General features: G+C 46.3%; 35 protein-coding genes and 1 pseudogene (2 of these 36 cut by a window edge). 31 read left to right on the top strand and 5 right to left on the bottom strand.

Features of this window, described 5'->3' with window-relative positions:
- From AB4114_RS05015 to AB4114_RS04965, 11 genes and pseudogenes are all read left to right on the top strand, one after another.
- Window positions 1–2097, top strand: partial view of a helix-turn-helix domain-containing protein gene (locus AB4114_RS05015; protein WP_441987428.1) — the 3' portion only. 192 nt of this gene lie to the left of the window's left edge; 2097 of the gene's 2289 nt are visible here — the last part of the coding sequence; its start codon lies off the left edge, out of view; the stop codon is at window positions 2095–2097.
- Between the two features lie 251 nt (window positions 2098–2348).
- On the top strand, window positions 2349–3308 hold the full coding sequence (locus AB4114_RS05010; RefSeq protein WP_441987427.1) for an ABC transporter permease: 960 nt from the start codon (window positions 2349–2351) through the stop codon (window positions 3306–3308).
- 3 nt (window positions 3309–3311) lie between these two features.
- The gene (locus AB4114_RS05005) at window positions 3312–4184 is read left to right on the top strand and encodes a carbohydrate ABC transporter permease (RefSeq protein WP_441987426.1); all 873 of its coding nucleotides are present in this window, start codon (window positions 3312–3314) and stop codon (window positions 4182–4184) included.
- Between the two features lie 53 nt (window positions 4185–4237).
- Entirely contained in the window at window positions 4238–5770 is a 1533-nt protein-coding gene (locus tag AB4114_RS05000) for an extracellular solute-binding protein (RefSeq protein WP_441987425.1), read from the top strand.
- A 20-nt stretch (window positions 5771–5790) separates the two neighbouring features.
- Entirely contained in the window at window positions 5791–7134 is a 1344-nt protein-coding gene (locus tag AB4114_RS04995; protein WP_441987424.1) for an FAD-dependent oxidoreductase, read from the top strand.
- A 467-nt stretch (window positions 7135–7601) separates the two neighbouring features.
- Window positions 7602–11300: a cohesin domain-containing protein gene (locus tag AB4114_RS04990; RefSeq protein WP_441987423.1), complete on the top strand. Its 3699-nt coding sequence runs from the start codon at window positions 7602–7604 to the stop codon at window positions 11298–11300.
- Window positions 11301–11430: 130 nt separating this feature from the next.
- Window positions 11431–12594, top strand: coding sequence for an S-layer homology domain-containing protein (locus AB4114_RS04985; protein ID WP_441987422.1), 1164 nt, complete (start codon window positions 11431–11433; stop codon window positions 12592–12594).
- Between the two features lie 191 nt (window positions 12595–12785).
- Window positions 12786–12911, top strand: a complete 126-nt coding sequence (locus AB4114_RS04980) for a hypothetical protein (protein ID WP_281366704.1) — start codon at window positions 12786–12788, stop codon at window positions 12909–12911.
- A 280-nt stretch (window positions 12912–13191) separates the two neighbouring features.
- Window positions 13192–18114 (top strand): sugar-binding protein, encoded by a 4923-nt coding sequence (locus AB4114_RS04975; RefSeq protein ID WP_441987421.1) that lies wholly within the window; start codon window positions 13192–13194, stop codon window positions 18112–18114.
- Window positions 18115–18187: 73 nt separating this feature from the next.
- Window positions 18188–19240: a hypothetical protein gene (locus tag AB4114_RS04970; protein ID WP_441987420.1), complete on the top strand. Its 1053-nt coding sequence runs from the start codon at window positions 18188–18190 to the stop codon at window positions 19238–19240.
- Window positions 19241–19338: 98 nt separating this feature from the next.
- Window positions 19339–19440 (top strand): annotated as a pseudogene (locus AB4114_RS04965) (sigma factor-like helix-turn-helix DNA-binding protein); the annotation flags it as partial.
- A gap of 228 nt (window positions 19441–19668) precedes the next feature.
- Here AB4114_RS04965 and AB4114_RS04960 read toward each other — a convergent pair.
- Window positions 19669–22104, bottom strand: coding sequence for a sialidase family protein (locus AB4114_RS04960; protein ID WP_441987419.1), 2436 nt, complete (start codon window positions 22102–22104; stop codon window positions 19669–19671).
- A 401-nt stretch (window positions 22105–22505) separates the two neighbouring features.
- Between AB4114_RS04960 and AB4114_RS04955 the strand changes: the two genes are divergently transcribed.
- From AB4114_RS04955 to AB4114_RS04915, 9 genes are all read left to right on the top strand, one after another.
- Window positions 22506–23675: a mandelate racemase/muconate lactonizing enzyme family protein gene (locus AB4114_RS04955; RefSeq protein WP_441987418.1), complete on the top strand. Its 1170-nt coding sequence runs from the start codon at window positions 22506–22508 to the stop codon at window positions 23673–23675.
- Between the two features lie 23 nt (window positions 23676–23698).
- Window positions 23699–24649, top strand: a complete 951-nt coding sequence (locus AB4114_RS04950) for a D-2-hydroxyacid dehydrogenase (protein ID WP_441987417.1) — start codon at window positions 23699–23701, stop codon at window positions 24647–24649.
- A gap of 39 nt (window positions 24650–24688) precedes the next feature.
- Window positions 24689–25762 (top strand): sialidase family protein, encoded by a 1074-nt coding sequence (locus tag AB4114_RS04945; protein WP_441987416.1) that lies wholly within the window; start codon window positions 24689–24691, stop codon window positions 25760–25762.
- Between the two features lie 131 nt (window positions 25763–25893).
- Entirely contained in the window at window positions 25894–26673 is a 780-nt protein-coding gene (locus AB4114_RS04940; protein WP_441987415.1) for a response regulator transcription factor, read from the top strand.
- Window positions 26673–29462 carry a sensor histidine kinase gene (locus AB4114_RS04935; RefSeq protein WP_441987414.1) on the top strand — a complete coding sequence of 930 codons (2790 nt, stop codon included), beginning with the start codon at window positions 26673–26675 and terminating at the stop codon, window positions 29460–29462. Before AB4114_RS04940 ends, AB4114_RS04935 begins: the two co-directional genes overlap by 1 nt.
- Window positions 29463–29561: 99 nt before the next feature.
- The gene (locus AB4114_RS04930) at window positions 29562–31235 is read left to right on the top strand and encodes an ABC transporter substrate-binding protein (RefSeq protein WP_441987413.1); all 1674 of its coding nucleotides are present in this window, start codon (window positions 29562–29564) and stop codon (window positions 31233–31235) included.
- An 88-nt stretch (window positions 31236–31323) separates the two neighbouring features.
- On the top strand, window positions 31324–32274 hold the full coding sequence (locus tag AB4114_RS04925) for an ABC transporter permease (protein WP_171628453.1): 951 nt from the start codon (window positions 31324–31326) through the stop codon (window positions 32272–32274).
- Between the two features lie 2 nt (window positions 32275–32276).
- Window positions 32277–33188, top strand: coding sequence for a carbohydrate ABC transporter permease (locus tag AB4114_RS04920; RefSeq protein WP_441987412.1), 912 nt, complete (start codon window positions 32277–32279; stop codon window positions 33186–33188).
- A 16-nt stretch (window positions 33189–33204) separates the two neighbouring features.
- Window positions 33205–34008 (top strand): polysaccharide deacetylase family protein, encoded by an 804-nt coding sequence (locus AB4114_RS04915; RefSeq protein ID WP_441987411.1) that lies wholly within the window; start codon window positions 33205–33207, stop codon window positions 34006–34008.
- Window positions 34009–34086: 78 nt separating this feature from the next.
- On the opposite strand, the gene AB4114_RS04910 is transcribed toward AB4114_RS04915, so the two are convergent.
- The 3 genes from AB4114_RS04910 to AB4114_RS04900 all read right to left on the bottom strand — a co-directional run bounded on the left by AB4114_RS04910 (window position 34087) and on the right by AB4114_RS04900 (window position 37323).
- Entirely contained in the window at window positions 34087–34926 is an 840-nt protein-coding gene (locus tag AB4114_RS04910) for a carbohydrate ABC transporter permease (protein WP_436245602.1), read from the bottom strand.
- A gap of 11 nt (window positions 34927–34937) precedes the next feature.
- Complete coding sequence (locus tag AB4114_RS04905; protein WP_441987410.1) at window positions 34938–35876, bottom strand: carbohydrate ABC transporter permease; 939 nt, start codon at window positions 35874–35876, stop codon at window positions 34938–34940.
- Between the two features lie 88 nt (window positions 35877–35964).
- Window positions 35965–37323, bottom strand: coding sequence for an ABC transporter substrate-binding protein (locus tag AB4114_RS04900; RefSeq protein ID WP_441987409.1), 1359 nt, complete (start codon window positions 37321–37323; stop codon window positions 35965–35967).
- Window positions 37324–37500: 177 nt separating this feature from the next.
- Here AB4114_RS04900 and AB4114_RS04895 point away from each other — a divergent pair, with 177 nt between their 5' ends.
- From AB4114_RS04895 to AB4114_RS04865, 7 genes are all read left to right on the top strand, one after another.
- Window positions 37501–39300 carry a sensor histidine kinase gene (locus AB4114_RS04895; protein ID WP_441987408.1) on the top strand — a complete coding sequence of 600 codons (1800 nt, stop codon included), beginning with the start codon at window positions 37501–37503 and terminating at the stop codon, window positions 39298–39300.
- Window positions 39281–40900 carry a response regulator gene (locus tag AB4114_RS04890; protein ID WP_441987407.1) on the top strand — a complete coding sequence of 540 codons (1620 nt, stop codon included), beginning with the start codon at window positions 39281–39283 and terminating at the stop codon, window positions 40898–40900. Before AB4114_RS04895 ends, AB4114_RS04890 begins: the two co-directional genes overlap by 20 nt.
- A gap of 45 nt (window positions 40901–40945) precedes the next feature.
- Window positions 40946–43270: a helix-turn-helix domain-containing protein gene (locus AB4114_RS04885; protein WP_441987406.1), complete on the top strand. Its 2325-nt coding sequence runs from the start codon at window positions 40946–40948 to the stop codon at window positions 43268–43270.
- 180 nt (window positions 43271–43450) lie between these two features.
- Window positions 43451–44425, top strand: coding sequence for an ABC transporter permease (locus AB4114_RS04880; protein WP_441987405.1), 975 nt, complete (start codon window positions 43451–43453; stop codon window positions 44423–44425).
- Window positions 44426–44428: 3 nt separating this feature from the next.
- Window positions 44429–45319 (top strand): carbohydrate ABC transporter permease, encoded by an 891-nt coding sequence (locus tag AB4114_RS04875; RefSeq protein WP_441987404.1) that lies wholly within the window; start codon window positions 44429–44431, stop codon window positions 45317–45319.
- Window positions 45320–45375: 56 nt separating this feature from the next.
- Window positions 45376–46971, top strand: coding sequence for an extracellular solute-binding protein (locus AB4114_RS04870; RefSeq protein WP_441987403.1), 1596 nt, complete (start codon window positions 45376–45378; stop codon window positions 46969–46971).
- 99 nt (window positions 46972–47070) lie between these two features.
- Entirely contained in the window at window positions 47071–52158 is a 5088-nt protein-coding gene (locus AB4114_RS04865; protein WP_441987402.1) for a CBM96 family carbohydrate-binding protein, read from the top strand.
- Between the two features lie 115 nt (window positions 52159–52273).
- Here the strand turns inward: AB4114_RS04865 and AB4114_RS04860 are convergent, their stop codons facing one another.
- Complete coding sequence (locus AB4114_RS04860) at window positions 52274–53140, bottom strand: AraC family transcriptional regulator (protein WP_441987401.1); 867 nt, start codon at window positions 53138–53140, stop codon at window positions 52274–52276.
- A gap of 167 nt (window positions 53141–53307) precedes the next feature.
- Here AB4114_RS04860 and AB4114_RS04855 point away from each other — a divergent pair, with 167 nt between their 5' ends.
- The 4 genes from AB4114_RS04855 to AB4114_RS04840 all read left to right on the top strand — a co-directional run.
- Window positions 53308–54270 (top strand): N-acetylneuraminate lyase, encoded by a 963-nt coding sequence (locus AB4114_RS04855; protein WP_441987400.1) that lies wholly within the window; start codon window positions 53308–53310, stop codon window positions 54268–54270.
- A 12-nt stretch (window positions 54271–54282) separates the two neighbouring features.
- Window positions 54283–54750 (top strand): YhcH/YjgK/YiaL family protein, encoded by a 468-nt coding sequence (locus AB4114_RS04850; RefSeq protein ID WP_441987399.1) that lies wholly within the window; start codon window positions 54283–54285, stop codon window positions 54748–54750.
- 445 nt (window positions 54751–55195) lie between these two features.
- A complete protein-coding gene (locus AB4114_RS04845) occupies window positions 55196–55357 on the top strand; it encodes a hypothetical protein (protein WP_441987398.1) in 162 nt (53 codons plus the stop codon).
- A 51-nt stretch (window positions 55358–55408) separates the two neighbouring features.
- Window positions 55409–57671, top strand: partial view of a glycoside hydrolase family 38 C-terminal domain-containing protein gene (locus AB4114_RS04840; protein ID WP_441987397.1) — the 5' portion only. Its footprint extends 224 nt past the window's final position; only the first 2263 of its 2487 coding nucleotides appear in the window; it begins with the start codon at window positions 55409–55411; its stop codon lies off the right edge, out of view.

Genomic DNA, 57671 nt, shown 5'->3' with positions numbered 1-57671 from the left:
ATAGATCATTCGGTTACACAGTACATTAGCTCGCCTCTTGTAGTTAATGCTATGTCGCTCCCTTATTCAGCAGCCAATTATCAGGTTTATAATGAAATGTACCAGAACATGGTGCGCAGCCAAACCTTCGAGCTGACGATAAACAATATGACGGTACTGAATTTAAAAGGTCAATGGGGCGTCGATAACAACAATATTTTTACATTTGATGATGTACGGAATCTGGATCAGCTTCTCCGGTATGAGAATCTGCCTTCATTTTCTTTTTGGGTAACGGACGAGGACAAGCGTTCGCCAAGTATTAGTCTCGTGAAGAAAATCCCGCTGAATTCGCTGAAAGCCGACGGACTGGCCATCGTGACCATCGCCGAATCGCAGCTGGCGAGACTTCTGGCAGCCGATAACCGGATCGGCAGCATCTTGGTATTGGACAAGGATTACCGTCTGCTGTCCAGAAGCGATCAGAAAGTGCAGCAATCCGGCTTGGAGCAACTTGTTGCCGAGGTGCAAAGGCGAAGTGAAACGGAAGGGCAATTCAATGTAGAGCTTGACGGTGACAACACAAGCGTCATCATGCGCAAGTCAAGTTACAATGGCTGGATTTATGTGTCTGCCATATCCATAAAAGATATTACCCGAGATTCCCGCTCTATAGGTTGGGTCACTCTGTTTGTCTGCCTGCTCATGGTTCTGGTAACCTGCGGGCTGGCACTATACGGTTCCAGGACGTTCTACCGGCCAGTACGGAAATTGGTCGCGACGATTGCCGACAGATTCGAAGATCCGCCAGAAGAAGCCCGCACCGATGAATTTGCCATGATCGGCTATCGACTGCAATCCATGCTTCAGACGGAATCCCGCCTCTTGGCACAGCTTACGGGACAAGTACGGGAGCTGAAGCATTTTTTTGTCATGAAGCTGATTCGAGGCGAGGAGAAAGAGTCTCAGTTACCGGCCAGACTGAAAGAGTATGGCTATCATGCCAATTGGGAGTGGCATGCCGTACTCGCCATTCAGATCGATGATCTGGAGAGCTCCCAGTATAATGAAAATGACCGTGATCTGCTGCTCTTCGCCATCGCAAATATCGCCGGCGAGCTGATCCCCGCCGAGGAACGGCTAGATCCTGTATTGCTGGAACAATCCCAGATCACGGTTGTAGGAGGTACCGGAACTGCGGATGTGGAGTACAAGAATCGATTGTTTGCCGTAGCGGAGCTTATCAGGAAAACAGTACAGCAATACCTGAAGCTGCAAATTAGCATTGGCATCAGCCGTCCCCAAAAGCGACTCATCGATATTTCTGTCTCTGCCGAGCAAGCACTAGAGGCGCTTCGGTACCGGATTCGTTTCGGTCCGGAATCAGTTCTGTTTATCGATGATGTCCAGCCTGAAGACTTGGTATCCAGCGTGTTCCCGCACCGTGCGGCCAAAGAGCTTTACGATGCAGTTAAGCTGGTGGAGCGGACAAGGGCTGACAAGCTGTTGGAACGCTGCATTGGACTGATCTTTAATGAGCAAGCCGACTGGCGCCAATATCGGATGTCATTGGTCAGGCTGTACACTATGCTGACCGAGCTTGGACAGTCGGAGATAACTGCGGATACAAAGAAGGATACAAAAACGGAATTACCACTCGATCAGGAAAAGCAGCTTTTTGACAGACTACTTGATCTAAAATCCCAGGAGGAAATCCGACTTTGGTTTTGCGATACCGTCATTGCCCCGATCATGCGCAGGCTAGAGCAGCAGAGCAAGTCTCACGCTAAGAAAATATCGGACCAGATAACTGATTTGATCCATCAACGCTTTGACACCGAGCTTACCCTTGAGGCATGCGCGATGCAATTGAATTACCACCCCAACCATTTGGGGCCTCTGTTCAGCAGGGAAAAAGGGATCAGCTTCAGCGAGTACCTTCTAAACTACCGTTTGATGATGGCGAAGCAATGGCTGGTCGAGACAGATATGAAGATCGGGGATATTGCGGTAAGATTAACCTACACTAACCCTCAGAATTTCATCCGTTTTTTTCGCAAGATGGAGAACATGACGCCAGGACAATACCGGGAATTGCACTGCCATCCCAAAATATGAAAGCTTCACTCCAAAGACTCCACGCGATAGGTCCCCTGCCTGTCGTAGGGGGTCTTCTTCATGTTGAAGCGATAACAAGAGGTCTCTTCTCGCCTAGGCTCATGATTATTCCGGACGTGATTATGATTATAGTCTCTACAATGACAAACACCTTTCCTGATGATTATCCCTTGATTATAGACGTCCGCATGTCGGCCGTTTATCTTGAAGGTACTCACAAAAAATCACGAAACACGAAGGTGGAGTCGAAGATGAATCAAATCAAAGGAAATCTTGCGCTTCAAATGTCTGCCGCTAAGCCGAAGAAGCAATGTTTCTGGTACCAGATACGGAGGAACAAATGGCTGTATGCGATGCTTGCCCCCGGGTTGCTTTACTTTCTGTTGTTCAAATACGCCCCTATGTGGGGACTTCTCATAGCTTTCAAGGATTATCAGCCTTACTTGGGCTTTTTCGGCAGTAAGTGGGTTGGCATCAAGCACTTCGAGCGGCTGTTCTATGATCCGTCGTTCTGGATGCTTCTGAGGAATACCCTGGTGCTGGCCGGGTACAATATTTTTTTCTTTTTTCCCGCACCGATCCTGCTCTCTCTCATAATTAATGAAGTGCGCCATGAGAAATTTAAACGGGCCATACAGACCTTCATCTACGTACCCCATTTTATCTCATGGGTCGTGGTGGTCGGCATAGTCTATACCTTCTTTACAATCGACGGCGGACTGGTGAATGAAGCCATTATGGCAATGGGGGGGAGCAAAATCAACTTTCTCGCAAGTGCAGGCTGGTTTAGAACCATGATCACACTGGAAGTGATTTGGAAGGAAACAGGATGGGGGACCATTATATTCCTTGCAGCCTTGGCAGGAGTCGATCCCCAGATATACGAAGCCGCAAAAATAGACGGAGCGGGAAGGTTGCGCCAACTATGGCACGTGACGCTTCCTGCCATTCGCTCTACCATTATGATTCTTTTCATTCTCCGGCTGGGTACCTTTTTGGACACGGGCTTTGAGCAAATCTTCCTGATGCTGAATCCGATTAACCGTGAGGTCGGGGAAGTGTTTGACACTTATGTGTATTCGGCCGGGATTACGCAAGGGCAGTTCAGTTTCAGTACCGCTGTCGGCCTTTTCAAGTCGGTTGTTGGATTTGTACTGGTCATCAGCTCAAACTGGTTGGCCAAAAAATTCGGTGGGGAAGGGGTGTATTAATCTATGAATCAACAAAACCGAAGCTGGGGAACCCGTCTGTTCGACTGGACGAACATCGCAATCCTTCTGTTGGTGTCGGCTGTGATGCTCATCCCGTTTCTGTATATCATAGTGATTTCCTTCGCGACGGAGCAGGAGGTGCTATCCAAAAGCTTCCTTGTATTTCCAACGAAATTCTCGTTGGCGGGCTACCGTTACATCCTGTCTACTCCAATACTGCTTCGTAGCTTGACAGTTACTATTGGAGTGACTGTGATTGGGACACTTGTGAACCTGCTGCTGACTGTGCTGATGGCGTATCCACTTGCCCGCAAAGACCTGTATGGACGTCGTCCCGTCATGCTCATGGTTATTTTCACGATGGTGTTCAACGCCGGTATCGTGCCTACTTTTTTGATGGTTAAAGCATTACACCTTACTAATACCTACTGGGCGCTTATTATTCCTGGCGCGATCAGTGCTTTTAATCTGATCATCATCAAAAACTTCTTCCAGCAGTTGCCTGACGGTTTGGAGGAATCGGCCAAGATCGACGGTTGCAATGACCTTGGGATTTTATTCCGTATTGTCATCCCATTATCTCTGCCTGCGATTGCAACCTTTTCGCTGTTCTACGCAGTAACTCATTGGAATACTTTCCTGAGCGCTATTTTGTACATCAACGATTCAAAGAAATGGCCAATCCAGGTTCTGTTAAGACAGATAGTGATCCTGTCGGAGAAGGGATTGTCCGATATGAACGAGGCGCCTCCTCCACCGTCCAAGATTATTAACATGGCGATTATCGTGTTCTCCAGCGTTCCGATTCTGTCGGTTTATCCATTTTTACAAAAGCACTTCGCCAAGGGAGTGCTACTCGGTTCGGTTAAAGGATGAACTTGTTCATCATTTAATATAATATCTTCAATATTATGAGGGGGAGAAAAGACATGAATCAATTAAATCACAAAATGGCCCTAACGGGTCTCGCAGCAATCCTGACGGCTGCCAGTTTGACGGCGTGCGGCGGCAATCAGGAAGAGAAGAACCAGGCAACGCCAAGCGGAAAGGTTACATTCACGATGATGAACCAGTATTCGTCGACCGAGCCTCCCAAGGCCGACAATCCGATTATCAAGCAGATCGAGGAATACACGAATACCAAGATCAATACCACCTGGGTTCCGGCGTCTGCTTACAATGACAAGGTCAACGTCTCCATCGCCTCCAATGATCTGCCTCAGGTACTGATGATTGGGGATACCAAGTCCTCATCAATTATCAATGCGGAACGATCGGGCATGTTCTGGGAGATCGGACCCTATATCAAGGAGTTTCCCAACCTAAGCAAGTACAACGCGAATGAGCAGGTACTGAAAAATATCTCAGTCGATGGCAAGGTTTACGGTTTGTACCGCGCCAGAGCGCTGGCCCGTCAGGGCATCGCCTTCCGGCAGGATTGGTTAGACAATCTGGGCTTGCAGCAACCCAAGACCATCGATGAGCTCTACAAGGTTATCCGCGCTTTCGCCTTAAACGATCCGGACAAAAATGGCAAAAACGATACATTCGGGCTAGTGGAGGCCGAGGATTCCGGCGGCGCAGGCGCCATGGGTCTCACCGGCTTCCAGACCATCGCCTCCTTCTTCGGAGCGCCCAACCAATGGGAGATTCAGGATGGCAAAGCAGTTCCCCAGGTTATGACTAAAGAAAATATGGAAGCCATGAAGTTCTACAAGAAGCTGTATGACGAAAAGCTCATTAATCAAGATTTCGCTGCAACCAAAGTCAATAAACAGCAAGAGCAATTCTATCAAAGCAAGGCCGGCATGCTGTTCACTACCCTTGACTTCGTGATTACAGGAGGAAACGAACTGAAGAAAGCCAATCCTGCTGCCAAGATCGATATTGTTAGCAGAATTCAGGGACCTAAGGGAGAGCGGGTGTTTGCAACCACTGGATATAATGGGATGTTCGTGTTCCCAAAAGCCACAGTCAAGTCGGAGGGGGAGCTGAAGCAACTTCTTGGTTTCTTCGACAAAATCGTCGATGACAAAATGATGTATACCTGGACGTGGGGGATCGAGGGTGTTCATTACACCAAAGGAGCGGACGGAGAACCGGTCATCTCTGACCAGACTGCTTATGCCAACGAGGTATCTCCTCTAAAGCAACTGCCTACCTATGACGGTGCGCTGATGATCTGGAAGGGTAAGGGGGAAGCGGACAATAGATTCCGCACCATGTTGAAAAACAACGAGGCAATTGCCATATCCAACCCGATGGAGCCCCTGATCTCTCAGACAGCTGTGGAGAAGGGAACGGAGCTGAACAAGATCATTGCCGATGCCCGTGTCAAATTCATTATGGGAATCCTTGATGAAGCCGGCTTCAATAAAGAAGTGGAGAAGTGGCGCTCTCAGGGCGGGGAACAGATTATAAAGGATTATACGGAACTGTATACGAAGCAGGCCAAGAAATAAGGTTCGGGAGGTCTACCGATATGAACAAAGAGTTTTTTGATTTTGATCTTATCATAGCGGGCGCGGGTGTCGGAGGAATTAGCGCTGCGCTTGCTGCTGCAAGATTGCAGATGAGGGTGCTGCTGATTGAGCAAGCCAGGGAAGTGGGGGGAACAGGTGTATTCTCCAGTGTATCCCTGGTATGCAACTTCCGGGATTCCTGGGGAAAACCGATTACCAGCGGAATTCACCGAGAGTTGTTTCCCACCTCATACACGCATTACAGCGAGAAGCTTGTTCCTACTTATGATGAGCAGGAATTGAAGGCTGCATACCAAAGGCTATTGGCCTCCGAACCGACCCTTACGTTGTGGACCGACTGTGAGGTTTTCCAAGCAGATAAGCAGAATGGACGAATTGTCCGACTACATTTCCAGGGCAGTCGAACAGCTACAGTTACCGCCAAGATATACCTCGACGCCACTGCCGACGGCAATCTTTCCGCGTTGGCGGGATTGAAGTACAAACTGGGCAGAGAAGGTGACGGTAAGTTGCAGTCCGCCACCGCCACTTTCAAGGTCAGCGGCATAGACTGCTCCCTACTGAAGGAGCCGGATATTCGGCAATGGTCGGCGATTCATTCGTTGCGCAGGGAGCTGCTGCCTTATTACCTCGACATGAAAGCGGCAGGCGGCACCAGCAACCCCCGGCAGGGTATCACTTGTTTTCCTTATCCAGATGGAAAAGCCCTGCTGTTCAACTCTACTTCGGTGCTGGATGTGGACCCCACCCGGCCAGAAACCGTTTCTAGGGGCAGGGAAGAGGGAATTCGGCAGGCGCAGGAGTTGTTTGATGCCATTCAACAGCATCCTGCTTTCCATAATGCGAAGCTGGATTACATTGCCCCTAAGCTCGGTGTCCGAGAGGGGCGGCGAATTGTAGGAGAATATGAACTGACCGCAGAGGACTGCCTGCAGACCAGGTGCTTTGATGATATGGTGGCGGCATGCGCCTATTCCTTGGATATTCATAGTCCGGATGGAGGCGCGACTAGGCTTGAAAGTATTCCCGAGCCAGGCTATTACCATATCCCATACCGTTCGCTTATTCCCAAGGGCTGCGCCAATCTATTACTGAGCTCCAGATGCATCAGCGGCACTCACGAAGCTCACAGTTCCTACCGGATCATGGCCTCGGTCAGCGCTATTGGTGAAGCAGCGGGAACAGCAGCTGCACTCTGTGTGTTCTACGGTCATCAGGATGTCCGGGAGGTCAAAACCTCCCACATCCGGTTCATTCTCCAGCTGCGGGGTCAATTCATAGAAGGAGAGGTGGAGCGGGTTCAGATGCCTGCAAGACATGCCTGGGCATCAGAAATTAATTAACGACTAGACCTATAATAGAAAACGCTTACAACAGTAAATGCGATTGGATTTCAGATCAGGATAAGGGAGTGAACGTGATGTTCGTGAAAAAGTGGATGATCCGTTTGATGCTTGTTTTGCTTTTGTCAGTTAGCATTTTTGGGGAGGTGGCGCCCTGGGCTGTCGCTGCCCAGCCGCAGGCCGACGTAACTTTGAGTTCGCCCCCAATTTACAGCGGTATAACCAAGGCTTGGCCTGGCGATGCGGACAAAGATCCGACGCACGCCGCGACTACCATAAACGGCACGGCGTGCTGGGCGACGTCACAAAATCCGCTAAACCCCTACGTCTACGTTGATGTAGCAAGCTCCGCGAAACCTGCGGGTGCAACGTACGCGATTGTGTCCGTTGATTACTTTGATGCAGCGGCGACGACCATGGCCATCGAGTACGACGGCCAGAGCAACGCCTACCAGGCCACCCCTTGGATGCCCACGAGTGGCAGTCAGACTTGGAAGAACCAGATCTTTGAGCTGAGCGGAATCAAGTTCGCCAACGGCACAAACGGCGCAGATTTCCGCCTGCGCGTTCATAGCCTGGGCGGCGTCATGCCGGGAATCTGTTTCGCACGAGTCCGGGTGACTTTTGCAACGACTCCAGCGCTGTCTGTGATGAACCCGAGCCTGCTCTTCACAACCAATTCCGCAAACCTGGATTTCGGCACGGTGGGTGACTCGGTTTCCTATGATATTTCAGATGATCAGGGCGTGAGTCTTCGCGCGGGATCTGTCCCCGTAGGCACCAACGGACATGCTCCGCTATCCGTGATGGACCTCGGGCCGGGGTTCTACAACCTCACTTTCTCCAGCGTAATTGATGACCAAACGGTAACGCGCGCCACAACGTTTGGCATTGTGACCCCGACGCCAGCGGGCGCCTTGAGTCCTGACTCCTTCTTCGGGATCGACTCACATTTTGGTCACTACAAATCCCTCGAAGATGGACTCATGAACGCATTGGCGACAATCGGCTACGGCCACATTCGAAGCGACATTAACTGGTCGCTAATTGAAAAACAGCCAGGCGTGTACAACTGGGCTGGGTACGCCTTTGAAGCCAAGTCACAACAGTCTCTTGACCTCGGCATGACTCCCCAGGGAGTCGTGGCATACAACAACGCAAATTATGACAACGGGAAAACGCCGAGCTCTGCGGCTGGTCTGGCCGCATTTGGTCAGTTTGGGAAAGCTGCCGCAGAGCACTATAAGGGCAAGGTTAGCGATTTCAACATCTACAACGAGTTCAATGGCACCGGCTTCAACAACGGCGCTTGCGGTATTACCGCAGCCTGCTATGTGCAGATGCTTCAGGCCATGTACGGACCCATTCACGAAGGAAACCCAGACGCGAACGTCATGGGCCCGATTGCAACCACGTTTGACGATAACTGGTATAGTGCCTTTTTCGCTGCCGGCGGTATCAACTACATTGATACGTTCGCGACGAATGTCTACGGCTACGCTTTGGAGGGGGCAAACACCCCGCCCGAGCGCACACTGTTGGTATCGAAGCTCCCTGCGTTGGTGCAGCAGGTGAAACAGGCGGCTGGAAATCGGCACGTCCCCTTTTGGATTACGGAGAACGGTTGGCCGACGTATGCCGCCGCCTCCACGGAGCCCCAGCAAGCGGACAACCTGGTGCGTGCTCAGGTGCTAGTGAAGGCAGCTGGCGTGGACGTCCTCAACTGGTACTCGGCTATGGATGACGGTACTGACCCCACTAATAGAGAACATCACTTTGGGTTGTTCAGGCAGCCCGTCGATGGCGTGCTTGGCGTAGCTCCGAAACCGGGAGCTGTCGCTAACGCTGTGCTCATTCGCGCGGTGACCGGAAAGACGATCGGTGCTCGCGATGACCTCGGCTCCGTTACCGCTTACTCGTATCCGAATACGGGAGGAGACTCGACAACTCGGGTGATGTGGTCCACCAGCTCCGAGAACATTTCTTTGCATACTTCCCAGCCTCTTATCATCACTGATGAGTATGGGGCAACGCAAACGGTGAATCCGACAGACGGCAAGGTCGTTCTGACGCTTAACGGCAGCCCGATCTACGTTACGGGCAACGTTGACAGCTTGGGCGTGACGCAGTCTGCGGTAACGGTGAAAGTCGCCGATCAGTCGATCAAAGGAGATACGGTCACAGTTACGGTGACTGCAGACCGATCGAATCCCAATACGGACCTACCTAATGAGTTGACAATCACTGCGAACGGATCGCAGCCTGTGAACCTTCTCACTTCTCCGGGCCAGGTAACGAGCGCCACCGTCAGCGTTCCTGCAAGCACACTCCTCGGCCCGCGGACTGTGGCCGTAGACGTGACGAGGGGCGACGACAAGAACCAGCCGAGTCTTGTTGCTGGCTTGAGGGCAACGACAAATGTCGTCAAGCCGTTCGAGATCAGCGTCCAGCCGACGATCACATCGGATGCGGCATCCCGAAGCTACTTTCTCGACATCGCGCTGAAGAACAATCGAGCCAGCGACTTCACGCCGACCAAAGTTGCCTACCAAGTAGGGCCGACATCAGGGAATGTGTCGAATATGGTGAATGTCCCTGCAAGTGGAACTGTGTCGATACGCGTCCCGCTCTCCGACATTCCGTTGTTCGATTCTCTGAGTTATAACGTGGCCGTTGACAGCTCCAGAGATTCGGATGTTTCATCGGGTTCGATTTCCTACGCTCCCATCGAACCCGCGAACCACCAAACCTTGCCCGCAATCGACTTGGCGACGCAAGCGACATGGGTATCGATTTTGGGGACGCGCAGTAGTAACAGCGACCTAAGTGGGCAGCTGCATATCAACTACAACAACGATGCGCTTGTGATCGACGCCACGATCACAGATGACAAACACTTCGGCGCACGCACGCCAAACACGATGTGGCAGACCGATTCCATCCAGTTCAGCACCTACGACCGAGTGCCGGGGCAGGCAGGTGGCCAGCGCGTTGAACTCGGTGCAGCACTTCTCGACAGCGGACCGTCGGTTTACACCTTCGCAGCGCCGACTGGCCAGCAGGTGGGACCAACTCCTGGCGCCCAAGCGAATATCACGCAAAGCGGCAGCACCATGCACTATGTCATCTCTGTCCCATGGGCCTCGCTTGGGTTTAGCGGGCCACCGACGCAGACCATCGGAATGTCGTTCCTGGTGAATGACGATGATAAGGGCTCCACGGGCGATTCCCGCGATGGTTTCTTGCAGTGGGGATCGGGAGTCGGAACGACGCCGAAGGACCCCGCACTGTTTCGCAATGCACAACTAATAAGTGTGCTGCCAGCGCCAACGATGCCTCAGTCTACTTTGGCAGGTGCACAGCAGGTGAACCAGGGCGAAACCTTTGATGTAACGATGGGATTGACTGGCGTTACGCAAAGTGTATACCAGCAAGTGTATGCGCAAGATTTGACTCTTCATTATGATCCAGCGAGTTTGCAATTTAATTCAGTTACTTCACTGAAAGACGGATTTCAAGTCATCGAGCAAAAGGAGGCCGTGCCAGGGCATATTCGGATTTTGGTTGCCAGTGTGGGCGCGAACCAAGGGGTGTTGGCTCAAGGAGATTTGTTGACTATCAAATTTACGGCGAAACCTGTTACTCAGGCTACCTCTTCGACAGTTTCTGTAAGTAATGTCATTATTGCCAATGGACAGGGGAATGAACTGCAAGTAGACGGATCCTCTCGTGAGATACAAATAAGTATTCCTAGTACACCTGTTGATAAGTCGCTCTTGAATGCATTGATCGCAAGTGCACAGGCCACGTACAATGCTGCAGTGGAAGGCAATGGGAACGGGCTGTATGCGATTGGCTCCAAAGCGCAATTGCAGTCTGCAATCGATGCAGCCACTGCGACAGCAAACAATCCGAATGCCGCACAGCAGCAGGTAGATAGTGCGAAAGCCGGATTGGAAGCTGCCATTCAAATGTTTAACACGAAGAGAATAACGGCAGATGTCAATGGAGATGGAAGTATTTCTATTGGAGACTTGGCTATTGTTGCAGGGGGTTATGGTAAGCAGCAAGGTCAAGCGGGCTGGAATGAGAAAGCGGATGTCAATCATGACGGTAAGGTTGATATTGAAGACCTGGCAATCGTAGCCAGAACGATCTTACAATAAAAAACCACGCATCATGTTTACTGGAATGGATTTTTACTCGCATTAGCGAAGATAGGAGTGTGGAGGGAGAGCTGAATACGCTCTCCCTCCAATTATTCAGAAATATGTACCGAAAGGGCGAACTTCATCGATGTTAAAAAAACTTCTCGTATTCAGTCTGACGTTACTTTTGACTATGCTCTTACTTCCTCAAATCGTTATACATGCAAACTCCGGAGCAACCTTTTTACTTTCCATCACGAACCAAAGTGTTTCTGAAGGAAATGACTTCCAGGTGACGGTAAGCGGAAAACAATTAAGTGATATGTACGCATATGAGGTCAATTTATCCTTTGATACCAGCCATCTGAAGTTTGTAAAGAGTGTTGGTAGAAGTGAAGGCTATACGGTTAATCCGATTGTAAACGGGAATAAGATTCAAATCGCACATACGCATATCGGCAATAAATCAGGCGAGTCCGGGGATGTAACACTGGCTACGCTGACATTTCATGCGGTTAATCAGGGTTCGGCCGATATTGAACTGGACAGTGTGAAACTAATGAATTCGCAATTAGTGCCTAATATGGTTTCGATTAAAAGCAAGCTATCGGTTCTTGTAAAGGCATCGGGTAACAGCGGTAAACCAGCGGTGGATGTATTCAATAGTGATATTGTCAATGTAATAAACTTAGTTCATGCTTTCGAGTCCAAAGTAAAGGAAGCTAACAAATCTATTGCCAAGATTGAACTGGCTGACATTAAAGGGCACTGGGCTGAAAAGACCATCGATACGTTCGTGAAACTGCACGTTATCGATGGGTATGAAAATGGAACTTTTCAACCGGATGGCAAAATTACACGCGCCGAATTTGCAATGATGATCTCGCGCGTATTCGATATCAGTGGCGACACGAATCATTTACTTGTTCTGAACGATATTGACAACCATTGGGCTAAAAGCGCTATTGAGAAACTTGCTAGCGCAGGTGTGATTGCCGGTTACGGAGACGGAACCTTCAAGCCGGACACAACGATCAGCCGAGAAGAAATGGTCGTTATGTTGTCCCGAATTGTCAACTTGAGTAAAGCGGACAAGGATACTTCCAAGGGGAACTTTGCCGATATGGCAAGTGCAAGCTCCTATGCAATGAATCAAATTAAAGATGCAGCAGAGGCAGGCATCATCAGCGGGAAGAATGATGGGATATTCGATCCGCAAGGCAACTCCACACGTGCAGAGGCACTTACAATCATTCTGAATGCATTGAACCTTGATCCTCAAATGAAAACACTTTTGGATAGCTTGAACTAACCTAAGCTAAATTTCGGAAGTACGGGGGTTCAGTTGGATTTGGAGCGTTAAGCGTTCACTATTGTGTGAGCGCTTATTTGTGTTGTGAATATGGAGGAAACTTGATGATTAAGTGCTTTTGTATCATGAAAAGAATAGTGGTGCAAAAAATGTGTAGCACTAGAATCAAAAGAAGCTGAGAACATCAAGAAGTGAAGCTTTCCATAAAAAACGGCGGTTGGTATGGTGGGTTCAAGCCGAATTACATCTGGCTAACAACGATCAATCCGATTGATCCGAATCAGGTGTTCTTCACGCATGAGGGTGCAACGGAGTAAATTCCAGATCGACTTTGGGTGGTCGAAACGGGACCGGGGAAAAGAGCAACCTCTATTCGCAGAAAAGGGAGGAGAGCTGACGACCAGTCAAATATGTTGGGCACGAGATATGGGCTCATCAACACGGCAACGAAACAATCCGAGTTGCTATGTAAGCTGCAAAATGAAAACGCTTTCTTAATTTAAGTCCATCATGTGATAGTCGAACTCCGGGAACGGACCGGTGATAGGGATACCGATTAGATGGAAAATGACAAATGAGGGAGTGAATGAATTGGAAATGAAAAAGTGGATGGTAAGCTTGGTTCTGGTCCTGCTTTTGTCCTCCTTGCCTATGAACGGACTTCTGCCGGGAGGAAATGTGACAACGGTTCAAGCGGAGGAAGCCTTGCAAAGCGCAACGATCGGCAATTTTGAAAGCGATGAAGAACTTTGGAATTTCAGCTTGGGATCCGAGTTTCCGGGAGCCCAAGGCGCGTATGGACGGGATGCGTCGGCTCCGAGATCCGGGACCTTTTCGGGGAAGTTACATGGCGATTTCAGTGCGGGCGGCAAATATGTAGCCATCAGTAAAAATTTTCTGCCCTTGGATATGCGGAAGCTGGAGTTTTGGCTGAAGTCGGCCGACGCCTCCGGGGTTACGCTTCGGGTAGTTGATTCGACCGGACAGGTGCATCAGCGGAAGATCGCGCTGGCGAATGCCAATTGGCAGAAGATCGAAATTAGCACCTTCAACATTGGCACGAACTATCTGCATTTCGGCGGTGCCAACGACGGCAAATGGCACGGTCCCGTTATTGGCATCTCCTTTTTGCTGGAAAAGTCTAATTTGATCGGCGGCAAAACGAGCGGAGACGCTTGGATAGACGATGTGTCGGTAATGGCGCCGCCTCAGGAGACCGTATGGGAGAACGCCATCGGCACCTTCGAGAACGGCTTCGACATATGGTCGCTGGCCTCGCAAGGCGGAGCCAAGGGCGAATATATACGGGATACGGCCGAGATCAAGTCGGGTGCTTACTCAGGCAAGCTGAGCGGGAATTTCAGCGCTGGCGGGCTGAATGTTTCGCTCGGACGAAGCTTTTCTACGCCTATAGATCTGAAGAAACTGTCGTTCTGGGTCAAAACGTCCGATTATTCTGTGGTCCTGCTGCTGGTGAAGGACTCGACCGGGCAGGTACATCAGCAGAAAATCTCCTTGGCGCCTACCGGCGATTGGCAAAAAATCGAAGTGTGGACCTTTAACGCCGGCACAAGCTATTTGCATTACAGCGGGGCAAACGACGGGGTATGGCATGGTCCCGCCCAGGCAATCGGGCTCTTGGTGGAGAAGTCCGGTCTGGTCAGCGGCAAAACAAGCGGGGATATCCGCTTCGACAATGTCGTTGCGACCGGTTCCTTCCCGGATTTGGCCGTTCAGCAGTCCCAATTGGGGAATGTCTTCCTGGCGAGTGAGCCTGCATCCTTTCCTCTCACAACAAGGGGAGATACGGTAAGCTGGAGCGTTTATGATCATTTGGATCATCAAGTATTGGCAGGCACCGAGGCGGTGCAGGGCGGACAATTGAATTTGACGATTCCTGTTCAGCAGCTTGGTTATTATAAGCTATCTGTTGCTGCGAAGAAGGGGGGTCAAACGATTCAGAGTACGGACATTTCGTTTGCCCGCTTGGCGGCTGATGACCCAACTCTGGCAGACAACTCTCCATTTGGGGTATCCACTCACCTTGCTAGAACAAGCTCCGGATGGACGCCTGAGTTAAGTACGCTGTTGAAGCGGGCGGGGGCCAAAAATGTCCGTGACGAAATTACATGGGTAGATGTTGAATATGAAAAAGGGAAATATCAGAAGCCGCCAGGCCGTGATGCCTTTATGCGGAAAACGCAGCAAGACGGCCTAAAGCCGTTCATCACCCTTGACTTTACGAATCCGTTTTACGATCAAGACAGTACGCCCTATTCAGACGATGGCCGTCAGGGGTTCGCCAATTATGGCAAGGCTTTGTTGGACTTATATGGCAATCAGATGGAATGGGTGGAAGTCTACAATGAGTTCAACGGAGGTTTCGGTGATCGGGGGAACGGTCCGGCAGACTCACGTCCAGACTATTATTTTAAACTGCTGAAGAAGACCTACGAGACGGTGAAAGCTGCCAGACCGGACGTCACCGTAGTCGGCATGGCAACAGCTGTCGATATCCCCTGGATGGAGGAAGTGTTTAAGCTTGGCGGACTTCAGTACATGGATGCAGTTTCCATCCATCCATACAATCTAACTCCAGATGGCATGCTGCAGGCTGTGCTTGATGCGAAAAGCTTGATCCGGAAATATAATCAAGGTCAAGATAAACCGCTTTGGATTACAGAAGTCGGCTGGCCGACACACATTGGCACCACGGGCGTAGTCGAAAAAACGCAAGCGGATTATTTGGTGCGTGCCTATGTGCAGGCGCTGGGCGCCGGCGTCGAGAAAGTGTTCTGGTACGACTTGATGAACGATGGCATGCAAGCCGACTATGGCGAAAATAATTTTGGTCTCATTCGACATCAGAACGATCCCAAGGGCCAATTCACGCCGAAACCAGCCTATGCGGCTTACGGGGCGATGACCCGAGAATTAATTGGAGCCTCATTTGTCGAACAAGAAACCGTCGGTACGGGCATAACCAGCTACAAATTTGATAAAAACGGCCAGAAGCTAAGGGTTGTTTGGGCCAATACCCCCGTGCAGGCAGCCATTCAAACGAATGTACCGATTCAAGTCACGGATATCATGGGGAACACGGAAACCTTTACACCACTGAATGGCAAAGTGTATATGACACTAACCGCCGAACCTATTTACATTCAAAGCGATATTGACGGTATTGCGGTCGATTCGACGTTCGCATTGACGGGAGCAGAAGCCGTAACTGGTGAGCCAGTATTGCTGAGTGTGGAAGCAAATAATGCATCCACATCGCCGCTGACTGCAACATTTACTGTGGAAGGCTCAACCTATCCTTTGTACGCGGGAGCCGGTCAGAATGCGTCACAGCCATTTGCCCTGCCTGGATTGAGCCAGGAAGGCATTCGCTATGTAACAGGCGATTTGACCGTGAGTGGGAACCGAATTGGAAGACTGAAGCATGCGATTCAGACCCTCCCTTCCTATCGTGCAAGAATCATCCCTGTTATTACAGATGTGAATACGAAAGGGGAAGCATTGAAGATCCAAATCCAGAACTATTCCAAGCAGCAAGGGCTAACCGTCAGGAAAGCCGATTGGCAGTTTGGTACGCAGTCAGGAACACAGAATTTGAACGATGTGATTCCTCCAGACACCACCAAGACGTTTGATATTCCGCTCAGCGGGTTTAATTACGGCGTCAGCAACCAAGTGCAAGTGACTGTCCAATTTGACGGAAAAGCATCCTTCGTTTATGGAGGGAAGCTGGATTTCAATCCGATCCTTCCTGGTACGCTGCAGCTTGACGGCTTGGCTGACCCAGCGATCATAGCGTCGCCGCCAGTCGCCCAATTGTCGCAAGGAACGGTAAAAATGCAAAATTACACAGGTCCAACGGATTTGGACGGCAGCGTATGGGTGAATTGGGATCGGGATTATTTCTATTTGACCGCGAAAATCATTGACGATGTGAATTATACATCTATAAGCGGAGCGGAAATTTGGAAAAATGACAGCCTGCAGTTTGCTGCGATGGCGGGTATCCCTGGAGAGAATTTGGGATGGTATGAAATTGGACTATCCCAAACACCGCAAAGGCCGCAAATCTTTCGTTATTCATCGCCTAATACCAGCGTCAGGGAGCTTGTGACGAACGGCTCTTTGCAGGTATCGCGCGATGAAGCACAAAAGGTTACGGTCTATGAACTCGCGCTTCCATGGTCGGAGCTTGCGCCGATTAAACCGGAAACGAATGGGGCCTTCAGCTTCTCATTGGTCGTAAATGATAACGATGGTACCGGTCGTAAAGGATATATCGAGTGGGGTTCTGGCATTGGTGAAACCAAAGATCCCAAAAAATTCAGAACGGTTCAATGGATTAAAGCGCCAACGCCTCCCGTCATCACCATGGAAGGGGTAACGGCAGGGGGGAACTACACGGATCAAGTAATTCCAGTCGTGAGAGCCGAGGATGAAGACGGTGACTTGCAAACCGTTCGCACGCTTTTGGATGAGGAAGTCTGGATATCTGGCACCCCCGTGACTAGCAAAGGGAACCATACGTTATACGTACAAGCTGTTGATCAGGCCGGAAATGCGACCGAGCAAACGATTCCTTTCAAACTGTACCATAGCACGATACTGGCAGCCTCTAATGCGGAAGGAAAGCTAAATGATTCCGTAGAATTAAGGGCTACATTGCAGGATAGGAATGGGCATGCGATTGCCGGGGAAGCCGTGTCCTTTGCGGTATACGAGAATACGATCGGAACGGCTGTTACCGATGTGAATGGGATAGCACTGCTCAACTACACCATCCAATTGGAAGCGAACGCGGATCAGGAAAAGGTATATCCGGTTCAAGTTTCGTTCAATCAGAATGATGCCACGTATTTCCTTCATAGTGAGGGGAATGGGGGCGTTACGGTGAAGCCTTCGCCGAAACCGAATCCTCAGGATGCTCCTGGAAAAGCGGTGTTGTCGGATGATAATGGGTACGACACGGGAATTCTGGACGGCAAGTACTCGATCACCATGAACATGTGGTGGGGAAATAACGGCAGTACGTATAAGCTTTTCGAGAATGACGTACTGATCGATACGCAAACCCTCACAGCGCATTCGCCGAATGCCCAAACTACCGTCACATCCGTTACGTACCGACCTAATGGTACTTACCGTTATTATGCGGAGCTTTCCAACGCATCGGGTACAACACGAAGCGATGTGCATACGGTAACGGTTACCCAAGCAGCACCGGCGGTGCCCGTTCTCTCCCATGATAATTGGGATGGTGACGGAAACTTCTACGTCAGCATGAATATGTGGTGGGGTACTAATGGTACGACTTACCGCCTGTATGAAAATGGCATACTCATCGATACGCGACAGCTTGCTGATCGCACGCCGAGCGCGCAGTCAGTCACAACAGCGATCCGCAATAAACCGAAAGGTACGTATGAGTACCAAGTTGAACTCCTTAATTATGCTGGAGCTACGGTTAGTGGGAAGCTAATTGTGATCGTAAACAGTTGATAAAATGATTCCTGAACACTTGCTCCCTCGATGGGAGCAGGTGTTTTTACAAAATAAGAAAGCTAGGTGGTTCATGATGTCGAAAATCAATATTGAGCAATTTACACAGCTGCATACACCCTATAGGCTCGACCGTCCGGTATTGAGCGGATCGGGAACGGAAGGCAATTTTGATTCACAAGCCGTTGATTGTCCTTTTGTTTTTGCCCATCAGGATTGTTTCTATATGATGTACGTTGGATTTGACGGAGTAGGATATCAGACAGCGCTTGCGACAAGCTCGAATTTGTTGGAATGGGAGCATAAGGCGATTATTCTCCCGCGATTGCGCACGGATGAAAGATGGGATCATGTGGGTGCTGCCGGATCATGGATGCTGCTGGAGTCAAATTTCCTGTACGACCTGCCGCGACTCAAAAAGATAGACAATCGCTATTGGATGATCTACCACGCTTATCCGGATAAGGGCTATGAAGCAGGCGGCGCCGTGATGGGACTCGCATGGACAGAGGATGAGAACTTACTGGAATGGCATAGGTTGGATCATCCTGTCTTTACCAATCAAAATGGAGCGAATTGGGAAAAGGCAGGTTTATATAAATGCTGCGTTATCGAACATGAAGAGAGATATTGGATGTTTTACAATGCTAAGCGCGAGGAGCAGTGGCCTTGGAAAGAAGAGACGGGGCTTGCCTTTTCGAACGATTTAATCCATTGGGAACGCTATGAGAACAACCCCATACTTAAAGTGAAGGAAGAGAGCTTTTTTAGTCAATTTATTAGCGACCCTTGTATAAAGCATGATGGTCAGCAGTGGGTCAATTTTGCCTTTGGCTTCGATTGCCGTCACGCGCAGGGTGCCCTGGCGTTTTCTGACGATTTAACAAATTGGCGTGCGGTTGAGCAGCCGCTGCTTCCACATGGGGCCGAAGGGGAACTTGATGAAATTCATGCCCATAAGTCGAGCGTAATCTACTGGAACGGGGTGCTATATCACTTTTATTGCGCGAGCAGGCCTTACAAGCTTGGTGATGTGACTAAGCTGATCATATTCGAAGAGCAAGATGAGTTTCGTTGTATTGCAGTGACGACCAGCGAACCAATAACTATTGGAGTGATAAAATAATGAAGGGAAATGACTGGAGATATGCCTAAGGAGGAGGTTGCAGAATTGTATTGTGGACATGAAGTTTCTGCACATACGTTTACGCATCCAACGATTGCAAGGTGCCGAAGGAGATGGGGATTTCGCGTAGCTATGTGTCGCGTATTAAGAAGCGGGCGCTGATGAAGCTATATCATGAATTTTACAAGGCGAAGCGGTAAAGGAAAGAACAGCATTGCAAATACACACAAACGGGTTTTGGTGTAACTGCTAAAACAGATCAAAGATAGTCTTTAATTATTGCTTAATTATACTGTCAACTTATGTTTTAGCAAGATAACCTTTAAAATCCCATTGGTTACACGGTACTTCATCGAATAATTCCAATGAAAAAAGGTAGATGCTGCTCTAACGCAGTAACTACCTTTTTTACTGTGATTGCTGGAATTCTATTGCAAGCTTTGGACATCTGCTGCACTTAAAGGATAAGCGTATATCCTAACTTGGTCGACCAGGCCGTTCATCGAGCTTGCGGAGTTGACGCCTACGGTCAAAGGAAATGCATTAGATATATTCCCACCCGTAAGTATAGTGTTCTGGCCGACCAAAACAGAATCGACGTATAGCTTTAGCCCCAAAACCCTATCGGCTACGGCTACAACATGGTGCCACTGCCCATCTGCAAAGGTTGCTGTCGATTGGATCGCATCACTGGTACTACCATAATCCAACAGAAATTTAATCGTATTATTTGTTTCAAATCGTAACCAATATGCGGCATTTGAATCTCCTTTATTCAACATATATTTGATTGTACCAGAGACGCTTGTCTTCACCCATGCGGAAACGGAGAAGTTCCCTGTTCTACCGAAATCAAAATCATTGCTGAAGGGATCTCCCAAAGATACATAATCGCCATTTCCGTCAAAGCTTAAAGCACCGCCAAACATACCGCTCGCACTCCGAACAGCATTTGTAATTGTTCCATGATAACCATTGTAGGTAGAATCCAGCACTGTACTTCCCGTGGTCTCATCAAACTTCCAATATCCACTCAACCCGTATAAATGTCCCACTTCCGTTGAATTCAAAGCATAGTTGTATAGTCTCACTTCATCAATGAAACCATTCATTGTGCTTGTAGAATTGCTTCCAATGGTTAATGGAAGGGAGTTGGAGATGGTCCCGCTTGTAGGGCTGGTATCCTGCCCAACTAATACACCGTCGACGTATAGTTTAAGACCCGCTGTTCGGTCGGCGACACCAACAACATGATGCCATAGCCCATCCGTATAGGTGGCTGTCGATTGAGCGGAGTCAAAGGTACTGCCATAGTCGAGAAGGAATTTAATGGTATTATTCGCCTCGAATCGTAACCAATATGAAGCGTTCGTATCTCCTTTATTTAAAATATATTGTGTTGTACCCGTTACGCTGGTTTTCACCCAAGCAGAGATCGAGAAGTTTTGTGTGGTTCCGAAATCAAATGCACCGCTGGAAGGATTGCCTAAGTTTACATAATCGCCGCTGCCGTCAAAGTGTAAAGCACTTCCAAATTTGCCGTTTGTGTCACGCGTCGCGTTCACAATGGTTCCGGGATTAAGGCCGCCAGCGGAATCCACAACTGTAGTTCCTGAGGTTTCATCTAAGCTCCAAGTACCGATGTTCGATTTATTCCACCAAATTCTCGAAACAATGGCTCGATTAGGAACGAGGGAGTTCCATTCGTTGCTTGTCACAATGCTTAAATCAGGTGTAACCGCAGTGGTTCCGAAATTGCCCAATTGCGCCCGGTTGTCTGTTATCGACATCACGATTTGCTCTGTGTCTTTCTTGACACGAAGCGTGACCGAATCGACTTCAGCCATCCATAAGGGAGCCCGGTATCTGAGGATATCCGTGTTAGAAGCATCCTGTCGTGTATAGACAAGGTATAGCGTATTCGGTTGTGTCACCCAATGCATCTGCGTATTCATACTACCGGTTATAGCTGTTCCGTCCTCCCATTGCAAAGTCACTGCTGACTGCCAGGTCAAACCGTCACTGCTTTTGGCCAACCTGTTCTGGAGATCATCGCGAAGGGTCATAAAGTATTCATTATTGTACTTGGTAAGGGATGTTTCAATACCGGAACGGTTTCCGTTCCCCCCTGAATTGGGTACCGACGTACCTTGGTTGATGTAGGAAAGTGCAGTGCCGTTAAATGAGGCCTTAACAACCTTTACGGAGCCCGTTCCGTCCAATAAATTGATTGGCCAAAGAATGTCTCCTGTACCATCCTCAGCTTCATAGGGATAAACACTGCCCGTATGTCCGAAAATATTAGGCCAGTCCAATAAATACCAATCGCTGCTCCAAGTTGAAGTGGCAGGATCGTATACTGCATAAGCGGGGTAGTTATGTTTCTTAGCAAAATTAAGGCCATAGGATTGGGCCATGCCGAACAGGATGATCTTTCCTGTTTTTTTGTGATACACGGGGACGGGATCAATTAGCATACCTTGGTAACCATCCGGCAGTGTCTTCCATTGAAATTGAGGAATGGTTGTCAGCGATGACCAAGTCTCACCTAAATCCGTGCTGGACGTAAAAGCAATATCATAAAAGACATCCGATAAATTGGTAGGGCTTTCATTCTTATCTTTAGAAACGGTGCACATAATTTGGGGACTTGAACCGCCCGGAGTGGTCGCACATCGCATGTGAGTCCACCAAAAGTTATTTGAACCATCATTTTGATAAGCTACCTTTTCATCAAGCATGTAAGAAGGTGGTGAAGACGCATGAGCAACAGGTGAATTAATAAGTATGAAGTACCCAAGTGTCAAGGTAAAGATGAAAGTGAAACTGAGGCTAAAAAGAAGTATTTTTTGATTTTCTTTCATAATAAAGTTTCCTCCTAACATATCAATTGCCATGAATCATAGTTTATTTAAAGCGCATTCATAAGTAGATACTTGCTACCGTATCCCCTCCATTAAAATGTAGATTCCTCTAAGCACGGTCGCTCATCTTTGAAAGTCGTCAATAGAGGTTTCTCTCATATTATCACTAGGAACACTATGCGATAACGGGATGAAATTTAGATTTGGTGGATTTATTCAAGTACTATTAGGCTGATTGAACATCCGACCATCCGATGGAAGAAAGTGTCTCCAAATCGGTGAAAATTGTATTATAAACCTCTAAGGATTGTGTTACGGCGTTCAGGTGCTTCCTCTATATAATTAATAGCGGAGTGAACGAGTTATTGGGTGAAATTGAACATCGAGGGGGTAAAAATGGAATGAAAATCACAGCTGTTAAATGCATCCTTGTCAGCGCTCCGTACGCCAATAAAGGGGATGCGGAGCGGGAAATTTGTCTGAAAACAGGGTACCGTCCAACGGCCTTTCTGAAAGTGGAAACCGATGTAGGCATTTATGGTTTGGGTGAAACCTACGCGGGCACTTATGCACCCGAAGCAGTCAGAGGAATAGCGGAACAAATGGAGCACGATCTGATTGGGCAAAACCCCATGTCCGTTCTTGAGATGTCCGATCGAATGCGGGTTGCTAATTATTACCTAGGTCGAATGGGGCTAACGCAATGCGTGATTGGCGGCATCGAGATGGCACTTTGGGATCTAAAAGGCAAGGCACTTGGCGTTTCAGTGTACGAATTACTTGGTGGCAAGGTGCATAATGAAATTAAGGCTTATGCGAGCGGTGGTAATAATAAACCGATTGATGAGCTTAAACAAGAAATGCGTGACTATGTGACGCAAGGCTTCCGGGCGGTGAAAATTCGTATCAACCTGCTGCCGGATATCGACGCGATTGAAGAGAAGGTAGCCGTGTGCCGTGAAGCACTTGGCCCGGATATCGGACTGGCTGTCGATGCCGCGCAAGGCTTAGCGAAGTATCCATGGTCCGTCAAACAGGCAATTGAGATCGCAAAACGCATTGAGAAATACAACCTCCTTTGGATGGAAGAACCGGCAGAGGTAACTAACTATGAAGGATTTGCGGAAATTCGCCGTCACGTCAACATCCCGGTTGCAGGAGGTGAGACGGTTACAAGTCTTGTAGAAGCTGAATCGTATTTGAAAGCGAATTCGCTCGACCTGTTCCAGCCGGATGCTGCCGTTATCGGGGGATTGAGCGTGTTCCGCCAAGTAGCGCAAATGTGCGAACGTAAGTCCATTCCGATTGCCGTTCATGCATGGTGCGGAGGAGTGGGCATCATGGGGAATTTCCACGCTGCGTTCGCTTCTAGGAACTGCACGATTCTGGAGCTTTCCAATGTGCCGAATCCCCTGCGTGTGGAAATGATGGTTGAACCCTTGAAAATGGTGAACGGATGTATACAGGTTCCGTCAACCCCTGGATTAGGTGTACATTGGCCCGAAGGGCTGGAAGAGAAATATCCCTACATGCCAGGTTCTGTATATCGGGTTCCGCTGACGGTTTCCTAATAGGAAGGTGGGAGAAATAAACCATGAAACCTCATGTCTTGGTTGCAGTTAATGGTTTTACGGAACAACACATGGAACGTATCCGGCAGGCTTTGTCCGGTTGGGCGTCAATGGAACGAATAGACGAAGAAACTTCTGAGTCTGTTTTCCGTGAAAAGATAAGTAAGTCTCATATTGTGGTTGGTTGGCCGAAAGCGGAATGGCTTGCAGGAAGCCCGGTTCGGCTTGTCCAATTAGGAAGCGTTGGTTATGACGCTTTCCTGGGCAACAAACATCAAGATGATCCCTCTTTTACGCTTTGTAATGCTAGCGGTGTCATGTCTGTTGCTGTAGCAGAGCATTTAATTGCTATGATGTTCGCATTGACGCGCCGTATTTCGCATCACATACGCGATATGAGTAAGCATAGCTGGAGTCGTCAATCAGAATATGAAGAGGTGTATGGCAGCACGGCATGCATCGTCGGAGTGGGTGACATCGGCACAGAAATCGCGCGACGTCTGCGCCTATTAGGCGTTCGTACTATTGGGGTGCGTCGTGAAATCGGAGAATCACATCCTTACATGGATGAAATGTACTCAAGCTCCCGAATCAAGGAAGCTGTAGCGAAAGCTGATCATGTGATCCTGATCTTACCCGGCAACGCACAGACAGAGAAATTGTTTGATTATAAAATGTTCGCTTCTATGAAAAATGGGGCCTATTTCTATAATCTGGCTCGCGGAAGTATCGTCGATGAGAATGTCCTGCATGCGGCTTTGATTAGCGGTAGGCTGAAGGGAGCGGGGCTTGATGTCTTCGAGGTAGAACCGCTTCCAATGGAAAGTCCGTTATGGGAAATGGATAATGTGATCATTACACCTCATTCGGGAGGACGGTCGGTCAAAGAATTCGATCGTTTCTGTCATTTGCTCTTGAACAATCTGATGAATTATCGTGAGGGGAAACCATTTCTCAATCAGGTGAATTTATAAAAAAAATGACAACAATGACCATTTACGAGGTGAAATGACATGATGAATACAATAAAATACGCGACAATTGCGAAATCTGCTGCAAATAACCCAAGGAATGATACGGCTTCCATCGCTGAGTTGGAGGATGGCACATTGTTAGCGGTTTGGCACAAGTATGACGGTTCTTTTGGAAGCGATTTCGATTTATGCCGGATTTATGCCAAAACTTCTACGGACGGCGGAATGACCTGGGAACGCGAGCGGATGCTCATCGATGTCAATCCGGAAGATCACAATGTACAGGCTCCTGGTCTGTGTCTTCTACCCAATGGAACGTTAATTCTCCATTGCTTAAGAGGCCATCAGGGAGGATCCAGCTCCACAATGGAAGCCTATGTCTCGAAGGATGGAGGCGAGACCTGGGAATTTCTTGCACACATTTGGGAACGTACGAAGGGTCAATGGCTGCAAGGTGGTGCGAATCATATCAACCTACTGTCCAGCGGTCGATTGTTACTTCCATTCCACTTCGGCACAGGCCATCAAGGTGGTCAACACAATGAGATAGGATGCTGCTTTAGCGATGATGACGGATTTACATGGACGCGTGCAGCTGGTACCGTAGATTTGCCTATGCGTGGCGCCATGGAATCCTCCGTTGCTGAAATGAGTGACGGACGTCTTCTCATGTCCATCAGGTCTCAATTGGGCGCGGTGTTTCTGTGTACTTCAATGGACGGCGGCAACACGTGGAGTTTACCGCAAACAAGCGGTTTGAAATCGCCGGAATCATGCACTTGTTTGCGGCGAGTTCCTGGCACCGATGTACTCCTTCTGTTATGGAACGATAGTCAGTACGAACCCGGTAAGCATCATTTCGGACGACGTACACCTTTAAGCGCAGCAGTTTCTACAGACGGCGGGGAATCCTGGAAAAGAGTGGGGAATATTGCGGTGGGACCGAATGAATATACCAATCTGAATTGTATGTTCACAAAATCCGGCAAAGCAATCATTACCTATATGCAGGTTGAGGATCCGGCCTTCGATGCTCCGGAAACAGATCCACCGTTTAAGCGGACTGGAATCGATTTAATGGCGGCAGTGTTAGACACCAGAATAATGGTTTAGGCAAGGCAACTACCGTCTATAGACGGTAGTTGTTTTTTCATACTTATCAAGGTAACATCTAATTATAAGGAATTATAAGGAGAAACAATCTTCTCTATTTGTAAGCGCTTATAACAGGGGGGATGGATTCGATGTACAAAGTATTGATTGCTGATGATGAGGAGTTTATTCGCGAAAGGGTAATCAATAACATGCCATGGGCTGAGATTGGATTTGAAGTGGCAGGGTGTGCTTCAGATGGAGAATTAGCTCTACAAATGGTACGCGAATGTCATCCGGATGTCATTTTGACGGATATTTTAATGCCGAATATGACGGGATTACAACTTGCACAGTGCGTGAAAAGTGAATTTCCTCACATCAAGGTTGCACTGATGAGTGCGTATGATGATTTTCAATATGCTAAAGAGGCGATACGTTTTGGGGTGAAAGGTTACCTGCTGAAGCCAATTATTCGCGATGAATTCCTCGAGCTGTTCCGAGATGTCGCCAATAATTTAAAGAACGAAGCTGGGCAACCCGTTAATTCCGTTAAACATATGGTCGTAAAGACGAGTGGAGATCGCAATTCGTATGTTGCTGTTGCGAAGCAATATATTACTGAAAACTATCCAGAACGAATCAAGCTGGAAGACGTTTCGGAACGGCTGCACGTCAATCCGAACTATTTCAGCACATTATTCAAGCGGGAAACGGGTAAGAATTTTATTGATTATCTGAACGAGGTTAGAATCAACGAGTCCATGAAATTATTGTTGCATACCGATTACAAAGTTTTTGAAATTTCGATGAGTGTCGGTTATGGCAATTTTTCGTATTTCAATAAAATATTCAAACGCATAAGCGGTGTTACGCCGCAAACCTATAGAGAATCTGGCGGATCGGTCTTCCAGTTCAAGGAAGGCTTGTAATGAAGCGAAAAGAGATAAAGCTGAATCGTTTTTTGTTGCTTTTCTCCCTTTCGATCGTCTCGCTAATGCTCATCATTATCGGCTATGTCCTCTATGTGAAAACCGTCCGTTACATTGATGAGAAAACCGATATGATGCAAGCCATGAAATTGAATCAAACAACCGCGGATGTGCGCAAGCAATTCGAAGATATTTACCAAACCATAGATAGTTTGCGGAATAATACCATATTAATCCAATCGTTGGACAAATTAGAGCGACAAGATGCAACTTCGTATGAAAAGGTGAGTCTGTCGCAAAATGTAGAGTCCTCCCTATTTAATTTGAATAAAGGAAATGAGTTCATCAGTGGCATCACGGTTTGGACAAAGGGTGGCCAGTACAGTTCGAATGCCAAGTATTCCTCGTATTATTTTGAGGGCAATCAATTGTCACTTTCCAACCTAGACAATCAGATCAGGTTCGTCTCCATAAACCAGACGTATCAAGCATTTGGCTTGAATTCATTGGAAATCAATGATGACGCGCTGCGAAATCTACTGGACATATGGAACAAATCGAGTTACTTTATGTGTCCGCTTAAAGGTCCAGAAGGTTCACTCGGAATACTCACAATCAATTTAAATACAGTGGCGTTCAATCGTATTCTTCCATACGGTGAATCTCTGGCGGTCTTGGATGCAAAGGACCAAGTTCTATTTAAGGGGAGCACAGTTACGCCAGAAATCAATGAACTGCTGAAAAGTAGGGAGAATACGCAGCAAATGGAGGGCATTCCACTCTCGGGGAAACGTTATTTTTTTCGGGATATCGGATTTCATGACATCCGCATCGCATTGGCTGAAAACGAATCTGGGTTTCATAAAAGGCAGCTTCTGGCGCTTGGGGGATATTCGCTCATCATATTAGGCGGCAGCGCATTACTTACTTTTTTTCTATCGCATTTGATAGGCCGCAAAATCTTGTTCCCTTTGCACAGCCTGATTAGTTGGATCGGCAGGCAGCGCAGCTTGGAGGAACGATGGGAACCTGTGGAAGATGGACGGAATCGATACAAAAGGTTCACGATGAGAGACCGTTTTTTTGTGTATTTTTTAATTACGATACTGCTTCCTATCTGTCTTTTCGTTACGGTTTTTTATGTGCAATCATCAAAAATTATTACGCAGGAATTGGAAGAAACCTTTTATACGCTGTTTGATAAGACAGCTCATCGAGTAGAGTTATTTGCCGATCAAAAAGAGTCTGCCATGACCCGTTTGGCTTACGACGCGTTTGTTGTATCCTATGTGGATCAACCGAGCGATAACCTGCAACAGCATATGGATCAACTGATTTTTGATAGTTTTTTGCCCATTCTCAGTGAGGATGCCATTGGCATCTACAATATAAATAATCAATTGATCTACAGCAATCGATATAAGCATGCAAACCAAATCGACCCGACTTTTTTCGAGCAAATGCGTGCTAGCCGTAAACCTATTTTTTACTGGCTTCCACCGACGGATACAGCCTCATCTACGGTAAGTTTAAGCATAGGCATCGTCGATATTAATCGCTATTCAAGTCCGATTGCTTATATGAAAACGGATATAAACGGTGTTTTCTTCACCAATCTGTATGCCGATCTGAACGGGAATGGCAGTGAAGCGTTTATCATGGATGAAAATGGACGTATAATCTCCCATCCGGATATGGGAAGAATCGGGCAGAAAGCCGACATTCCGTTTCAATTGGATTCATCGGAGGGGACCCTATTCCGCTCGAATAACGCCATATATTTTTCCAAGAAAATCGCTGCTTTACCCTGGTATGTGATTGCAAGGTACGATGCTTCGGCGATTAGGGATCAGGTGATACGTCTCTTTTTCGATGATATTTATTTATTGGTCATTCTTTTTTTGCTGATTCTCCTATTTTCCTATTTGATGTCACAGTATTTAGTGCAGCCGCTAGCTTCCATTCAAAACCGTTATCTGAGCATTGATCTTGATCGTGTTAATCAATTAACTCTCCATAGAAGCTTTGCGATTGATGAAGTTGAACAGCTAAGAATTTCCTTTAACCACATGCTGGAGAGGATTCACAGGTTGGTACAGGACACGTTGGATGCGAATGAAGAAAGGCTAACCCTTGAATTTGAGAAAAGGGAGCTGCACATGGAGGCGCTGCAGGCACAAATTAATCCCCATTTCCTTTACAATACACTTGAAAATATCATGTATATGATCGAAAAGGGAGAGCGCCATTTGGCAGTAGATATGATTGGACTATTGAGTCGTCTGTTTCGATACGCCATGGGGAAAGACAGCCCATTAACGACGCTTAGAGAAGAGATCGTTTACTGCCAGTCCTATTCGAAGATCATGAGCTACCGCTATAAGAATAGGATTTATTTCGAATGGCATATGGACGAATCGCTGAACGATTGTGTCGTTAATAAGATGATCCTACAGCCCATTATTGAGAATTCAATAAGACATACGCTTAAGATGAATAACAGAGAGATTAGGATCAGGGTCAGCTGTATGAAAAAGGAGAATCATATCGAAGTGGTCGTCAAGGATAACGGCCCCGGAATAGAACAAAATAAGCTAGAAGAAATTCGTCTTCGTTTGGAGAATAGAGATCGGGGAAATGTAGGATTATATAATGTGAATAGTAGAATTAAACTCCATTTTGGCGATGTGTATGGCTTATCGATCGATAGTTCCGGTGTTGGAACGATAGTGACAATCCGGCTTCCGTACCAGAGCGTTAACCCTATGGAAGCGTCCTCAAATGTATGAGATTCGTATTATAAACCCCTGATGATAGTGTTACTGATCTCAGGGGCTTCTTATTTATAATGAATAGGTAAGGCAAGCGATAAGATTAGGGGGATGAATATGACAAGTAAAAAAGTAAGCGTTACCGCACTAAGCTTGGCAGTAGTCTTGATGGCCTCGGGATGCTCGGGGGGGGAAACAACGAGCGAACCGAACGTTACCAATGTGTCAGACAAGCCAGCGGATACCTCAAAAACGCTGGACATCAGTTGGGTTGGCCAAGGGGCTAGAGGCAAGATTGAAGACAACAACAAGGTTCAACAAATGATTGAAAAGAAATTCAATGTGAAATTGAAGAATCGAAAACTGGATGTAAACAACAAGGAACAAAAAAATCTGATGGTAGCCTCGGGAGAATTGCCGGATATCGCCTTCATGGATGCGCCAGAAAAGTTATATTCGGATTCTGTCACCCGAAGCATACCCAAGGATATGATCATGAAGTACGCTCCTAATTACGCTAAAGTTTTAAGCGATCAGCCAACGGGGTGGAAAATAAATCAAGTTCCTGGTAAGAATGGCGAATATTATGCCCTCACGGGTTATAAACAAGATTGGGATAATCTCACTTGGGGTCAAGTTTACCGTCTGGATTGGATGGAAAAACTCGGATTTAAACCAAAAGGGGACATCGTTCCAGTGGGGACTTCCGGTGGTGCCGAAAGAATTTTCTTTACAAAGCAAGCGTTTACACTAGATGAAGAGCAGAAAATGTTCGAAGCGTTTGCCAATAATGATCCTGACGGCAACGGTAAAAAGGATACGTATGGCTTACTTCTGAACAATAGCGATGCATCTTGGGCTTTAAATACGGAAGCTGGGGCGTTTGGCGTTGGTTGGGATTATAATGTGGAGGAAAACGGGAAAGTAGTCAATTATGCGATCAGCCAAAACTATAAAGAGTTTCTGACATACATGGCCTCTTTAAATAAGAAGGGGTATATCGATCCGGAATTCACCACATTAAACCGCGCTAAAAGCTGGGAAAAATTCGCTGCCGGGAAATACGGCGCAGCGCAGGTGCAGGTTCAAGCGGCAGGCATGGTGCCCTTTACGTTCAATCGTCCGCCTGGAAATCTCGTCTTGAAGGATCCGAATGCGAAATTTCTTTTTACCCCGGCACCTATCGGTTCTAAAGGTCAGCAGGGTTCGGCCGCTTATACGCCTGTAGATGGATTCGGCTACGCGATGGTCATCAAAAAGGATGTCTCGGATGAAAAATTAGCCCGTATTCTCCAGATTTTTGACTATTTGAACTTGGACAAAGAGGGGCTCATGCTCTCAGCGTTCGGTGAAGAAGGAAAAGATTATTCGTGGGAAGCTGAGCCTTATAAGTCGGCTGTCATTCCTAAACAGGCAGCGGAAGTCGAAAAAGACGGTATAGGTTACTACAATTTGCCGATCCAACTAGGGAATGTCAATGCGTATTATAGTAATGCTGCCGTTTCCAAATTGACAGATCTGTATTTTGGAGCAGAAATAGGCAGGAAAACTGCCTATCGGCCCTTCAAATGGGATTATTTCAATCAAACCAAATACAATGAGTTGAAAACCAAATACGATGCAAAATTAAAAACGATTACGGATGAATTCTTGTTTAAGTCCATTACGAGTGAGCTGAATGTCGATTCTGCTTGGGATGCCTACGTGAAGAATTGGCGCAGCAGCGGTGGTGATGAGCTTCTTGCCGAACTGGAAAAAGCGCCGAAAGTCGCAGATCTCCGTAAGAAGTAATTTCCAATATAGGAAAAACGAATAAGATATGGAACGTGGGAGATTTGTCGGAGACAAGTCTCCCCACTTTTTAGAAAGGCGGAGGAACATGGCTATCTCAGTTGAAACATCAGTCATTAAAGCGAAACCATCCAGAGCTCTGAAGTGGAAAAAAGTAAAAAAAATGAAAATGTTGTATTTTCTTTTGCTGTTGCCTGTCGTGCATCTTGCTATCTTTCATTATGCGCCGATGTATGGCGTGATCATAGCTTTTAAGGACTTTAAAGCCGGGCTTGGTATTTGGGACAGCCCCTGGAATAATTTTGAACACTTTAAAAATATGTTTCATGATTTCGTTTTTATAAGAGCACTCCGAAATACCGTCATCATCAGCGTTCTGCGGCTTGCGGTAGGCTTTACGTTCCCGATCATCTTTGCGCTGCTGATCAACGAAATCATGCACAATAAATTTAAGAGGACCGTACAAAGCATTTCGTATTTACCGCATTTCATGTCTTGGGTCATTATTGCCAGCATGGTCGTTGAGGTCTTTTCCCCACAGCGGGGGGTAGTCAATTACGTCATTACCTTATTCGGCGGAACACCGATCAACTTTTTATCCAGTAAAACTTATTTTATCCCTCTTCTGCTTATTTCCGATGCATGGAAGGAAGTGGGTTGGGCGTCGATTCTGTATCTGGCTTCGATATCCTCGATTTCACCGGAAATCTATGAAGCGGCGGAATCAGACGGGGCTAACCGTTTTCACAAGATGATTTATATTACACTGCCTTCGCTTATCCCTGTGATCACTATTTTATTTCTACTTCGTTTAGGTCACATTTTATCCGGCGGGTTTGATCAAATTCTTAACTTGTATAGTCCGTTGGTCTATGAAGTTGGAGATATTATCGATACCTATGTGTACCGGGCGGGTCTCGTCGAATTTAGATTAGATTATTCCGCTGCAGTCGGGTTGTTCAAAAACGTGGTGGGGGTTGTTCTGCTCGTCACAGTGAATCAGATTGTGCGTAAATTCAACGACTATGGGGTGTGGTGAACATGAGGCAAGTGCAGCAAAGAACAGGCAGAATCCGCGTCAGACTCCAACCCGGTTGGTGGTTTGTTGGTCTAAACAGCATGTTTATGGTTATTTTTTCATTGGTCATCCTCTATCCGTTCTGGCAGGTGGTGGTGTTATCTTTCTCCGACGGAAGAGAAGCGACTACGCTCGGTTTCCATTTCTGGCCAAATAATTGGTCCTTTGAAGCTTATCGGTATTTGCTCTCCACTGGGGAGATCGTTCGGCCCTATATGAACTCGATTTTACGTACCGCCTTCGGGACTGTATTGGAGGTTTTATTTACCATACTGGCCGCTTATCCGCTTGCCAAGAAAGAACTTCCTTTTCGCGGGGGGCTTACCACTTATTTCATCATCCCTATGTTTTTTAGCGGGGGGTTAATCCCGACTTATCTGATCATTCGTAGTTTGGGGCTGCTCGACAACTTTCTAGTTCTCATCATTCCGGGAGCTGTTGCCATTTTCAGTATCATTATCATGCGAAATTATTTTATGTCCTTGGATACAGCTATGGAGGAATCCGCCGTGATCGACGGAGCCGGTTATTTGACGCTTCTGTTTAGAATCATTTTGCCGGTTTCGACGCCTGTACTGGCTACCATAGCCCTTTGGGCTGCAGTCGAGCATTGGAATGCATGGTTTGATGCCATTGTTTATATTCGGAACCGCAATTTGACGGTTATCCAAGTGATTATGCGTGAAATGCTGGCATCCATCAGCGAACAAAGCAATGATTTGATGTTAAATAATAATGCGCAGCAAGCGCAGCTTGCGATGAGCAACGTCCGCTCTGGCATTGCGCTGCTTTCGATAGGCCCCATCATATTAATATATCCATGGCTGCAAAAATATTTCATAAAAGGAGCTATGATTGGTTCCATAAAAGGTTGAAATTTGGAGGGATGGTATGCGTATTCGTTTTGATCTATTTCCCGGCGGAAAGTGCAAAGCTCTGACGCTAAGTTACGATGACGGACGGGAATTCGACCGGAGAATGGTTCGTATTTTGAATGATTTCGACATTCGGGGGACGTTTCACTTGAATTCCGGACTCTTGGGAAAACCAGGTTATTTGGATCGTTCGGAAGTGAAAGAATTATTTAGCGGGCATGAGGTGTCAGCTCATACGGTCAGCCATCCATATCTGAGTTTGTCTCCAAAGGAAAGAATTGCCGATGAGATCTTGCAGGATCGCCGGGAGTTGGAGCAGCTTGCCGAATATCCCGTCAAGGGGTTGTCATACCCACACGGCGCTTGGAACAAGGAGGTTGTGGCGCTGCTTCCTGCACTGGGAGTGGAGTATGCGCGAACTACAATCAATCATGGAAGCTTTGACATGCCGGAGGAGTGGTTGCTGTGGTCTCCTACCTGCCACCATCGCGATATGCTGGAATACGGCCAAAAGTTTATTGATGATCGACCGCGTCATCCTCGAATGTCTTTGCTATATGTATGGGGTCACAGTTATGAATTTAATAACAATCAAAACTGGGAGCAGCTTGAGCGATTTGGTGAATTGATCGGTCAGCAACCCGATATATGGTATGCGACCAATATTGAAATCGTCCTTTACGTCAAAGCATTGCACCAATTACGGTTTGCTGTTTCAGGGGAACTGGTTCATAATCCTTCTGCCTTGTCCGTGTGGTTCAGCTTGGAAGGACAAGCCATTGAAATAAAGCCTGGAGAAACTAAAAGACTATTTGTGTGAAATAGATGTTTGTGATAGAAACTTTGAAACGAGTGTTAAAGGTTACAAGCCTTCTTAACACTCGTTATTGTGTAGAAATTATCCTTTAACACTTCCGGCGGTTAAACCTTCAATGAGAAATTTCTGAATGATAGCAAAGATCAGAATAATTGGAAGGATGATAATTACACCACTGGCCAGAATGCCTCCCCAATTGGTCGAACCCATGCTTTCCATCACCTCAGCGATGCCAACCTGGACAGTTTTCGCAGCAAGGGAGTTCGTTAAAATAAGCGAGTATTGGTAATCGTTCCAACCAAGAATAAAGGAATAGAGGCTAATGGCGACTAACCCGGGCAAAGCAAGGGGAATCACAACAACAAACAATGTTTTTAGTTTCGATGCGCCATCCATGTAGGCCGCTTCTTCCAAATCGATCGGGATTGTTTTGAAAAAACCGCTCATGATCCAGACGCCAACAGGAATTGTCATCGTACAATAAATCATGACAAGTATTGTCTTGGTATTCAAAAGCGACATCGAGGATGCAAACTTATACCATGGAATCATAATCATTGGTCCTTGAATCATCTGCGCCAATACGAGCAGTACGAATATGAGTTTAATCCCTGGAACTTTATATCTGGCTAAACCATAACCGCTGATACAAGCTATCAAACCCGTTATCAGCGCGGTAATCGCACATGTGATCAGAGAGTTGGACAACAGTTTTCCAAGCTGGATCCCTTTTTTTCCTAGAGCCCATGTATAACTATCCAAAGTAAAAGGTGATACCCACCAAGTCGGTTTAGAGGCAAATATGGCTTCGTCGCTCTTGAATGAAGTATCCAATAGCCAAAGAAAAGGTACTAAGGTAAAAACTAATAATAGAAACAAAATCGTGTATTTCCATATTCTCATCAAGTAAGTTTCTCTCATGTTCTCGCCCCTTAACTATTATCTTTACCAAACAATCTTGCATAAACAAATACCATAATCAACACAATCAGCATCGATAAAGTTCCAATAGCAGCGCCTTTACCTAAATCCAAATAAACGAATGCATGGGTGTATAAATAGGTCGGCAAAATACTGGTTGTATAACCCGGTCCACCATTGGTCAATGCCCAGATCATTTCGAACTTCGTCCAAGAAGCGATGAGTGAAACCATACCTGTGACATACATGATCGGTCTTAACGAAGGTAGTGTGACATAAAGAAATCTCTGCCAATTGTTCGCCCCGTCAATTTCTGCTGCTTCCTTCATCTCACTGGATATTCCCTGCAGTGCGGATAGCAGCATTAATGTAACATAGGGGAACCCTTTCCAAGTAGAAGTGAGCAGCAATGATGGCCACACCCAAAATTCGTTCCCGAGCCAAACGATGTTGTCTTGAAGCAGATGCAGCAGCTTTAAATAGTAATTGAGCAACCCATATTGTCCGTCATAAATCCATTTCCAAATGATGCCGATCACAACAACAGGAGAAACCCATGGAACCATAACTAACCCACGCCAAAGGCCCCTGAGGCGAAGCTTCTGATTTAGGATAAGTGCAGCTGGAACGGCTATAAGAAATTGGAGCAATGTTGAACCAATAACCCAAACAAGGCTATTTCTAAGAATGAACCAGAAATGATCATCATCCATAATCAACTCTTTATAGTTGTTCAAGCCCGTAAACTGCGTGCCACCGCCATGAAGCAGTGAGTATTTGAAGAAGCTGAGACGAAGCGTATCGAACAACGGATAAAATTGAAACAAGGCCACATATAATACGACTGGCGCAAGCAGCAAATATCCGAAAGCATACCGTTTGATAAGGGAACGGTTATGTTTATTTCTTAACGCAATAGAAGAATTAGGTTGTTTGATTGGCGTGTCCATAGGTGAACTACCTCCTTAATAAGAGTAAAAAAAACGGGGAACAGCGACTTTAACTTCCTGTCGGTTCCCCGATGCATGCTTACAAACGTTATTTGAACTTATCTTTTATTTTATTGATCCCATCTTTGATAGCCGTGTACGTTTCTTCCGTACTCGTTTTTCCCGTGAGAAGCTTCGTCATATTATCTTGCACAAGCGTCTCTATCTCAGGTTGCCCTACGATGGTAGCCATGGGTACACCATTGTTGACTAGAATTTGGTTAAAGTCTTGCAAAATTCGCTTGTGACCATCAATGGCTTTTGGGTAAACTTTTTCAGCCTTCTTAACGATCTCATCCAAATTTGCAGTTTTCATTGCAGTGACGTTTACTACAGCTGCTTCTGACGTATTAAACTCGGAAGAGGACCACTCTTCGATTAGCTTCCATGCAACATCTTTATTTTTGCTGCCTTTGAACATGCCTACTCCAACGCTCGATACCGGTGCTTGTGCCTTGTCCCCAGAAGGTCCCTTCGGATAAGGAATCGCTCTGGTTACCTTAATGATGTCCGGATTGATGCTGTACACATTAGCAGAAAAGTAGGTTCCTGCAGCAACCATGCCCACTTCTCCGTTGCTAAACGAGCGCCACATTTCCGGATAGCCCCATGTGAAATGTGCTTTCGGACCGTAGGCTTCTAATTTTTTGAAATGATCTAGCGTCTCGATATATTTTTTCTTTGATGCTTCCGTAGTATCGCTGAGCAGGAGCCCATTGCTATATGCGGCCGTAAAAGGAACTCTGAAAGCAAACCGAGCTACGCCTAGCGGATAACCAAAGCCGTACTTATCGCCTTTCGTCATGAGTTGTGCTGCTTTCTCCAGGCTGTCCCAAGTTTTTAATTCTTCAATTTTCATGCCAGCTTCGTTCAACATTTTTTCATTTACCATGAGGGTAAAGGAGTTGGCAAGATTCGGAACGGAATAGATTTTATCTCCTTTGGACGCATATTCCAGTGTTCCTGGGAGAAAATCTTCTTTTTTCAATGCTGCGCCTTTTTTATTGAAATAAGGAGAAATATCCTCCAATCCATCCAGCTGAATAAGGCTTGTGACGTCTTGAGTCATCGTTATATCCGGATAATCGGCAGAGGATAGCATAATAGGCAGCTTCTTCTCCATATCCTGCCAGGATAAGAACATGTACTCAATGTTGACGTTTGGATACTTTTCTTTCATTTTTGTTTTAAATTGATCGGCTAACTCTTTTTCTGCCTCTGATGTTCCCGGATAGACGAAACGTATATCCGCTTTCACGGTTTTCCAATCGATTTCTTTCGTTGATGCTGCCGGAGTTGTGTTCGATGCACTTTTTTCCTCTTTGTTAGAACTACAGCCTGTCAACGCTACACTTGCCAGTACTACGAGGCTGATTAGGATCGTTGCAGGCTTTTTTAACTGTTTCATGTTTACCCCTCCTTGATGATTTGGATACAAATTTATCGTAAATGTTCTCGAATTTTATTACAATGTGACGATTTTAAGGATTAGTGGACTTATTCAAGCAAGTGGGGAAAGGCTATACCTTAGACGTTTGCAAAGCTTTATAATGCTAGTAATTAACATAAGTGAGGAGAAAACAGGATGCTTCAATTCAAAACATTGCAAACCAAAATGCTTGTTTCCTTCATTTTGCTCGTGCTTATTCCCGTCATTGGGCTTGGCAGCTTTTCATACTACATAGCAACCCGTTTTTTGGAGAAACAGACGATGCAGAATCAAGTGCAAATCATCCGGCTTATTGCCGACAATATTAAGCATATGCTGGATGATGCCACCGACCTTTCTTCCTTTATTGTGGGGAACGAAACCATTCAATCGATGCTAAGCCAAACTGCTCCTTCGTATATTGGTGATCCACAAAAGACAATTTTCAATTATTTATCTAATTTGAAACAAGCAAAAAAGTATATATCATTTATTGTTTTGTATGGAGAAAATGATTTTATGTTTAAGGATTTCTCGGAGTTTTTCAGGCAGGTGGTACCCTATGAAGAATTTAAAGAGTCCCCATTATATATGGCTACGGCTGCGCGTAACGGCCAGTCTCACTTGGATTATTCGGGCTCTTCTCTGTTTATATACGCACATAATTACAATGATATCGTACTAGGCAGACGTATTTTAAGTTTGTATGATGCAGACAAAAAGTTGGGGATGTTTTTTCTTGGAATTAATAGAGATGCCATAAGAGATGCCATCCAAGATGTGCAGATCAGTCGGACGACCAATCTGCTTCTCTTCGACGACAATTATCGACTCGTTGCAAGTAAGTTGGATGATAAAGAAATGAGCAAGCATTTTAAGGACAATGTGAACGGAATTAAAAATCTGCTTCAGCCCAATCAAACCTGGATCTATGAAATAGGAAATAAAAAATATTTAGCTGCGAACACGTCTATTGAGCTATATCGATGGCATATTGTGAGCCTTACTCCGATGGACGACATCCAAAAGCAATATAGCATTGTGCTCAGCAGCACGATCATATTGTCGTTCTCACTCCTGCTAATTGCGATTGTGATGTCTATATTGCTTTCTAAAGGCATTACACTGCCTATTAAGAAATTGCTTCGGTCTATGAACAATTTTAAACGAGGGGACTTTAATCAAAAGGTCCCTGTGGAGTCGAAAGATGAAATCGGGCTGCTCACGCAAAAGTATAATGAAATGGTCGCCCAATTGAATGAACTAATTCAGAAAGTTTATATCAGTCAAACGAATCAGAAAATGATTGAATTGAAAACACTTCAAGCACAGATTGAGCCACATTTCCTGTACAATACGTTGGATTACATTTTCTTTAGTTCAAAAATCAACGGAGATAACCAAACGGCTAAAGTCGTTCAATCGTTGAGCGAATTGTTCCGGCTTTCGCTGAATAAGGGTGAAGATTACTACAAATTAGAAAATGAAATGAATCAAATCAAAGCCTATATCAATATTCAACATGCACGTTTTCCTAGTCGATTCACTCCCATTTATCATATCGATTCCACCATTGGCCATTTTATTACGTTGAAGCTTCTTCTCCAACCTATTGTGGAAAATGCCATCCTACACGCGTTCGAACCGCCTACGGATCGCCAAGGAGTTCTATTAATTCGTTCTTATGTTCAAGAAAGTGATATTGTTTGGATCGTTCAAGACAATGGTAATGGAATGAATCCGGATCAGGTGGAACAACTGTTATATATACCAGTACGAAGTAAAGGCGGTTATGGCTTGCGAAATGTGAACGAACGGTTGCAGATGATGTTTGGTCCTGAATATGCCCTGCAAATCAACAGTATTCCTGATATCGGCACCACTGTGATTGTAAGAATTCCAATCATTGAAAATGAAACACAATGGGGGAAACTATATGAAAGTCATGGTCATTGATGATGAAGCGATTGTTATAAAAGGATTGAGCATGTTAATTCCATGGGGGGAATACGGCTTTGAATGGCTTCCACCGGCTGAAAATGGGAGAAAGGCTTTGGAGCAAATGGCATGCCTAATGCCCCATTTGATTATAGTGGATTGTCAAATGCCAATCATGGGGGGCGTGGAATTGCTTACAGAAATTCGCAATCGGAAATGGTCAATGAAATCCATCATTCTCAGCGGCCACGATGAATTTGACTATGTCAGACAAGCACTTCAGCTTGGAGCTTCGGATTACCTTCTTAAGCCGCCGGACACGGATATGATGTTAGAAGTGCTCATTAAAATAAAAAAAGAATGGGAGGAAGAAAACCAACGCAACCACCAACTACAGGAAAATATGCCTCTAATCCGTGACAGGTTTTTAAGAAGCTTACTGGAAGGAGCTCGACTTAACGAGAAGTTGTTTAGGGAGAAAACTGCCTACCTGAAGGTTCCATTGACCGTGGAGCCTTTCCGAATAGTCCTGCTGCAAATCGAGCAGGATCCCGAAACCCTCAGAAATTATAATTATGAAGATCAACAACTGATGAATTTCGCTATCCAGAATATTACTGAGGAAACGTTGCAACGATGGGAAAATAAATGCATCTTTCTGAAGAAATCCGGACAGTTTGTGATGATTATTAATATGTCATTTGCGATGGAGGAACTTCGCCGTGACCTGCAGCATTTGGTGATAAATATTAAGCAAACATTAAAATACTTTGTTACCGTCGGGATCTCAGCCCATAATGAACAATTGGTTCTCGAAGGGAAGATGGCCTATGAACAGGCTCAAATGGCCTTGGAATATAAATATTACACTGGACCGAACGAAGTCATTTTTATTGATGACTTAGACTGGGAAATGTCAAAGAGCAAGAGAAAGAACGATGGACGGGAGTCTTTAATAACTGAAGCGTCTACAGCTGAAGAAATATCAACTGCTTATGAACGGCTGCGAATGGCACTTAAGATAGGTAATCTTCAGGAATTAGAGGATTGGATGCACTCATTTTTCAATGAACTGCAAGAGAAGGAGATTACAATTCCATTAACGAAAACGGAAAGTCTGCAAGCCATGATTTATAGCGCCAGCGTTATTTCCGAATTGCATCCCAAGATGCAATTGGATCATCTATTGACGGCTGAGCAAATTCAATACGTTGTAGCCGCTGCTACCTTGCAGGAACTTAGTCAAATCTGCAAAACGTTTCTTCGTCATTTGCTCAAGTTAACCGTTGATTTGCGAAAATCCGGCAAGAATAACGTTGTGGAAGCTGCTAAAACGATGTTAGAAACCAAATATGCAAGTAACCTTTCTTTGGATACCATTGCCAAAGAAGTTTTTGTGTCGCCAGTCTATCTAAGCTTTTTGTTTAAACAGGTCGAAGGCATAAATTTAACTGACTATGTAACCCAGGTTCGGATGGATAAAGCTAAGGAATTGCTACTCGGCTCTAATCTTAAAACGTATGAAATCGCCAATCAAGTGGGGTACCAAGACGAAAAATATTTTAGTCGGCTTTTCAAGAAGAAGATCGGGATGACTCCTACTGAATTCCGCCAATAAGACTAGCGATATAATGCGAGTGATTGTAATAGAGAGGGGTAGTCTATGAGATTCAGCATTTCAAGAAAGGTCATGTTTGTTTACAGTTTGGTTTTCATAACGATAATTTTTTTATCTTTTTGGCTGTCTTATGCGGGTACCGTAGGACGATTGGAGCAGGATCTGAAGAATACTCATGTTGCTTTGTTGAAGCAAATTGATGATAAAATCGAGATCGTGTTTCGTCAAACGGAGAAAGATTTGCTCAATATGTCGCAGGAGTTAGAGTATGTATATTTTATGTATGACAGTTATGATGATGCAGCTCAGAAATATGCGAATTTTTTTGGATTATCAAACAAACTGAAAACGGCTGTGCATACGAATGAACTGTTTGCTTCAATATTCCTTTATTCAGAGGCAAGTGGCGATATACTGACTGATAAAACGTATTTGAAGAGAAGTGACTCGGAAGACAGCTGGTTGGCTACTTATATCAAAATGAAAGGGCATTCAAAATGGCTGACTACTCATAAAGTGTGGGATGGTGAAAAACAACAGGATGTCGTTACGCTGATTCGTTCCTATCCATCGATCAGCAGCCCTGAATATCGAAAGGGACTTGTTGCCATCAATATCAGTGTAGATGTTCTTTATCGGATGATCAAGGATGTGTATGAAGAAGACCAGGGCGGACATACCTTCATTATGGATGATCAAGCAAACATTGTGACTCATGACGACGCAACGCAATTATATAAGAACTTGGCACACATTCCCTATATTCAACAGATTCTGAGCCATAACGGAAGTGGATATTTCACAGTGAAAATGGAGGGGATTGAGCAATCGATATTTTATACAGCCTCTACATATACGGGGTGGCGAATTGTCAGCGTTATTCCCAAATCAAACGTATATCAGCCTTTGGAGTCTACACGGAGTTTAATGATTGCGTTTGCCGCCGGTATGGTTCTTTTAGGTCTAACTGTTCTTTTTTACGTAAACCGGCGGACCTTTAAGCCCTTGGATCGATTAGCCGGGAAAATGTCAGGAGCGTTCAAGCCAGTCCATCCTGAAGATGAGCCGATGAGAAGTGCTGTTGGGCTGGGTTACCTTGAAACGGTATTCGACCAAATGTTTGTAGATCGTGAACAACTAGAGAAGCAGGTCCGGGATTCCAAGCCAGTATTGAAATGGAGAATCATCTTGGACATGCTGTCCGGCTATAGAACGGAGTATGCATCCGTGCGCCATCACCTGGAATTTACTGGAGTTAACTTGTTTTCTGAATGGTTTGTCGTGTGTACAGCCGAGATCAGTAAGGAGGGCGGTGTTAGCCCGAAAGATGAAACCTTGTATACGTATGCGTTATGCAACGTTGCGGAAGAGTTGATGAATATGGAAAATTCGGGGGTTGCAGTTGATTTAGGAGTGGGTTTCGCTGCCATCGTTTTTAGCTTTGCAGAAGGAGATATGGAACAAAACCATCTGCGTGCATTGGCCGTTCTCGAGTTGGTTTTGGATGTCATGAAGAGGCAATTCGGGCTTCAGGTGACCATTGGTGTAGGAAGATGCTATCAGGAAATGAAGGATATCCCGATATCGTACGAAGAGTCGCAAAAAGCCCTGCAATACAAAATGGTCATCGGCAGTCATTCGGTCATTTCTATAGAAGATTTGCTGGGGCATGATAATCAGGACTATTACCGCATGATAAAGATGACGGATCGAATTGTAGAAGCGTTAAAGCAGACAGAAAACGAGAAATTAGAGGGATATATAACGGAATTGTTTCAAGAAGCGGTAAATGGCAGCTTATCTCCCGATTTGATAAGGCAGCTCTCCTACGATCTGATTATGAAATCATTGCAGGTCGTTGCTTCGATCGGCATAAATACGGAAGAATCACTTGAAGAGATGGGTAATCTCCACCAACGGATTCATCAATGCGACAATTGGCAGGATATGCAGCAGATCGTCAAAACTGTACTTGAAGGATTAGCGGGTAAAATTGAAGGAAAACGCAGTCAACGGGGAAGCAATAAGACAATTGACAGGTTGTTGGTTTACATTCGAGAACATTATCGTGAGAGTGAATTTTCCCTTGAGTTGCTGTCCGAAAAATTTCAATTAAATCCGTCATATATAAGCAAGCTGTTCAAAGAATATACGGAGAAAAACTTCATTGATTATTTGATTGAGATCCGGATCAATGCTTCCAAGGAGCTGCTTGTTGTTAAGAACCGCAAGATTAACGATATCGCAGAATGGGTTGGGTATACAAATACACGCAGCTACCTTCGGGCTTTCAAAAAATATACGGGCATGACGCCCACCGAATATCGGGAGTGGGTGCTCGGAATAGGAGCGAATTCTGCGTCGGAGTAAGCTTTAATGAGCAAAAACCCAAGATAAAGGTACCACCCTAAAGAAATGTAACCAGGCAATATACAAAAAAAGGCACATACCTCATAACACGTCTATTTCCTTCTCTTGTCAGCCCTCCTACAATCAAACTGTAACCGAACGAAAGGTTTGGGAAAAGACTTAACGAGAGGGTGAAACGATATGAAGGCTAGACTCCCGGCAACAGAATTGCGGACCGGGAAGCAAAGGGTTGAAGCGAGAACGTTTAGACAATCGATTTGGAGAAGGATGATGCAGGATAAACATTTGTATATGATGCTCCTGCCCGTGATCAGCTTTTATCTGCTGTTCAAATTCGCTCCAATGATCGGAGAAATCATTGCTTTTAAGAATTATAGGTTCGCAGACGGTGTATTCGGAAGCCAGTGGGTTGGACTTAAGCATTTTCAAATGATTTTTGCCAGCCCTGACTTTTGGCGGATATTACGAAACACACTCGTACTTAACTTGTACAGCCTCGTTTTTGGATTCCCAATTCCGGTTGTCCTTGCTCTTCTGCTCAATGAAGTCCGCAGGAAATGGTACAAGAGTATTGTACAGAATTTTTTATACGTTCCCCATTTCATGTCATGGGCAGTGCTGGGCGGAATTGTGGTTGCCGTGTTGTCACCAAGCACGGGAGTTGTGAATATGGTCCTCAAGAAAATATCCGGTGGGGAATCCGTCTATTTCATGGCAGATTCGTTCTGGTGGCCGCTAATCTATACGTTGTCGGGCACTTGGAGGGAAGCCGGGTGGGGAACGATCCTGTATATGGCAGCAATGGCCTCGATCGATCCGCAGCTTTATGATGCAGCGAAGATGGATGGTGCCAACAAGCTTCGCCAAATATGGCACATTACATTACCCGGTGTTCGCAGTACGATTGCCGTTCTACTTATTCTTAGGATGGGTCAAATGATGGATGTGGGATTGGAACAAACGCTCGTTCTACAAAACAATTCCGTACTTGATGTTGCAGATGTAATTAGCACCTATGTGTATAGGGTAGGTTTACAGAATATGAGCTACAGCTATACAACGGCGATCGGACTGTTTCAATCGGCCATCGGCTTGATCCTGATCGTTGGTGTTAACCGGATGATTCGAATGACCGGTGAACGGGGGCTATGGTAAGCAATGAGTATAACGAGCAAAGGGATTCTAACTCGATTGGCAAGTATAAGTATGTACCTCATTCTCGGCATAATCTCATTAATGACCTTGTTCCCGTTCTGGTACGAAATAGTGGCATCCTTCAGCAGCAGCAGGGCGATTAATTCCGGTGAAGTTTTCTTATGGCCGATCGAGTTTAATATAGTCGCCTATGAACGTTTGTTTGACGATGGTCAGCTATTCGTAGCCATGCGTAACACGGTTGTTGTCACGTTAGTTGGAACGGTGCTTAATATGATCATGACAATTCTGGCAGCCTATCCGCTTTCTAGACGGAGACTTCTTGGTCGAAACGCAATACTAATGATGATCACGATTACGATGTTGTTTGTCGCCGGCATTATTCCCAACTTTATCCTCATCAAAATGTTGGGGTTAATGAACTCCTATTGGGCCGTCTGGCTGCCTGGATTGATCAGCACCTACAACATGTTTGTGATGAAAACATTCATGGAAGGGCTGCCGGAAGAAATTGAAGAGTCTGCAGCGATGGATGGCGCTGGTGATTGGCGAATATTAATGCAGATTTTTATCCCACTCTGCAAGCCTATTTTGGCTGCATTATCTTTGTTCTATGCCGTTAATTGGTGGAACAGCTACTTTAACGTGATGCTCTATATCACAAAGTCGACCAAATTGACTGTTATGGTGAAGCTGTATCAGATGGTTAACAAGGTGGACGAGAATTTATTAAACAATATTGGAGGAAATGATGCCGTGGAACGAATTTTGCTTACTCCGGAAGCAATTAAAGCAGCAGCTGTTGTCATAGCCGTGTTGCCGATTCTGTGCGTATATCCATTCCTTCAGAAATATTTTGTCAAAGGTGTTTTGATCGGATCGGTCAAAGGTTGATATCCAGAGCGAACTTGCTCTTGATATAAATATTATACATGTAAGGGGATGAAAGAATGAGCAAGTTGAAACAAGCGGGAAAAGCTATTCTCGCTATAACCATGTCTTTAACAATGCTTGCCGCATGTAGTTCCAAGGATACTTCTTCTGTACAGTCTTCAGTTTCACCCGGCTCCACCACCGTTCCAAGTACGGGACCTAAGAAGGAAATCAGCGTATCGATGTTTGATCGAGGTGCAGTGCCGACGGAGGAAGGTACTTATGAAAACAACCGGTGGACAAAGTGGATCAACGAGAAATCACCTGTAAATGTCAAATGGGTTCCCGTTACCCGGAGCCAGGCGCAGCCCAAATTGAACGCCTTGATCGCTTCCGGTGAAGCACCTGATTTGATCTGGGAATATGACCGAAATTACATCAGCCAGTTGGCCAATCAAGGCGTAATTCAGCCGATCGGCGATTATATCAACAAATACAGCACGGCGTATAAAGCTTATCTGGAGAAGCACCCGGAGCTTAAACCTTATCTGAACGTCAACGGTCAAACGTATGCGGTTTCGTTCGCGCGTGATACGGTCGCCAATCACGGCATGTGGATTCGTCAGGACTGGCTGGATAAGCTAGGTCTAAAGACTCCGTCTACGGCAGAGGAATTTCTCGAAGTCGCTCGCAAATTTAGAGACGGTGACCCGGATGGCAACGGCAAAGCGGACACTATTCCGATTTCATTAAGCGGTAGCGGTGTCGGTATTTTGCGCGCATTATTTTTCACACAGGAAAATCAGTGGTATGTGGAAGGCGGCAAGCTGGAATACGGCAGGCTCCTTGACCGTTACGCGGATTCGCTTGCATTCCAGAAGCAGCTCTTTGACGAAGGGCTTATCGACAAGGAATATATTACAGACACTAATTTTCAGCGCTCAACCCAGTTGTTGACGACCGGTAAAGCAGGCATATATTTGGGCCAATGGGGTGCGGGGAGTATGGATAACGCCTATCGCGATTTGCTGAAAAATGTGCCAGATGCGAAGTTGACACCGCTCGAATCGGTCAGTACCAAGTTTGGTAAGAACGGCTTATATCAGGAAGCGCCACCGAGTGTATTTACAGTATTTAACAGTAAAATGAAGGAAGACCAGATCAAATCGGCCATACAATTTATAGACTGGATGCTGACGGATGGATGGGTACCTCTCAAGTATGGGGAGGAGAACGTACATTATAAAACAGTTGATGGCGTTCGGCAGACAATTAATCAGGACAAATTTATCAAGGAAGTCAGTTATGCTGGCGAATACGCGCTCATGATCGATTCGATGATGACACCTAAATTAATCGTAGACATGGCGGCGAAAGATGAGATATCTCAGAACTATGCCAAGTTGAAGGCGAAATCGCTCGAATTGACGATGAAGAATACATACCGGAGGGATATACCATACAGCCCAGATATTCCTGAACTAACCCAGTTGATCTCTACGTTCTCACCGATCGCTGTTCAGATTGAAACGAAAGTGGTTACCGGTGGGAAGTCCATAACAGCCCAGGATGGACTGAACGACCTCCGCAAAGAATGGAAGCGCCTCGGCGGAGATAACGTAGATAAACAGGTCCAGGATTGGTATCAGAAGAACAAGAACAATTTTAAATAACAATCTGTACCGAAATTGGCAAGTACTTTTTCCGGATGTCCATCATGTCCGGGGAAAGCGCTTGGCAACTATTTTAAAATAACGATATGAGGTGAGTAAATGATAAAAAAGATGCAATTGAAAATAACGAGTATGGTTTTAGCTTTTTCAATGACAGCTGCTTTGCTCCAAGGTTTTGTTGCTCCGCTTGTTCCCTATGCAAACGATAAAATGTCTGCTTTAGCTGCGGTATCTAATCCATCTAATCCGGTTATCTCACAATTAAATCCGAGCGAAGACACCTATGTCAGAAATGGAGGGAATGCGAATACGAACTTTGGATCCTCTACAACTCTAGGTGTAAAGAGTTTTGATGCGGATATTAATATTAACCGACAAGCTTTCATGAAATATGATTTAAGCTCTTTTGCAGGTGAGATCGGATCGGCCAAGTTAAAGATATATGCCATTGACACTGAGAATTCAACGATCGGCGTTCAAGTGTTTGGCATGGAAGACGACGCATGGAAAGGAAACACGGTAACGTGGAATACCAAGCCGATTCCCGAACATTATATAACCAATATCAATGTTGGCAAAACAGCGAGCTGGTACGAAATCGATGTGACGGCATTCGTGAAGCGGCAGAAAGCGTTGGATCAGACAGCCAGCTTCGCGTTCTTAGAGCAAGCTGCACAAGGTCATGCTGTGAACATCAATAGTGTGGAGAATACGGAGAACCGTCCGTATTTGGAAATTTCCACTGATCGTGTAAATGCAAGCGCTCCCAATTGGCCGTCTGGGGGGGCAGTCAATATTTCTAATGTAAGCGCAACAGGCCTGCAATTGAACTGGACGGCGGCCACAGACCCGGCAGGCGTGGCAAACTATACGATTTATCAAAACGGAAATGTCATCGGAACGGTTGGCGGATCGGTAACTTCGTACACGGTGACAGGATTGCAGGTCGGACAGAAGGTTACGTTCAAGGTTGAAGGCGGTAATGCCCTGAATCAATGGAGTAACGACGGGCCGTATGTGACCGTAACGTTGCCTAACCCGAAACAGACGGTTATTCTGCCACTCGAGGACACCTATGTCCGGGGCGGAGGGAACGCGAATGATAACTATGGAACAGCTGCGTTGCTAGGTGTGAAGAATTTTGATGCAGACGCCAATTTAAACCGGCAAACGTATATGAAGTATGATTTGAAATATTATGCCAGCGAGATTGGGTCGGCCAAATTAAAGATCTATGCCATTGATACCGAGAATTCGACAATTGGTGTCCAAGTATTTGGTATGGTGGACGATTCATGGAAAGCCAACACGGTAACTTGGAATACGAAGCCAGCTATTGATACTTACATCGCCAACATCGATGTAGGCAAAACAGCGGGCTGGTATGAAGTCGATGTGACTGCTTTTGTGAAAAGGCAAAAGGCGTTGGATCAGACGGTCAGTTTCGCATTCTTGGAGCAAGCTGCACAAGGTCATGCTGTGCAAATTAACAGCATGGAAAACACGGTGAACCGGCCGTATCTGGAACTTTCCACAGATCGAGTAAATGCAAACGCTCCCAATTGGCCGTCCGGAGGAAGCCTCACCGTTTCGAATCCCAATGAAACGGGCTTACAATTAAACTGGTCGGCTGCGGCGGACCCTGTTGGCGTAACTGGTTATAAAATCTATCAAAACGGAATCCTCCTGGGGACGGTTGCCGGTACTGTAAGCTCTTATACGGTTACGGGGCTGCTAATCGATCAAAAGTACACGTTTAAGGTTGAGGCCGTGAACGGCTTGAATCAATGGAGCACGGATGGCCCTTTTATTACAACGATGTTGCCATCCACGAAACTGGTACAGCTTCGTCCGGGCAATGTGTTTATGGATCATGAGGCTATCCAATTTAAGGTAATATCTACAAGACCAAGCGTAACGTGGGCAGTCTATGACTATCAAGGAGCTGCGGTTTCCGAAGGGATCAGTCCGGTTGTTCAGGGCGAGGCTATTTTGACCGTTCCTTTTACAACGTTCGGTTATTTCACTCTACAAATTAAGGTCCAATCGAACATCAGCGATCCCGTTTCCATCAAAACTCCGTTTGCCGTGCTTTCTCCTTTAGATCAATCGGGGCATGCGAATTCTCCGTTCGGGATGGCTACCCATCTGCACCGTATCCCGCCGGCAGATGCTGCTAATATGATAAAAATGATGAAATATGCCGGAATCGATATGGTTCGGGACGGCAGAGAATGGAACAGTATTGAAAAGCAAAAGGGTTCATACACCTTTTCTCCTTCTCCTGATGATTACATGGCGAAGTTGAATGATGATCATTTTGATTTCACGTTTGTTTCCGGATTCAACAACCCGTTTTACGATAACAATAGCACCCCCTATACCGATGAGGGCCGTGAAGGATTCGCCAATTATGTGAAAGCATATGCGGATCGTTACGATGGCCAGCTTGATGCCGTCGAGGTTTTCAACGAATTCAACGGAAGCTTCGGGGACAGAGGAAACGGTCCGGCAGATTCCAAACCGGAAAACTATTTTCCATTGCTGAAAAAAACATATGAAACAGTCAAGGCTGCGCATCCTGACATGCCTGTCGTGGGCATGGTCATGGCTATCGACTTGAATTGGATGGAAAAAGTATTCCAGCTTGGGGGCATGCAATATTTGGATGTGATTTCCGTTCATCCTTATGTTTATCCCGGTGAGCCGGAACGATTGGAAAGTCAAATTAAAGGCTTGCAGGACTTGATTCGGACCTACAATAATGGGCAGCTGAAACCGATCTGGATCTCCGAGACAGGCTGGCCGACGCAACTGGACAGTCGCGGAGTGGATGAACAGAAGCAGGCGGACTACCTGATTCGTGGTTACGTCGTTTCAATCGCGAACGGCATCGATAAAATTATGTGGTACGATTTTATGAACGATGGAGTTCAGCTCAATTATAACGAAGATAATTTCGGCATCATCCGTAATCCGAATGATAAACTGGGCGCTTACACGCCTAAGCCTGCCTACGCGGCTTATGCGACCATGTCAAGAGCACTTGGCGGCGCACAGTTCGTAAGTAAGGATTCGACGGATACTGACATCCGAAGTTACGTTTTTGAAAAGAACGGTGAACAAATAAGAGCTTTGTGGGCAATAGGTTCGTCGGTCCCGGCTGTTATTCATACCACCAATTCGATCCAAATCACGGATATGATGGGAAATACAGAAACCTACGTCCCCTATAATGGGAATGTGTATGTGACATTAAACGATGAGCCGCTTTTTATAAAAGGGCATATTTCCGGAGTCGAAAAGGATTCCACGTTCTCCCTGCATGGAGATCCCACTCGGGTTGGTGATCCGATCAATCTGACATTGGAAACCGATAATACAACATTTGCATCATACTCATTTAGCTTGAAGGTTGAAGGCGAGTCATATCCGGTAGTTGCCGAGGGTGGTCATAAGGTTACCCAAATGCTGACCGTTTCGAATCTGAATGAACCCGGAGTCCGCTTGGTTAAGGGTTACTTGACGAAAGGGAATGACAAGATCGGCATGATAAGGAGTGCGGTTACAGCTCTCCAGTCCTATGAAGTCAAGGTTCGTCCCATTTTTGCCGACGTAGATACGATGACCAAAACGCTTCAAATTCAGATTAACAATCTTTCTGCCACCAAAGGATTGCAAGTTAAAAAAGTCGAATGGAAGTTCGGTACGCAATCGGGAACGAAGGACATACATGCTGTGGTTCAGTCCAGTTCCGCAGATGTATATGATATTCCGCTTATCGGTTACGGTCTAGGGGTAACCAATGCGCTTAAAGTCACGGTCTACTTTGATGAATTCGATCCATTCACTTATGAAGGAACGGCTGAATTCAATCCCATTATGCAAGGGACGGTAAACGTTGGCGGAGGGCTCGATCCAGAAACGGCAGCCGCTTCCTCCACAATCGACCTGTCCAAGGGTACAGTCAAGATGACAGGTTATCAAGGCGCAAGTGATTTAAGTGGGAAATTTTGGCTTAACTTCGATTCGAATCGTCTGTATATCACAGCCAGGGTCAAAGATAACACCATGACTGCACCCTTTACCGGAGCGGACATTTATAAAAATGACAGCTTTCAATTCGCAATTTCGAACGGACTCCCGGGAGAGAGTCTCAGTTGGTATGAATACGGGATTTCCCAAACACCAAACGGTCCGCAAATTTATCGCTGGATTACACCACCGGGAGTAAGTAAAGGGTTGGTGACAAATGGCGATCTTGTCGTCACGAGAGATGAAAATCAGCACGAAACGATTTACGAGTTGGGGCTTCCTTGGTCGGAATTAACACCGATTAAAGCTGAAAGGAACGGGGTCATCAGCTTCTCTTTATTGGTTAATGACAATGATGGTAACGGTAGGAAAGGTTGGATCGAATGGGGGGGCGGGATCGGCGACGGCAAATTGTCCAATAAATTTCGTTCCATGCAGTGGGTCGTAACAGATGATACCCCGCCAACTACTTTTGCTGCGCTTGCCGGAACGAAGCATAATGATTGGTACGTATCTGCTGTCAAAGTTAACCTGAGCGCCACGGATGATCGATCCGGTGTGACAGAGTCTGTGTATAGTTTGAATGACGGTGTCACATGGCAGCCATATACGCAGGAACTTAGGTTTGTTGAAGATGGAACACATACGTTGTTATACCGCTCAACCGATGCTGTAGGTAATGTGGAGCAAGCTAAGTCGGTTACATTAAAAATTGACCAGACTTCCCCGGTCGTGCAGATTTCCGGCGTTGGCACGTTTACTGTCGATCAGAATGTGAAGATAACATGTTCGGCCACGGATAGCGTATCGGGCATTGTTTACAGCAATTGTAACGGGCTGCTGGTTGATAGTCCTGCCTATATGCTGGGGTTGGGCACACATCAGGTATCGGCAACTGCTGAGGATGCAGCAGGCAACACTTCAATCGAAACATCAAGCTACACAATTCAAGTGACAAGGGACAGCTTAATGATAGTAACACAGCGATTCGTAACCGGTGCTGGATCGAACGGAGTGATCAACTCGCTTGTCAAAAAGCTGGAACATTCGCAGTATGGCGCTTATGTGAACGAGATATCAGCGCAAAAAGGAAAACGGATTCCGAACGAGTTGGCAGACATCTTGATTGAACTTGCCCACGCGCTAGAATAATGGCCTGCCCCGGTTAGGAGATAATTCTGACCGGGCTTTTCTAATATAAGGCGGTCCAAAATTTATTTTCAAATGGAATGGAGGGATTTAATATGTTTCGGAGGAGAACAGAGATTTAGTGCTCTCGCCCTTGCTGCTCCCGGTAATCGCGCGGCGACATTCCCTTCGTGCGAAGAAAGGAGCGGGAGAACGTGGGATAGGAAGAGAAACCGGATTCGTAGGCGATCTGCGAGATCGGCAAATCCGAGGAAATGAGCAGGCTGCAAGCGTGTCGGATCCGAAGCTCATGAAGGAAATCGATGAAATGGATGCCGAATTCGCTTCCGAACTGCGTGCTGAGTTGTGTCGGATGTATATGAAACTGCTCGGACAATGATGTCAGCGATAACGGTTCAAGATAATGGTCGTAAACGTACTGGACAATAGGCCAGATGCTCTTGGAATTTTTTGGGTGTTGCCTTTCAATTCGCTTTCCGTCTGGCTTGTCGCTGCCTCGAACGAACAGTGCCAATGCTTCGAGAAGCAACGCTCGCAGCATGATCGGCTTCCAGGCTTTCGACGATTCGTATTCCCGGTACAACCGTTCCCATAGCAGCAGCCCTTCCTCGAAATCGTGGCCCTCCAATCGGATATGCGTTGATCTGGGATTGTCGCTGCCAATTAGAAGCTCGTACACGCCCCAGGCCGATTCCGGGCCCGCAGTAAGCAGCTTCATATCGAAATTACAAATATACATCTGCAGCGTCTCGCCTGGCGTGGCATCATATTCGTGAATCTGGTAAGGCAGCAGAAGAACGACTGTGCCGGGCTGCAAGTTATGCTCGGTACCGTTGATGCGTTCCTTGCCCGTCCCTTCAAGCACGAATGATAATTCGATAAAGTCGTGGCGATGTGACGGGACCGAGGTGTACTTCTTTTTTTTCATATAAAAAGGAAAGTCTGTTTCGACATTCGGGTATTCGAACAAGTACTGCGGGTACATGGCACCTTTGGCTCCCTTCCGTTTTAGCTTCATTATAATTGAGTCGGTTTCATAAAGAAATGAGAGTTTTAATAAAAAAATGAGAAACGCATCACCATGCCTGGCGCTACAATACAATCATCACGATTCACAACAAGCGCTATGGCGCCAAGGGAGGAAATAGGAGTATGACGATTAACAACGAAACTATAAACAATGAAAAACGATCTACGTTTCGCGGTATTTTTACGGCGCTGCTGACACCGATGCATGAGGATGGCGCAATCGATTTTGAATCTTTGGCAAATCTAGTGGAGCATCAAATTAGTCAGGGCATTCATGGATTTTATGTGGGGGGAAGCACTGGAGAAGGATTTATTTTGACTAGCGGTGAGCGGGAACAAATATTGGAGACGGTGGTTAGGGCTGCTGCTGGGCGGGTTACAATTATTGCGCACGTAGGTTGCATCAGCACGCTGGAATCGATCAGACTTGCCAAACACGCGGAAAAGCAAGGCGTCGACGCAGTATCGGCTGTCGTTCCGTTCTACTACAAGGTGACGATGAAAGAAATCCGAGAGCATTACGAGGCCATTATGGCTGCGGTCCCGCTCCCGATGATCGTCTACCATTTCCCAGGAGCGACAGGGGTCAGCTTGTCCATGGACTTCTACGAGCAGATGAGCCGTAATCCGCAATGCATCGGAGTGAAATTCACGTCGCTGAATTTGTTTGAGATGCAGCAGATTCGGGCAAGATGCGGCAGTGAATTCCTGATTTTCAATGGACATGACGAGATCTATTCGGGAGGCGCTTATGCAGGGGCAGACGGTGCCATTGGCAGCACGTTCAACATGATGCCCGGCTTGTTCGCACAGATGTATAAGCTGATAGCGGCAGAAGAGCGGCCTCATATGCCAACGCTGCTGGCGATGCAATCCGAAGCCAACGAGGTGATCGCGCATATGATTCAGTTCGATGTTATCCCCTATGAGAAATATATGCTTTACTTGCAGGGCGTTATCTCATCGTGGGCCGTCCGCCAGCCGCTTAAACGGTTTACCGTAAAAGAATGTGAACAAATCAGAGTATTCTACGTTGAGAGTAACGTGCTGTGTCGTCACCGAAGCAATACGGGCATCGGACATTAGGAGGAGTCTGCGATGATTATCGATACGATCCGACATAGGCAGGATCACCAATTTCAATACGGTGAGGCCGTATGTCGTGCACTCGAATACGTCATAAATATGAACACGGCCGATATGCGTTCTACGGTTGAATTTGAAGGGAAGAACATGTACGTCATGAAGCAGAAACCGATGACAAAGCTGTTTGAGGAACAGCTTGCCGAGGCACATGCCTGTTATGCCGACATCCATTTCGTATTGGAAGGGGAAGAATGGCAAGGCTTCGCATCTACCTCCGATCTGAACCAAACGGTTGAAGACAAACTGGAGCAGAGCGACTACATCCTGTTCGAACATGTTGAGAACGAAGGACGTATCCGGCTTCTACCAGGCGATTTCACCGTCTATTGGCCTGGCGAAATTCATCGACCTAATTGTCATCCGACAGGGAGCGTGCATTTAGTCAAGCTCGTTGTTAAGATTCACCGCGATTTGCTTTAAAACTGGCGACATTTTAAACCTTGGCGGTGAACACCGCAAAATAGAGGCGAAGGATTTGAGCTTGATTCAAATCGACCATATCTGTAAGCGATATGGGATGGGCGGCTGGTGCATTAGAATGAAATAGAAAAAAATTGCGCAAAGCAGGGCCTTACGAGAAATCGTAAGGCCTTTTTTTATTTAATTATTAAAATGTGCTTACATTTAACTCGGTCTCCTCCTAAAAGTACAACTTTTAAAATTCAGATCGCAGGGGCAGCTGACGAAAGTACCTGAAATCTAACGAAAAGTCCTAGATTATAGTATTAATTCGTAAGCCAGTCCCTTAAGATAGAGAGAATGTGAACCTTTTCATTCGATCCGTCAAGGAGGGATTGGTTTCTATTTTTTAGACTACATACAATAAGATGATCGAGAGATCATGGAAGGAGGCCCTGCCTTCGTAGTGAAGCAATGGATGAAGGGAATAGGATTTGCGGTCATGTTCGTGGTCGTTGTCGGTTGTACAATGCTAGATGACGAGCCTCCTACAGGTGAAAATATAGCCCGTCATACGGAGCTTCCGAAAACAACCGCAAGTGCTTACTTACTATATGGATATGTATAAGAAAAATAAACTGGCGATGGAAGCAGGAGCACCATCCTGAGAGGATATGCGATGAAATCATTACACTTATTATGCAATGCGCATCTAGATCCCGTTTGGCAATGGGAATGGGAAGAGGGGGCAGCAGCGGCGGTTTCGACCTTCCGTGCAGCAGCTGAATTCTGCGAAGAGTATGGCGGCTTCGTATTTAACCATAATGAGGCTCATCTTTATTTGTGGATTGAAGAGTATGAACCTGAACTGTTTGTTCGCATACAGGGGCTCGTTAAGCAGGGGAAATGGCATATCATGGGTGGCTGGTATTTGCAGCCGGATTGCAACATGCCTTCTGGCGAATCGTTCGTTAGACAGATGCTGAGCGGAAGGATGTATTTCGAGGAGCAATTCGGTGCACGGCCCACAACGGCAATTAATTTCGATTCTTTTGGACATAGTAAAGGGCTCGTTCAAATTATGCAGCAGGCTGGCTATGATTCTTATGTGTTCATGCGTCCAGATTCATTTCCCGAGCTTCCAGGACAGGATTTTATCTGGGAAGGCTTTAATGGTTCCAAACTAGCTGCCCATAAGGTGAAAGATGGCTACAACACCTTGCTGGGTAAATCAGTAGAGAAAATCAAGCAGCATATGGAGCAGCTAGGGGATCAACCTGTTGGTCTTGTTCTATGGGGTGTCGGTAATCATGGCGGGGGCCCTTCTCGGGAAGATTTGGGTCACATTGCGGAGTTGATGAAAGCGGATACGGGCTTTGATATTCGGCATTCCACGCCGGAAGCGTACTTTAAGGAACTCCTTGCGAAGGTTGAATTACCTAACTTTGACGGCGATTTGAATCCCCGATTTGTTGGGTGCTACACATCGATGATCCGTATTAAACAGAAGCATCGCAAGCTGGAAAGTGAATTATTTATGACGGAAAAAATGTTGTCGGCAGCCGTGCTAAATCGTTTACTTGCTTATCCGCATAAGGAGATGCACGAAGCTTTACGCGATCTGATGACCGCACAATTCCATGACATCTTACCCGGTACATCCGTACAGCCAGCGGAAGAAGCTTCTATTCGAACGCTGGATCATGGATTGGAAATTGTCGCACGGATGAAAGCTAGAGCTTTCTTCGCTTTAGCGAAGGGGCAGCCGAAGGCACAGCTCAAGGAATATCCGATTCTTGTGTTTAATCCGCATCCATTCCCAATCGAGACGACAGTAGAATGTGAATTTATGCTGGAAGATCAGAACTGGAACGAGGAATTCTCGCTCCCTGTGGTTTACCGAGGCGGACAGCAGGTGCCTTCACAGCCAGAGAAAGAGCTGAGTAACTTGAACTTGGATTGGCGGAAACGCACCGTGTTCAAAGCAGTACTAGAGCCGATGACCATGAACCGATTTGATTGTCGATTGGAAATGATTCCGGAGCGTCCAGCGGTTGCGCTTCTGCCAGAGGGCGGCAATTGGATTTTCCGTTCTGAGCGACTGGATGTCATCATCAACGGTTCGACAGGTCTCATCGATTCGTATCGAGTGGATGGCGTCTCTTACTTGAAGCCATCTGCATGCAAGCCGATCGTCGTGACTGATAATGAAGATCCATGGCGGATGGACGTGAATCGTTTTGACAGTGTAGAAGGGGAATTCGAGCTGATGAACCCTCGTAGCGGAACAACGTTCAGCGGCGTTAAGCAAGGTGAGTTAGCCTCTGTTCGTGTGGTCGAGGATGGTCCGGTTCGCACCGTCATCGAGGCGTTGCTCAGCTATGGCGATTCCGTCATCTGCCAAACCTATAAGCTTCCAAAGCAAGGAACGGAAGTTGAAATTCATGTGCGTGTGTATTGGAACGAGAAGGATAAAATGTTGAAATGGTCCGTACCTACCTTATTGGAGGAAGCGGCGTATGTGGGGCAGACGGCTTACGGCATCAGTGAATTAAAGAGGAATGGCGATGAGGTTGTTGCCCAACGCTGGGTAGCTGCGCAGGAACAATCTGCGAATGATCACACCGCTAGTGCTGTGACGTTAATTAACGATTCCGTCTATGGTTCCGATTATCAAGCGGGTGAGATTCGCTTGTCCTTGCTCCGCGGCGCAGGATATTGTGCCCACCCGATTGGGGAACGACCGATCTTACCTCAGGATCGATTCCTCCCTCGCATGGACCAAGGAGAACGTGAGTTCTCGTTTTGGTTGAACGCGGGTGCAGCAGAGAATCGCTTCGCTGTAATCGAGACGGAAGCGCTGGTCCATCATGAAAAGCCATATGCGCTTTCATTCTTCCCATCCGGCGAAGGCACGCAGCCGCAATGCCCATTCCAGCTTG

The organism is Paenibacillus sp. 2RAB27 (assembly GCF_052115445.1).
Classification (GTDB): Bacteria; Bacillota; Bacilli; order Paenibacillales; family NBRC-103111; genus Paenibacillus_E.
The sequence above is the reverse complement of the archived record's forward strand: the minus strand, read 5'-3'. Positions and strand labels throughout refer to the sequence as shown.

Excerpts from the sequence above, each read along its gene's own strand:
- AB4114_RS04970 (WP_441987420.1), top strand. The coding sequence starts at position 18,188 with ATGATGTCGAAAATCAATATTGAGCAATTTACACAGCTGCATACACCC.
- AB4114_RS04900 (WP_441987409.1), bottom strand. The coding sequence starts at position 37,323 with ATGAAACAGTTAAAAAAGCCTGCAACGATCCTAATCAGCCTCGTAGTA.
- AB4114_RS04870 (WP_441987403.1), top strand. The coding sequence starts at position 45,376 with ATGAGCAAGTTGAAACAAGCGGGAAAAGCTATTCTCGCTATAACCATG.
- AB4114_RS04875 (WP_441987404.1), top strand. The coding sequence starts at position 44,429 with ATGAGTATAACGAGCAAAGGGATTCTAACTCGATTGGCAAGTATAAGT.
- AB4114_RS04880 (WP_441987405.1), top strand. The coding sequence starts at position 43,451 with ATGAAGGCTAGACTCCCGGCAACAGAATTGCGGACCGGGAAGCAAAGG.
- AB4114_RS04995 (WP_441987424.1), top strand. The coding sequence starts at position 5,791 with ATGAACAAAGAGTTTTTTGATTTTGATCTTATCATAGCGGGCGCGGGT.
- AB4114_RS04915 (WP_441987411.1), top strand. The coding sequence starts at position 33,205 with ATGCGTATTCGTTTTGATCTATTTCCCGGCGGAAAGTGCAAAGCTCTG.
- AB4114_RS05000 (WP_441987425.1), top strand. The coding sequence starts at position 4,238 with ATGAATCAATTAAATCACAAAATGGCCCTAACGGGTCTCGCAGCAATC.
- AB4114_RS05005 (WP_441987426.1), top strand. The coding sequence starts at position 3,312 with ATGAATCAACAAAACCGAAGCTGGGGAACCCGTCTGTTCGACTGGACG.
- AB4114_RS04905 (WP_441987410.1), bottom strand. The coding sequence starts at position 35,876 with ATGGACACGCCAATCAAACAACCTAATTCTTCTATTGCGTTAAGAAAT.
- AB4114_RS04935 (WP_441987414.1), top strand. The coding sequence starts at position 26,673 with ATGAAGCGAAAAGAGATAAAGCTGAATCGTTTTTTGTTGCTTTTCTCC.
- AB4114_RS04960 (WP_441987419.1), bottom strand. The coding sequence starts at position 22,104 with ATGAAAGAAAATCAAAAAATACTTCTTTTTAGCCTCAGTTTCACTTTC.
- AB4114_RS04950 (WP_441987417.1), top strand. The coding sequence starts at position 23,699 with ATGAAACCTCATGTCTTGGTTGCAGTTAATGGTTTTACGGAACAACAC.
- AB4114_RS04850 (WP_441987399.1), top strand. The coding sequence starts at position 54,283 with ATGATTATCGATACGATCCGACATAGGCAGGATCACCAATTTCAATAC.
- AB4114_RS04925 (WP_171628453.1), top strand. The coding sequence starts at position 31,324 with ATGGCTATCTCAGTTGAAACATCAGTCATTAAAGCGAAACCATCCAGA.
- AB4114_RS04975 (WP_441987421.1), top strand. The coding sequence starts at position 13,192 with ATGAAAAAGTGGATGGTAAGCTTGGTTCTGGTCCTGCTTTTGTCCTCC.
- AB4114_RS04885 (WP_441987406.1), top strand. The coding sequence starts at position 40,946 with ATGAGATTCAGCATTTCAAGAAAGGTCATGTTTGTTTACAGTTTGGTT.
- AB4114_RS04985 (WP_441987422.1), top strand. The coding sequence starts at position 11,431 with ATGTTAAAAAAACTTCTCGTATTCAGTCTGACGTTACTTTTGACTATG.
- AB4114_RS04940 (WP_441987415.1), top strand. The coding sequence starts at position 25,894 with ATGTACAAAGTATTGATTGCTGATGATGAGGAGTTTATTCGCGAAAGG.
- AB4114_RS05010 (WP_441987427.1), top strand. The coding sequence starts at position 2,349 with ATGAATCAAATCAAAGGAAATCTTGCGCTTCAAATGTCTGCCGCTAAG.
- AB4114_RS04855 (WP_441987400.1), top strand. The coding sequence starts at position 53,308 with ATGACGATTAACAACGAAACTATAAACAATGAAAAACGATCTACGTTT.
- AB4114_RS04945 (WP_441987416.1), top strand. The coding sequence starts at position 24,689 with ATGATGAATACAATAAAATACGCGACAATTGCGAAATCTGCTGCAAAT.
- AB4114_RS04930 (WP_441987413.1), top strand. The coding sequence starts at position 29,562 with ATGACAAGTAAAAAAGTAAGCGTTACCGCACTAAGCTTGGCAGTAGTC.
- AB4114_RS04990 (WP_441987423.1), top strand. The coding sequence starts at position 7,602 with ATGCCCACGAGTGGCAGTCAGACTTGGAAGAACCAGATCTTTGAGCTG.
- AB4114_RS04955 (WP_441987418.1), top strand. The coding sequence starts at position 22,506 with ATGAAAATCACAGCTGTTAAATGCATCCTTGTCAGCGCTCCGTACGCC.
- AB4114_RS04920 (WP_441987412.1), top strand. The coding sequence starts at position 32,277 with ATGAGGCAAGTGCAGCAAAGAACAGGCAGAATCCGCGTCAGACTCCAA.
- AB4114_RS04865 (WP_441987402.1), top strand. The coding sequence starts at position 47,071 with ATGATAAAAAAGATGCAATTGAAAATAACGAGTATGGTTTTAGCTTTT.
- AB4114_RS04860 (WP_441987401.1), bottom strand. The coding sequence starts at position 53,140 with ATGTACCCGCAGTACTTGTTCGAATACCCGAATGTCGAAACAGACTTT.
- AB4114_RS04890 (WP_441987407.1), top strand. The coding sequence starts at position 39,281 with ATGAAAGTCATGGTCATTGATGATGAAGCGATTGTTATAAAAGGATTG.
- AB4114_RS04895 (WP_441987408.1), top strand. The coding sequence starts at position 37,501 with ATGCTTCAATTCAAAACATTGCAAACCAAAATGCTTGTTTCCTTCATT.
- AB4114_RS04910 (WP_436245602.1), bottom strand. The coding sequence starts at position 34,926 with ATGAGAGAAACTTACTTGATGAGAATATGGAAATACACGATTTTGTTT.